Annotated in this window: 61 protein-coding genes (2 of these 61 cut by a window edge); 30 read left to right on the top strand and 31 right to left on the bottom strand. The window is 36.4% G+C overall.

Translation table 11 applies throughout. The features are described from left to right. Both ABMA76_RS04760 and ABMA76_RS04755 read right to left on the bottom strand, forming a co-directional pair. Nucleotides 1–259, bottom strand: partial view of a hypothetical protein gene (locus tag ABMA76_RS04760; RefSeq protein WP_392909498.1) — the 5' end (the start) only. 1022 nt of this gene lie to the left of the window's left edge; 259 of the gene's 1281 nt are visible here — the first part of the coding sequence; the start codon lies at nucleotides 257–259; its stop codon lies off the left edge, out of view. Then, entirely contained in the window at nucleotides 225–944 is a 720-nt protein-coding gene (locus ABMA76_RS04755; RefSeq protein ID WP_103219163.1) for a tol-pal system YbgF family protein, read from the bottom strand. Before ABMA76_RS04755 ends, ABMA76_RS04760 begins: the two co-directional genes overlap by 35 nt. A 243-nt stretch (nucleotides 945–1187) precedes the next feature. On the opposite strand from ABMA76_RS04755, the gene ABMA76_RS04750 reads away from it, so the two are divergent. Beyond that, nucleotides 1188–3368, top strand: coding sequence for a protein-disulfide reductase DsbD family protein (locus tag ABMA76_RS04750; RefSeq protein ID WP_392909496.1), 2181 nt, complete (start codon nucleotides 1188–1190; stop codon nucleotides 3366–3368). Here ABMA76_RS04750 and ABMA76_RS04745 read toward each other — a convergent pair. Together ABMA76_RS04745 and ABMA76_RS04740 are read right to left on the bottom strand one after the other, a co-directional pair. Beyond that, entirely contained in the window at nucleotides 3365–4183 is an 819-nt protein-coding gene (locus tag ABMA76_RS04745; RefSeq protein WP_392909494.1) for a flagellin, read from the bottom strand. The genes ABMA76_RS04750 and ABMA76_RS04745 overlap by 4 nt on opposite strands. 174 nt (nucleotides 4184–4357) lie before the next feature. Next, nucleotides 4358–4636, bottom strand: a complete 279-nt coding sequence (locus ABMA76_RS04740) for an HPF/RaiA family ribosome-associated protein (protein ID WP_392909492.1) — start codon at nucleotides 4634–4636, stop codon at nucleotides 4358–4360. 206 nt (nucleotides 4637–4842) lie between these two features. Here ABMA76_RS04740 and ABMA76_RS04735 point away from each other — a divergent pair, with 206 nt between their 5' ends. Next, nucleotides 4843–5361, top strand: a complete 519-nt coding sequence (locus ABMA76_RS04735; RefSeq protein WP_392909491.1) for a MotA/TolQ/ExbB proton channel family protein — start codon at nucleotides 4843–4845, stop codon at nucleotides 5359–5361. Beyond that, nucleotides 5358–5756, top strand: a complete 399-nt coding sequence (locus tag ABMA76_RS04730; protein WP_392909489.1) for an ExbD/TolR family protein — start codon at nucleotides 5358–5360, stop codon at nucleotides 5754–5756. Before ABMA76_RS04735 ends, ABMA76_RS04730 begins: the two co-directional genes overlap by 4 nt. 12 nt (nucleotides 5757–5768) lie before the next feature. Here the strand turns inward: ABMA76_RS04730 and ABMA76_RS04725 are convergent, their stop codons facing one another. The 3 genes from ABMA76_RS04725 to ABMA76_RS04715 form a co-directional block, all read right to left on the bottom strand. Then, complete coding sequence (locus ABMA76_RS04725; protein ID WP_392909487.1) at nucleotides 5769–6899, bottom strand: glycosyltransferase family 4 protein; 1131 nt, start codon at nucleotides 6897–6899, stop codon at nucleotides 5769–5771. 32 nt (nucleotides 6900–6931) lie between these two features. Continuing rightward, complete coding sequence (locus tag ABMA76_RS04720; RefSeq protein ID WP_392909485.1) at nucleotides 6932–8401, bottom strand: LysM peptidoglycan-binding domain-containing protein; 1470 nt, start codon at nucleotides 8399–8401, stop codon at nucleotides 6932–6934. Nucleotides 8402–8500: 99 nt separating this feature from the next. Next, entirely contained in the window at nucleotides 8501–9499 is a 999-nt protein-coding gene (locus tag ABMA76_RS04715) for an enolase C-terminal domain-like protein (RefSeq protein WP_393061016.1), read from the bottom strand. Between the two features lie 44 nt (nucleotides 9500–9543). Here ABMA76_RS04715 and ABMA76_RS04710 point away from each other — a divergent pair, with 44 nt between their 5' ends. The 3 genes from ABMA76_RS04710 to ABMA76_RS04700 all read left to right on the top strand — a co-directional run bounded on the left by ABMA76_RS04710 (nucleotide 9544) and on the right by ABMA76_RS04700 (nucleotide 13329). After that, nucleotides 9544–10485 carry a hypothetical protein gene (locus tag ABMA76_RS04710; protein ID WP_392909481.1) on the top strand — a complete coding sequence of 314 codons (942 nt, stop codon included), beginning with the start codon at nucleotides 9544–9546 and terminating at the stop codon, nucleotides 10483–10485. A gap of 22 nt (nucleotides 10486–10507) precedes the next feature. Beyond that, on the top strand, nucleotides 10508–12151 hold the full coding sequence (locus tag ABMA76_RS04705; RefSeq protein ID WP_392909479.1) for a hypothetical protein: 1644 nt from the start codon (nucleotides 10508–10510) through the stop codon (nucleotides 12149–12151). An 80-nt stretch (nucleotides 12152–12231) separates the two neighbouring features. Further along, entirely contained in the window at nucleotides 12232–13329 is a 1098-nt protein-coding gene (locus tag ABMA76_RS04700) for a type IV pilus twitching motility protein PilT (RefSeq protein WP_392909477.1), read from the top strand. Between the two features lie 262 nt (nucleotides 13330–13591). On the opposite strand, the gene ABMA76_RS04695 is transcribed toward ABMA76_RS04700, so the two are convergent. The 4 genes from ABMA76_RS04695 to ABMA76_RS04680 all read right to left on the bottom strand — a co-directional run bounded on the left by ABMA76_RS04695 (nucleotide 13592) and on the right by ABMA76_RS04680 (nucleotide 18475). Then, complete coding sequence (locus ABMA76_RS04695) at nucleotides 13592–13837, bottom strand: hypothetical protein (protein ID WP_392909475.1); 246 nt, start codon at nucleotides 13835–13837, stop codon at nucleotides 13592–13594. 12 nt (nucleotides 13838–13849) lie between these two features. Further along, nucleotides 13850–16045, bottom strand: coding sequence for a carboxy terminal-processing peptidase (locus tag ABMA76_RS04690; RefSeq protein WP_392909473.1), 2196 nt, complete (start codon nucleotides 16043–16045; stop codon nucleotides 13850–13852). 115 nt (nucleotides 16046–16160) lie between these two features. After that, complete coding sequence (thiI, locus tag ABMA76_RS04685; RefSeq protein ID WP_392909471.1) at nucleotides 16161–17372, bottom strand: tRNA uracil 4-sulfurtransferase ThiI; 1212 nt, start codon at nucleotides 17370–17372, stop codon at nucleotides 16161–16163. A gap of 11 nt (nucleotides 17373–17383) precedes the next feature. Further along, a complete protein-coding gene (locus ABMA76_RS04680; RefSeq protein WP_392909469.1) occupies nucleotides 17384–18475 on the bottom strand; it encodes a cysteine desulfurase family protein in 1092 nt (363 codons plus the stop codon). Nucleotides 18476–18622: 147 nt separating this feature from the next. Here ABMA76_RS04680 and ABMA76_RS04675 point away from each other — a divergent pair, with 147 nt between their 5' ends. Further along, entirely contained in the window at nucleotides 18623–19108 is a 486-nt protein-coding gene (locus ABMA76_RS04675; protein WP_392909468.1) for a hypothetical protein, read from the top strand. 58 nt (nucleotides 19109–19166) lie between these two features. Continuing rightward, entirely contained in the window at nucleotides 19167–19988 is an 822-nt protein-coding gene (locus ABMA76_RS04670; RefSeq protein WP_392909466.1) for a phosphatase domain-containing protein, read from the top strand. A 20-nt stretch (nucleotides 19989–20008) separates the two neighbouring features. On the opposite strand, the gene ABMA76_RS04665 is transcribed toward ABMA76_RS04670, so the two are convergent. Continuing rightward, entirely contained in the window at nucleotides 20009–21577 is a 1569-nt protein-coding gene (locus tag ABMA76_RS04665) for an AMP-binding protein (RefSeq protein WP_392909464.1), read from the bottom strand. A gap of 48 nt (nucleotides 21578–21625) precedes the next feature. Here ABMA76_RS04665 and ABMA76_RS04660 point away from each other — a divergent pair, with 48 nt between their 5' ends. Continuing rightward, the gene (locus ABMA76_RS04660; RefSeq protein ID WP_392909463.1) at nucleotides 21626–24301 is read left to right on the top strand and encodes a PEP/pyruvate-binding domain-containing protein; all 2676 of its coding nucleotides are present in this window, start codon (nucleotides 21626–21628) and stop codon (nucleotides 24299–24301) included. A gap of 27 nt (nucleotides 24302–24328) precedes the next feature. Here the strand turns inward: ABMA76_RS04660 and ABMA76_RS04655 are convergent, their stop codons facing one another. Next, on the bottom strand, nucleotides 24329–25366 hold the full coding sequence (locus ABMA76_RS04655; RefSeq protein ID WP_392909461.1) for a DUF3419 family protein: 1038 nt from the start codon (nucleotides 25364–25366) through the stop codon (nucleotides 24329–24331). Between the two features lie 63 nt (nucleotides 25367–25429). On the opposite strand from ABMA76_RS04655, the gene ABMA76_RS04650 reads away from it, so the two are divergent. From ABMA76_RS04650 to ABMA76_RS04620, 7 genes are all read left to right on the top strand, one after another. After that, nucleotides 25430–26365, top strand: coding sequence for a hypothetical protein (locus ABMA76_RS04650; RefSeq protein ID WP_392909459.1), 936 nt, complete (start codon nucleotides 25430–25432; stop codon nucleotides 26363–26365). Further along, a complete protein-coding gene (locus ABMA76_RS04645; protein ID WP_392909457.1) occupies nucleotides 26355–27269 on the top strand; it encodes a hypothetical protein in 915 nt (304 codons plus the stop codon). The genes ABMA76_RS04650 and ABMA76_RS04645 overlap by 11 nt, the downstream gene beginning before the upstream one ends. Before the next feature lie 18 nt (nucleotides 27270–27287). Then, nucleotides 27288–28055 (top strand): hypothetical protein, encoded by a 768-nt coding sequence (locus ABMA76_RS04640; protein ID WP_393061014.1) that lies wholly within the window; start codon nucleotides 27288–27290, stop codon nucleotides 28053–28055. Nucleotides 28056–28214: 159 nt separating this feature from the next. Next, on the top strand, nucleotides 28215–30560 hold the full coding sequence (locus ABMA76_RS04635) for a phosphotransferase (protein WP_392909454.1): 2346 nt from the start codon (nucleotides 28215–28217) through the stop codon (nucleotides 30558–30560). Beyond that, nucleotides 30553–32169, top strand: coding sequence for an AMP-binding protein (locus ABMA76_RS04630; RefSeq protein ID WP_392909452.1), 1617 nt, complete (start codon nucleotides 30553–30555; stop codon nucleotides 32167–32169). Before ABMA76_RS04635 ends, ABMA76_RS04630 begins: the two co-directional genes overlap by 8 nt. 13 nt (nucleotides 32170–32182) lie before the next feature. Beyond that, nucleotides 32183–32440: an acyl carrier protein gene (locus ABMA76_RS04625; protein WP_392909451.1), complete on the top strand. Its 258-nt coding sequence runs from the start codon at nucleotides 32183–32185 to the stop codon at nucleotides 32438–32440. Between the two features lie 11 nt (nucleotides 32441–32451). Continuing rightward, the gene (locus tag ABMA76_RS04620) at nucleotides 32452–33465 is read left to right on the top strand and encodes a diiron oxygenase (protein ID WP_392909449.1); all 1014 of its coding nucleotides are present in this window, start codon (nucleotides 32452–32454) and stop codon (nucleotides 33463–33465) included. A 34-nt stretch (nucleotides 33466–33499) separates the two neighbouring features. On the opposite strand, the gene ABMA76_RS04615 is transcribed toward ABMA76_RS04620, so the two are convergent. Together ABMA76_RS04615 and ABMA76_RS04610 are read right to left on the bottom strand one after the other, a co-directional pair. Further along, nucleotides 33500–33865 carry a response regulator gene (locus tag ABMA76_RS04615; protein ID WP_392909447.1) on the bottom strand — a complete coding sequence of 122 codons (366 nt, stop codon included), beginning with the start codon at nucleotides 33863–33865 and terminating at the stop codon, nucleotides 33500–33502. Beyond that, the gene (locus tag ABMA76_RS04610; protein ID WP_392909445.1) at nucleotides 33837–35150 is read right to left on the bottom strand and encodes a CFI-box-CTERM domain-containing protein; all 1314 of its coding nucleotides are present in this window, start codon (nucleotides 35148–35150) and stop codon (nucleotides 33837–33839) included. Before ABMA76_RS04610 ends, ABMA76_RS04615 begins: the two co-directional genes overlap by 29 nt. Nucleotides 35151–35255: 105 nt before the next feature. On the opposite strand from ABMA76_RS04610, the gene ABMA76_RS04605 reads away from it, so the two are divergent. The 3 genes from ABMA76_RS04605 to rpsD all read left to right on the top strand — a co-directional run bounded on the left by ABMA76_RS04605 (nucleotide 35256) and on the right by rpsD (nucleotide 37438). Then, nucleotides 35256–35765 carry a rhodanese-like domain-containing protein gene (locus ABMA76_RS04605; RefSeq protein WP_392909444.1) on the top strand — a complete coding sequence of 170 codons (510 nt, stop codon included), beginning with the start codon at nucleotides 35256–35258 and terminating at the stop codon, nucleotides 35763–35765. Further along, nucleotides 35762–36622 carry an aminotransferase class IV gene (locus tag ABMA76_RS04600; RefSeq protein WP_392909442.1) on the top strand — a complete coding sequence of 287 codons (861 nt, stop codon included), beginning with the start codon at nucleotides 35762–35764 and terminating at the stop codon, nucleotides 36620–36622. The genes ABMA76_RS04605 and ABMA76_RS04600 overlap by 4 nt, the downstream gene beginning before the upstream one ends. 183 nt (nucleotides 36623–36805) lie before the next feature. Further along, nucleotides 36806–37438, top strand: coding sequence for a 30S ribosomal protein S4 (gene rpsD, locus ABMA76_RS04595; RefSeq protein WP_392909440.1), 633 nt, complete (start codon nucleotides 36806–36808; stop codon nucleotides 37436–37438). Between the two features lie 251 nt (nucleotides 37439–37689). Here the strand turns inward: rpsD and ABMA76_RS04590 are convergent, their stop codons facing one another. Continuing rightward, complete coding sequence (locus tag ABMA76_RS04590; RefSeq protein WP_393061012.1) at nucleotides 37690–38244, bottom strand: hypothetical protein; 555 nt, start codon at nucleotides 38242–38244, stop codon at nucleotides 37690–37692. Nucleotides 38245–38247: 3 nt separating this feature from the next. Then, nucleotides 38248–38550 carry a hypothetical protein gene (locus tag ABMA76_RS04585; protein ID WP_392860029.1) on the bottom strand — a complete coding sequence of 101 codons (303 nt, stop codon included), beginning with the start codon at nucleotides 38548–38550 and terminating at the stop codon, nucleotides 38248–38250. A gap of 69 nt (nucleotides 38551–38619) precedes the next feature. On the opposite strand from ABMA76_RS04585, the gene ABMA76_RS04580 reads away from it, so the two are divergent. Both ABMA76_RS04580 and ABMA76_RS04575 read left to right on the top strand, forming a co-directional pair. Continuing rightward, nucleotides 38620–38964, top strand: a complete 345-nt coding sequence (locus tag ABMA76_RS04580; RefSeq protein ID WP_392909437.1) for a hypothetical protein — start codon at nucleotides 38620–38622, stop codon at nucleotides 38962–38964. Next, a complete protein-coding gene (locus ABMA76_RS04575) occupies nucleotides 38964–39377 on the top strand; it encodes an NINE protein (RefSeq protein WP_392909435.1) in 414 nt (137 codons plus the stop codon). Before ABMA76_RS04580 ends, ABMA76_RS04575 begins: the two co-directional genes overlap by 1 nt. Nucleotides 39378–39426: 49 nt before the next feature. On the opposite strand, the gene ABMA76_RS04570 is transcribed toward ABMA76_RS04575, so the two are convergent. Next, nucleotides 39427–39996: a hypothetical protein gene (locus ABMA76_RS04570; protein WP_392909433.1), complete on the bottom strand. Its 570-nt coding sequence runs from the start codon at nucleotides 39994–39996 to the stop codon at nucleotides 39427–39429. Nucleotides 39997–40219: 223 nt separating this feature from the next. On the opposite strand from ABMA76_RS04570, the gene ABMA76_RS04565 reads away from it, so the two are divergent. After that, nucleotides 40220–40441: a hypothetical protein gene (locus tag ABMA76_RS04565; RefSeq protein ID WP_392909431.1), complete on the top strand. Its 222-nt coding sequence runs from the start codon at nucleotides 40220–40222 to the stop codon at nucleotides 40439–40441. Here the strand turns inward: ABMA76_RS04565 and dtd are convergent, their stop codons facing one another. Then, nucleotides 40442–40876, bottom strand: coding sequence for a D-aminoacyl-tRNA deacylase (gene dtd / locus ABMA76_RS04560; RefSeq protein WP_392909429.1), 435 nt, complete (start codon nucleotides 40874–40876; stop codon nucleotides 40442–40444). Next, entirely contained in the window at nucleotides 40876–42807 is a 1932-nt protein-coding gene (locus tag ABMA76_RS04555) for a hypothetical protein (protein ID WP_392909427.1), read from the bottom strand. Before ABMA76_RS04555 ends, dtd begins: the two co-directional genes overlap by 1 nt. 114 nt (nucleotides 42808–42921) lie before the next feature. On the opposite strand from ABMA76_RS04555, the gene ABMA76_RS04550 reads away from it, so the two are divergent. The 5 genes from ABMA76_RS04550 to ABMA76_RS04530 all read left to right on the top strand — a co-directional run bounded on the left by ABMA76_RS04550 (nucleotide 42922) and on the right by ABMA76_RS04530 (nucleotide 46746). Next, nucleotides 42922–43386 (top strand): hypothetical protein, encoded by a 465-nt coding sequence (locus ABMA76_RS04550; RefSeq protein WP_392909425.1) that lies wholly within the window; start codon nucleotides 42922–42924, stop codon nucleotides 43384–43386. A 94-nt stretch (nucleotides 43387–43480) separates the two neighbouring features. Then, nucleotides 43481–44137, top strand: a complete 657-nt coding sequence (locus ABMA76_RS04545) for an inorganic pyrophosphatase (protein WP_393061010.1) — start codon at nucleotides 43481–43483, stop codon at nucleotides 44135–44137. Beyond that, entirely contained in the window at nucleotides 44118–45107 is a 990-nt protein-coding gene (locus tag ABMA76_RS04540) for a YceI family protein (RefSeq protein ID WP_393061008.1), read from the top strand. The genes ABMA76_RS04545 and ABMA76_RS04540 overlap by 20 nt, the downstream gene beginning before the upstream one ends. A 96-nt stretch (nucleotides 45108–45203) precedes the next feature. Beyond that, complete coding sequence (locus ABMA76_RS04535) at nucleotides 45204–45386, top strand: hypothetical protein (protein ID WP_393061006.1); 183 nt, start codon at nucleotides 45204–45206, stop codon at nucleotides 45384–45386. Between the two features lie 70 nt (nucleotides 45387–45456). Further along, nucleotides 45457–46746: an ectonucleotide pyrophosphatase/phosphodiesterase gene (locus ABMA76_RS04530; protein ID WP_393061004.1), complete on the top strand. Its 1290-nt coding sequence runs from the start codon at nucleotides 45457–45459 to the stop codon at nucleotides 46744–46746. A 55-nt stretch (nucleotides 46747–46801) separates the two neighbouring features. On the opposite strand, the gene ABMA76_RS04525 is transcribed toward ABMA76_RS04530, so the two are convergent. From ABMA76_RS04525 to ABMA76_RS04515, 3 genes are all read right to left on the bottom strand, one after another. Continuing rightward, nucleotides 46802–47671 (bottom strand): hypothetical protein, encoded by an 870-nt coding sequence (locus ABMA76_RS04525; RefSeq protein ID WP_392909419.1) that lies wholly within the window; start codon nucleotides 47669–47671, stop codon nucleotides 46802–46804. A 121-nt stretch (nucleotides 47672–47792) separates the two neighbouring features. Continuing rightward, nucleotides 47793–49007 carry a chloride channel protein gene (locus ABMA76_RS04520; RefSeq protein WP_392909417.1) on the bottom strand — a complete coding sequence of 405 codons (1215 nt, stop codon included), beginning with the start codon at nucleotides 49005–49007 and terminating at the stop codon, nucleotides 47793–47795. Between the two features lie 47 nt (nucleotides 49008–49054). Beyond that, nucleotides 49055–49513: a VOC family protein gene (locus tag ABMA76_RS04515; protein WP_392909415.1), complete on the bottom strand. Its 459-nt coding sequence runs from the start codon at nucleotides 49511–49513 to the stop codon at nucleotides 49055–49057. 138 nt (nucleotides 49514–49651) lie between these two features. Between ABMA76_RS04515 and ABMA76_RS04510 the strand changes: the two genes are divergently transcribed. Further along, nucleotides 49652–49996 carry a hypothetical protein gene (locus ABMA76_RS04510; protein ID WP_392909413.1) on the top strand — a complete coding sequence of 115 codons (345 nt, stop codon included), beginning with the start codon at nucleotides 49652–49654 and terminating at the stop codon, nucleotides 49994–49996. 102 nt (nucleotides 49997–50098) lie between these two features. Beyond that, nucleotides 50099–50392: a hypothetical protein gene (locus ABMA76_RS04505; protein ID WP_392909411.1), complete on the top strand. Its 294-nt coding sequence runs from the start codon at nucleotides 50099–50101 to the stop codon at nucleotides 50390–50392. 31 nt (nucleotides 50393–50423) lie between these two features. On the opposite strand, the gene ABMA76_RS04500 is transcribed toward ABMA76_RS04505, so the two are convergent. The 3 genes from ABMA76_RS04500 to ABMA76_RS04490 all read right to left on the bottom strand — a co-directional run bounded on the left by ABMA76_RS04500 (nucleotide 50424) and on the right by ABMA76_RS04490 (nucleotide 53186). After that, nucleotides 50424–50654: a hypothetical protein gene (locus ABMA76_RS04500; RefSeq protein ID WP_392909409.1), complete on the bottom strand. Its 231-nt coding sequence runs from the start codon at nucleotides 50652–50654 to the stop codon at nucleotides 50424–50426. A 158-nt stretch (nucleotides 50655–50812) separates the two neighbouring features. Beyond that, a complete protein-coding gene (locus tag ABMA76_RS04495) occupies nucleotides 50813–52789 on the bottom strand; it encodes an ATP-binding protein (protein ID WP_392909407.1) in 1977 nt (658 codons plus the stop codon). A 79-nt stretch (nucleotides 52790–52868) separates the two neighbouring features. Continuing rightward, nucleotides 52869–53186: a hypothetical protein gene (locus tag ABMA76_RS04490; RefSeq protein ID WP_392909405.1), complete on the bottom strand. Its 318-nt coding sequence runs from the start codon at nucleotides 53184–53186 to the stop codon at nucleotides 52869–52871. A 244-nt stretch (nucleotides 53187–53430) separates the two neighbouring features. Here ABMA76_RS04490 and ABMA76_RS04485 point away from each other — a divergent pair, with 244 nt between their 5' ends. Further along, nucleotides 53431–54177, top strand: a complete 747-nt coding sequence (locus ABMA76_RS04485) for an endonuclease I family protein (protein WP_392909403.1) — start codon at nucleotides 53431–53433, stop codon at nucleotides 54175–54177. 54 nt (nucleotides 54178–54231) lie between these two features. Here ABMA76_RS04485 and ABMA76_RS04480 read toward each other — a convergent pair whose 3' ends face one another. The 5 genes from ABMA76_RS04480 to ABMA76_RS04460 form a co-directional block, all read right to left on the bottom strand. Beyond that, nucleotides 54232–54954, bottom strand: coding sequence for a phosphatase PAP2 family protein (locus ABMA76_RS04480; protein ID WP_392909401.1), 723 nt, complete (start codon nucleotides 54952–54954; stop codon nucleotides 54232–54234). Further along, nucleotides 54954–55577 carry a DUF6151 family protein gene (locus ABMA76_RS04475; RefSeq protein WP_392909399.1) on the bottom strand — a complete coding sequence of 208 codons (624 nt, stop codon included), beginning with the start codon at nucleotides 55575–55577 and terminating at the stop codon, nucleotides 54954–54956. The genes ABMA76_RS04480 and ABMA76_RS04475 overlap by 1 nt, the downstream gene beginning before the upstream one ends. 14 nt (nucleotides 55578–55591) lie before the next feature. Next, nucleotides 55592–55963 carry a hypothetical protein gene (locus tag ABMA76_RS04470; protein ID WP_392909397.1) on the bottom strand — a complete coding sequence of 124 codons (372 nt, stop codon included), beginning with the start codon at nucleotides 55961–55963 and terminating at the stop codon, nucleotides 55592–55594. A gap of 77 nt (nucleotides 55964–56040) precedes the next feature. Next, nucleotides 56041–56448 carry a GFA family protein gene (locus ABMA76_RS04465; RefSeq protein ID WP_392909395.1) on the bottom strand — a complete coding sequence of 136 codons (408 nt, stop codon included), beginning with the start codon at nucleotides 56446–56448 and terminating at the stop codon, nucleotides 56041–56043. A gap of 18 nt (nucleotides 56449–56466) precedes the next feature. Beyond that, nucleotides 56467–56806 carry the 3' portion of a tRNA-binding protein gene (locus ABMA76_RS04460; RefSeq protein ID WP_392909393.1) on the bottom strand. 32 nt of this gene lie beyond the right edge of the window, so 340 of the gene's 372 nt are visible here — the last part of the coding sequence; its start codon lies beyond the right edge, outside the window — the gene reads right to left on this strand; its stop codon occupies nucleotides 56467–56469.

Genomic DNA, 56806 nt, shown 5'->3' with positions numbered 1-56806 from the left:
AAACATGATATTCGTGATCAAAGTAGTCTCTAAAAACAAGTTCAGCACCTACTTCAGTAAAAATATCATCAAAATCATAGATGAAGCTACCTGCATCTAATTTCTTTGTTTGTTGATTACTAGTAACAAAAACATTTCCCTGCACTCTCGCAACGACGGCCCTTGGTGTTTTTGCCGCTTCGGCACCAAGAGCGAGACTTGAGATAAATGCTAAGATTAGAAAACTAGTTCTTTTTATATTTCTGTACGATTTTCTCATAGTGCCCACTTAAGATATTCCATTCAGGAGTGTTTCTATATTTCTTTCTAAATTCTTCCACTACTGCGAAGAATTCGTCTTTACGATTTTGCTTTAAATAACTCATACCTAGCCATAGCTTTGCACCTAGGTAGTACTTTGAAGTAGGATACTTCTTTGTTAAATAAGTGAAGTATTTCTCACTCCAATCATAGTGCTTACCTGACTCATAGCTTGCAACACCGGCCTGAAATAGGAAGTCCGCATCAAGCTCTTTTGAATTAGGAAAATTCTTTGTGTATGCATTGAAGAACTGTGCACTCTTTTCATAATTCTTTGAATCGAATTCTTTTTGTGCAATTGAGACCATCTCTTTAGCGTCCCACTTGTACACGTCATATTTAACAAGATCATTACTGTCGACACGAGCAACACTTGCAATTGTTCTCTTTGTATAACTCTCCTTCTTTGGAGCCTTATCTTTCAATTGTGTTTCGAGATAGTAATTCTTACTTTCAAGAGTTTTGATTTTGTAATTAGCTTGCATAAGCTTATTATTCATCTCTTGATTCTCTTTTGATAAAACTAGAATCTTATCCTCTAACTCGTTAATGGCCTGGGCGCGTTTTTCAAAATGCTCCACATAGCTACACGATGTTAGCGACATCAATGCAAGTCCAAAGAATAAAGAATTAACGGTTTTCACTTTTTTTTCCTCGTTATTAGTACCTCTTCGCTCATCTTTTCGGATAATGGACTAAAATATTTAGCAAAATTTGCAACTACGTATTTTCAAGTATTTACCAATGTGAATGTTAAGATCTCTTCACAATGTTAAGGGAACAGCTTTTATCGTCAAATCTTTGTCAATTCCTAGATTTAGCGTCATGCTTTAGCGTATAATACCGCTAAGGTATGAAATTAATTAAGAAATTTTAAGGAAAAAATAATGTACAAAATCCTACTGGCCCTTGCCATCACCCTCTTTGCCTACGCCGATAAAGAAGATTACTCAAACCTACTAAAGGCCCAGGTAACAACAATTGAAAAGGACAGTAATAAATACCTTACAATCAACTTAAGAAACAAAGATGGTTGGCATACTTACTGGCAAAACCCAGGTGATTCAGGACTAGCAACTGAAGTTGAGTTTAGACAAGGTGGCGATAAGATCGTACTTGATTTAGTAGAATGGCCAACTCCTCATAAATTTATTGAGAAAGGTGATATTCAAACTTTTGGTCATAAAGGTGACTACACTTACTTTTATTATTTAGGAAATTCATTTGATAACGCAAAAAATTTCGAAGTTCATTTAAAGTATTTAATTTGCCACGACATTTGTATCCCACAGGAAAGAATTATTAAGGGTGATTTTAACGACGGGGTCTTTAAGTCAAATGATAATCAGTTTCGAGTAGCAAACTCTGAAATGGAAAAAAGATTTAATAATCTTCCGACACTAAGAGAAACTCCGACATACCTAAACCTACAACTTACAAAGTACGAAGGCGGACTAGCTCTCGTCTATAATATTACAGGAGAGAATCAAAAGCTTAGTCCCGGACAAAATATATTAACTCCATACACGACAAGCCCTATTAGTTTTAAAAGAGAAGCTCTTTATAAGGACACCAAGGGAAACCACTATGGGCTTTATCAACTAGACTGGGATGGAGAATATTTAGAACCAGAATATCCCCTACCAACAGATGGCCGTTTTAATGAACCCCTGGCCTTTAAATTTGTTTTTAATGATCCTGTTAATGGGGAGACATATCGAGTTGATTTCGATATCAATTCTTTTGGAACAAATGAAGAATCTTTCAAAACATTCTACTCACGTCTGACTAAAGTTAATAATGACAAACCGATTCAAGATACAAAAATTATAAGTAATGAAGAAGGCTCTTCTTCACTTCCTTACTTCTTACTAATGGCATTTATCGGAGGATTAATCCTTAATATCATGCCTTGTGTATTACCTGTAATTTCACTTAAGCTATTTGGATTAATCAAACACTCAAATGAAAGTCGTTCAAAAGTTTTAAAGCATAACCTATTCTACTCACTAGGTGTTCTTGCAACATTTGCAGCACTTGCTCTTACCGTTGTAGGGCTTAAGTCATCTGGAGAACAAATTGGTTGGGGCTTCCAGCTTCAATCACCGATGTTTGTTGCCATCATGGTTTTTGTCATTTTCACAATGGCACTTAATCTCTTTGGGTTATTCGAATTTAAAACTCCAGGGGGAACAAAACTTGGAAATGTTGAAGTTAGGAATACTTTCTACGGAGACTTTATTAGTGGTGTCCTAGCAACAATTCTTTCAACTCCGTGCTCAGCTCCATTTCTTGGAACAGCACTGACTTTTGCTTTTTCAGAGTCGAGCACAAATATCGTGATGATCTTCTTAGCAATTGGACTCGGTTTAAGTGCTCCATTTATCCTAACAGGTATCTTTCCGGCACTTATTCGCTTTCTGCCAAAGCCAGGGATGTGGATGGATCACGTTAAGAAGCTTTTAGGGCTAACTCTTATTCTTACAGTTGTTTGGCTACTTGATGTCTACTCAGCACTTGTAGGCTCTCCTGTTGCTATGATGTATATTAATTCGGCCCTTGTTTTTACTTTCTTCCTTTTCTATATGAGAAAACATATGACGAAGAAAGTAATCACAACACTACTTATCATCGTGCCTGTTTTCTACTTAGGTTACTCGGCCATTACAACACCTCTAAATACTAGTGGAAATGGAAACTCTCTTATTGAAGATAAGAAGAGAGAAGGCCTTAATTGGACAAAGTGGACAGAGGACGAAATGAATGAGCGCATTGATCAGAAGAAGCTTACGTTTATCGACTTTACTGCCCGTTGGTGTATCACTTGTAAGGTAAATGAAAAACTTGTCATCAATACTGATTCATTCAAAGATATGGTTGCTGAAAATCAAGTCGACCTTCTACTTGGTGACTGGACACGTAAAGATGAGGCCATTGGAAAATGGCTAGAGTCGCAAGGAATGGTTGGAGTTCCGGCTTATTTTGTGATTAATAAAAATGGTGAATTAATTAAACTTGGTGAAACCATTACACTTGGAAAAGTAAAGAAGGCCCTTGAAGTTAACTAGCCAATAAGCTTTGCAATTGCTCCTGGCGCAGTATTAGCTTGCGCTAGGAATGCTGTTGCAGACTCCATCTTAATCGAATCCAGGGCCTTTGCCGCTGTCGCCTTTGCGATATCAGTATCTTCAATTTTTGATCTTGCCGCTTCTGAATTCTCATAATTATGCTGTAAATTAACAGTTGTACTCTCAACTCTTTTCATCGTTGATCCAACCTTAGCACGAGAGTGTGAGATTTTATCGATTAAGGCATCGGCCGCTCCCATTGCAGACCTTGCTCCCTCTTTTGTAAGAACATTTTGATTGAGTAATTTGCGATTAGATGTCATCACATCATTAATATTATATTTAATACGATCATTCTTTTCAGAATTACGTATTCCAATTTGCATCTCTAAATCACGGCCACCATTTAATAGTTTAGTTCCATTATACTCTGCATTCTCTTGAATACGAATGATCTCTCTAGCAAGCTGCTTAAATTCACGATTCGTGTTGATACGATCACTATCATTATAGGTATCAGTTGCCATTTGAATCGAAAGCTCTTTTAGACGTATAGCTATGTCTTGCATGCTCCCCATCGTTGCATCTGCAACTTCAAGCATTGAAAAGCTATCATTTGAATTTCGTTGGGCCTGGAGGTTGGAACGATTCTGCGCTGTCATCTTAAGAGATATAGCTGCACCGGCCGGATCAATTGCGGCCTGATAAATGCGCTTTGCACCTGCTAGCTTGCGAACTTCACTAGTTTTGTGATCGTTCACTTCACCTAGCATCCTTTGCGCCAGCTGTGATGTGACATTAGTCCCTACTCTCATCCTTGAAGACTATCCTTTACATTTTAAGATCTCTTTCCACCGTGAAAGAGTCTACTACTTAAAATTTATCGGAAAAAAATGCCCAAAGTTTATACGTCTTAGTAAAAAACTTTGGGCACATGTTTAGTTAGAATTGAGAGTTAAAATCACTGAGTATTTCAGTAGACTATTTAACTAGCTAGCAATCTTTTGATCGCGATACCAATTTTTAAAAGCAACTAAGACATCTGAAGCTGCTTGGTATACATTATCTCCTTTGGCTTTTTTGTGGAACTGATGTTTGTGACCGTTCACATTGGCCGAGAATACATATTCTGGACCTTTTTTATCGGCCACGAACTGAATATGCCCCACATTCCTAAAATCGTTTGAAATACCCTTTAACTTTTTGGCAACATAATTCTCAAAAGCAGGTGAGTGATCAACGTTATGAAAGCTTAATTCGTAGTTCATAGGACCTCCAATATTTTCCTGTGTTCCTCTATGAATATATAATATCAGGCCCGCACAATTAATTATCTGAGCTATGTTAGATTTTTGTAAAATTCTCTAAAAGTAATAAATTGTTTGATATGAGCATATCTGATCAAAATATTTTAGTGTTCTCATGGCCCCATTTTTATAATAAAATTAATATGTTTTATAATAAAGGAGACGCAATGCGCTTATATGAATACATCCAACAGGGTGGAATAATTATGTATATTCTACTATTTATCAATGTAGTAGGATGGGCAATCATGTTATCAAAAGCCTATTTTCTTTCTGTGGAAATGAAAATGACGGCACAGACATCAAATGATATTCAAAAGAAAATCAAAGATAATGGTGAGCACATGGATACTTCATCGACTATCGAAATTGCTAAGCAATATCTCGCCGGACACATTATGAATGTTGAAAAAGGCTTAAACACTGTTAAGATTATTGCGACGATCTCACCTCTTCTTGGACTTCTTGGTACGGTTGTTGGTGTTCTTACAGCTTTCCATGTTATGTCAGAAACAGGACTCTCTAATCCTGCATCATTTGCTCAAGGTATTTCAATGGCACTAATTACAACTGTTGGTGGAATGATTGTTGCAATTCCTCACTTTGTTGGTCACAACTACCTACTAGGTTCAGTAGATAAACTCGAGACAAAGCTTGAAAAAGAAATTATGGAAAAAGTTCTATGAGTTCCCGCACTAAAAGAACAAGACAAGAAGCAAATGCGGACATCACTCCGTTAATTGACGTCGTCTTCCTACTTTTAATTTTCTTTATGACTTCGACTGTATTTAAGAAGTCTGAGCTTGCACTTCTTTTAAATCTTCCAAAAACAGAATCTGGAGAACAAGCATCTGCAGACTCTAAAGTATTAACAATTGAATTGTCTAAAGAGGAAGTTGCCATTGCTGGTAAGAAATACACTGTCGATCAACTCGATTCAGAGCTTGCAGCAATAAAAGATAAAAACAAACCGATTGACCTAAGGGTTGATCAGGAAGTTCAGTACTCGAGGCTAGTTCGTATTTTAGATGTTCTAAAAAAGTACAGCTTAACTAACCTCTCACTAATTACTGAAAAGTAGATTTACATAAATTTACATAGAAGAATACAAATCAATTAAATTCTGGGCCGTCTTACGACGATGAAATTTTTCAACGAAGTTACGGCCCTCTTCTACCATCTCAAAAGCAAGATCAGAATTCGTAAGAACATTAACAATCTGTTCACTCATCTCGTGTTTATCTTTAGGATCGATATAAATCGTATTTGGTCCACCGGCCTCAGGAAATACTGACCCTTTAGAAGTGATGACAGGAGTCTTTGAAAAAAGTGCCTCAATAATTGGGATACCAAAACCTTCAAAGAAAGAAGGAAAAACGAATAAGTCACTTCTTTGGTAAAAAGCAGGTAGATCATCATTTGTTACGTTAGATAAGATAACAATTCGATCTTCAAGCCCTTTGGAATGGATATAACTTTCAACCTCTTTCTTGTAGCTTCCACCATTACCAATAATAACAAGCTTGTGATTAATTGATTTCTTGATATCAGCGTAAGCCTTAACAAGCGTTAAAACATTCTTATTGGGCTCTATAGCACCAACATAGAGAATGAACTTATCATTAACTCCGTAGCGCTCAACTGTTGCAACTTGTTTCTCTACAGCTATAGGAGAATAAAAACGTGGATTACATGTTTGATACACCACTTTAATCTTATTTGGGTCACAACCAAGATAATTTATTAAATCGCTCTTCGTTTGCTCACAAATTGCTAGGACAACATCTGCAACTTCTGTAGCATATTTAATTTTTCGAAGATAAACCTGACGATCAAGCCATTTGAAGTTCTCAGGAAAACGCATAAAGAGAAGATCATGAATTGTTACAACGGTTTTAATTCCCGTCTTCTCAATTCCATGAGGGAGTTCATGAGATAGTCCATGAAAGATATCAATTTCTAATTTCTTTGCTTCATCAGCAACCTGAAATGATCGCCATGCAGCTGGAAACTTCTTTGACCAGAAATCACTAGGCTTAACTATATTTAAATTATCGTATTGATCTAACCAGTGGATGGCCCTAGGGTCATCAAATTCTGGAGTAAAAAGATAATATGAGTTCTGTGTGTGGTAGCGACTTAAACTTGCGATGAGGTCTCTAGAATAGTTTCCAAGACCTCTGAAGTTATGAAATGCTCTCTTTGCGTCAAATCCAATTTTCATTTGACTAGTATAAGGGAAAGGCCTCTATTTGCCTATCCCTCACTTGGAACTTTTATGACTTGTCCTGCATATAAGGCAGATCCTGAGATATCATTTACTTTTTTTATCGTACCAATTGAAGTTTTAAACCTTCTTGCAATGGCCGTTAAATTATCACCGCGACGAACACGGTATCTCTTATAAGCAACACTTGATGGTACTCTAGTTGTCGAAATCTTTAATCTTTGACCAATGAAAATACGACTTGATCGTAAATTATTTAAAGACTTAATTTTTGAAACGCTTACACCATACTTACGTGCAATATCAGAAAGATTATCCCCTCTTCTAACCTTATGAGTTACGATATCACCCTTAGTATTATACTTTAGTCTCTGTCCCACAAGAATCTTTGATCCTCTAATACCATTAATTCTCTTTAGGTCAGTTACTCTTACACCAAGACGATTTGCAATAATAGATAGGTTATCACCACGTCTTACTCTATAGACACCGTTAGATTTCTTACCATTTGATGAGTTTGCAACTTTAATATACTTACGAGTTTCGTATTCTGCTAAAGACGCATAGTCTGTGAAGTCTTTAGATGGTAGAAAAATACTTTGAGCGTGTCTTCTATTTACCTTTACCCACTTTCTTTTTAAGTCAGGGTTTAGAACTTTTAACGTCTTTACATCGACACCATGAGCGCGTGCTAACTTATATAAGTCAAAAGATCCTCTGACATTTAGCTGCTTAACTTTCTCAAATGGACTATCTTTTGATTCAGTGATTTTCATCCCATACTTTGCTGCATTGTTATAGATCTCACGAACAGCAGCGACTTTTGGAACATAGTAAATTGTTTCTGTAGGAATCAGCTTACGAGACACAAGCTTCATATAATCACGAGTCTTACCTTTTCTGATAGCTCTAATAATTCCATACTCACCTTTGTTATACGCTACAAGAGCAAGTTCCCAAGAACCAAAGATATTATAAAGATCTTTAAAGTACTGAGCGGCTGCCTCTGTTGACTTGATGATATGAGTTCTTTCATCAACATAACTATCAACTCTTAGCTTATATCTCTTACCTGTCGCCTTGATAAACTGCCATGGGCCTACTGCTGCGGCCTTAGACTTAATAAAAGTGTTATAACCCGATTCAATTAGGCCCACGAAGAATAAATCCTCAGGTATACCATGAGAACGCATAATCTTCTCAATTACATTACGGTAGCGAGCACCATTATTAACATAACGTAGAAAGAGATCCCTTTCTTTTTCAGTGAAATACTTTACCCAAAAGTCGAAGTGCTTTTGATGATAGTGAAGCTCAAGCTTATCCATATTATTAATGGTATAGGCCTTTACGCTTCCGACATCTTTTGATTTATACTTTACGACTTCCTTTACGATTACTTTTGGATTTTGTCCGGGTGCTTCACCAACATAAGTAGGCTTAACATTCGCACATGATACAAGAATAAATAAAGGTAATAAGATATTGATTTTTTTCATTGGGCTCCCAAAAAGCTTCCATACAGGTTTACTGTAATTCTACCAATTTACATATCTTACTATTTTAAATGAACACCACAATTTTTCGAGGGGGGGAATTTAATTCATATTAGACAAAATCACTTTTCCTTTTTCCCAAATAACGTGAGGTTCTGAATCATCTTTTAACTTTGTAAAACCATCAAAATCAAAATAATCAAAACCGTATGCGATATTAAAAAGTGACGCGATCCCTACTGTTGATTCAACCATACAACCAAGCATTGTTTTTAATCCAAGTTTCTTGGCCTGCTGCAGTTGCGCAAAGGTCTTCATAAGCCCATTTGCCTTAGATGTTTTCAGTACGACACCATGACAAAGGTCTTTAAACGGATCGAGGAATCTATGATCTTCTATGCCTTCATCGAGAAAGACGTCAATTGGTGATTTTTCTTTTAATTCTTTATATAAATCGAATTCATTACGATAGAGTGGCTGTTCAATAAAGAGAACATTCTCATCCTTAATCAGGGCCAAATGCTCAAGTAATAAATTGAGATTATTTACATAGGACTCATTAGCATCAAGAACAAATACACGATTTGATTCGTTAATCAATTCGACTTGAACGGGAAAGGTTTCGTGAGTAATCTTAAGCTTTATAACACCATTAGTATCGGCTTCAGCAAGAAGCTTTCTTCCCTCTTCCAAAGAGTCAAAGACAGGAAATGAGTCAAGAGATTCAACACTCTTAACTGTATTCGTTCCAAGAATTTTCCAAGGACTTAGTTCTGTTGCCCTAACGAGATAATCAAGGAATGCTGTTTCAACACCTAGTCTTAGACGAGGAACATGAAAATCATATTGATCAAGATACTGAGTTAATTCATTATATTGAACAATCCCTGCCGATTCATAATCTGATGCAAATCGCTCAAGTTCTAACTTTAAATCTTCAACGCTAATATCTTCTTTTGAGCCGTAGCTTATCTCTCCATAACCTTTGTAATCACCATTCTTGAGTGTTACATAGATAATCTCCTTGGCCAAAACTTCAGCACCGGAAATTCTCCAAGGTTTATTCAAGTTAACTAGTCGTGTATCTATTGCCCATTCCATATTATGCCTTAAAGCGTTAAAATAATTATTAAAAAGACTAAATTATGTTACCAAAAATAATTTCAAATATCACACTAGCATTTATTGCCATTGTCTTGGCCTACATGCTTGCGCCTCTTTTCAAAGAATTCTTTGATGGAATTTTTAACCCTCACAAGAAAACTAATAAGTCACACTCCAAAGAAGAGTTTGATGAAATGGTTAGAAGAAAAATTGAGAGAATGTCTGTCTCTGGAAGCTCATCACCAGCAGATTCCCAATTGTCTAAGTCAACTAAAGGTGGTCAACGAACTTTATTATCTTACTTTGAAGAGAAGCAAATGTTTGCTACGGATGAAGATTTAAAATTCTTTCAAGGTCTTCTTTCCTCACTTCAATGGGGTGACTTTAAAGAAGGAGAAGAGGTTTTAAATCGATTACGTAAAGATTATAAATTCGATAAAGAAGAGTTAAATGCGCTAATTAATCCTTTTATAAAGCAATTCTTCTCTAAGGATGAGTTATTGAAGCTTAGTAAGATCAATCACTTGAAACTAACTAAAGAAGCTTTTATCTCTTATGCAACAACGATGTTTTTATTTCAAAACCTAGATCGTATTGAACATAAGCGCTATGAAAAGAATATTCTAACCTTCCTTATTACCTATTCCACAAAGTCCACAAATCACGTGGAAACAATTGAGAGTTTTATAAATAATGAGAAAATCTCATTACCAAAAAGAAATGAAGCTTTATTTGAAAGTATTACTAAGAAGATCAATACTTCATATGATGAAATCTTCGCAATTTTACCTATTGATGAAAGTAAGTTAAGTGGCGAATTCAGTTCACTTAATGAAGAAAGTGACCGAAAAAAGAAATATAAGAAATTAGTGCAAACATACCACCCTGATAAGTGGAGTACAAAATTTAAATCAAAGATCATTAATGATCGATTAAATGAAAATTTTAATAAGTTACAAAATATCTATAATAAAACCAAATAATTTAGTTAGAGAGAATTAGAAGATGCAAAAAAGAAAAGAACAAATCATAAATAATATCGAATGCGAGTTAATAAGAACTGTCAGTGAGACAAATGGTATCTCTTTAAATGACACTCTTGAACTGCTCGTTCACTCTCCTAGTATTCGCGATAATCAACTTCTAGAAAAGCCAATTCTTGAATTTATGAAATTACTATCTTCTTTTCAAATTGACGAAGTTGATATTGAAACTCTCCTAAATCACCCTGTCTCAGATGCAGTTTTTAACTTCTTTCAAAAGTTTCCAATTCCGTACTATGAAGAACATATCCACCTAACAGGCTCCCTTAATGCAGAATTTATTTATCCAAGGCTCAAGAAGCTACTAAGTGGAAAGAACAAGAAAGTTTATGAAAAGAGAATTGCCGAAGTATACGGTGAAGATGCACTTCCGATCACTTGTGTTGAAGATGTGGATAACCTTATTCGCCTAAAAGAAGGTGAACAATTTGCAACTTACCTTCGCATTCTTTTTTTAGCAAAACTTATTCTTACTTCAAAGAAGGCCCATCAAGATGCAGCCTACCATATGGCAAAAGAATTATACGAAAATTATAATGTCGGAAGTATTAGGCTAAAGTTTACTCTTTCTCGTGCTTCAAAAATGGATGCTGAACAAATCCCAGGAATTGGAGAAGTCACGGAAGAAGATGTTGTCCTAGGGCTCTATGAAGGCTTTAAAAAGTTTGAAAAGGAAGTACCAAGCTTTAAGTTCATCCTCTCCCCTTCATTTAGAAAGGAATTAAACTTCTTTGATGATACAAACTTTGAAACTAAGAAAGAACACTTTGAACACCAAGTTGATGCCCTTCTTGAAATCCTAGAGAAGTATCCATACTTAAAAGAGAATCTCGTTGAGATTGATACTGTTGGAGATGAGAAGGCCCTTTACCGTAAGGCACACTTCAAAGAACTTAAAAGTGGCCTACGTAAACTTCAGTACAGAGGTCTTAAGATCCGCTCTCACCACGGAGAAACTTGGCTTACACTAAAAAAAGGAATCCAATCAGTCGATAATGCGATGAATATTTGGCATATCGACACCCTAGAACACGGCTTAAGCCTTGGGATCAATCCTAATTATTACTATCATCGTCTATTTCAAAGAATAATAGAAGTGAATGCTAAACACCAAGCTATTGATAAGAAGTCAACAGAAGGCCATGAGCTGGAAGAGATGGATTGGGAATCATATGCTATTGGAGTAAAAAAGAAGCTCTTTAAAGGAGAGCCTTTAACAGAAGAAGAAGTTACTTTATTCTTAAAGACAAAGTTTCACAACGCACGTGAAGTCGAGCACTACCAACACGATATTCTAAATCGTATTATTCAAAAGAGTGTTTCACTAGTAGCACTTCCTTCTTCAAACCTTAAGTTAACTGGAGTCTTTCCAGACTTCAAAGACCATCCATTTTCATGGTGGGAGAAAAAGGGAGTCAAGCTTGGAGTTGGAACAGATAATTACATCACTCTTTCTACAAATTTTATTCGCGAAATGCTAATTCTCCTCTACTCAGATCCTAAGAATCTTAAGATTACAAAACTTCTGATGCTAACAACGAAGGAGTCAAGAAGGCCATATATCAGTAACCTTCTGTGGGAAATGCGAAAGAGATACGCTAAGTAAGGTATTAAAAATACATAATACTAAACTTTTTCGCACGGTCTTCCGACAAGTGTTTAACTATACGATGAAGGAAGATATAAATGGCGTTTGAGTATACTCATTTCAAGTCACTAATCAATGTCGCAATTGATAATAATGCCAGTGACATACACATAAGGGCGGGGGAAACCCCTTGCTTTAGAATTAGCGGCGATATGGTCGCTGTTAAATCAAATAAACTACTCACGCAGGAAAGTATCTACGATATTCTACGTCTACTTATCGGTGATAAAGAACAACAAGAACTTGAGGCAATTAAAGACCTCGATGGCTCATTTGATTTTGAAGATAAGTGCCGACTGAGATTTAATTATTTTAAATTTAATAATAAGAACGGTCTTGTATTTCGAGTCATTAAAAAAGATATTCCAAGCTATAGACAGCTAGGTTTAAGTGATTCTCTTAAGCAAGTTATTCGTGCAAAACGTGGACTTATTCTAGTGACAGGGGCAACTGGATCTGGAAAATCAACGACCCTTGCCAGCATGATTAATTATATCAATGAGCGCCGTGCAAAACATATCATTACGATTGAAGACCCAATTGAATTTATCCACGAACAAAAGAAATCTCGTATTACTCAAAGAGAGCTTGGAGTTGATACAGATAATTTTGAAGACGCTCTCAAATTTGCTCTAAGACAAGACCCAGATATAATTTTACTGGGAGAACTTAGAGACCAAAAATCAATTGAAATTGCTCTAAAGGCAGCGGAAACAGGGCACTTAGTCCTAGCAACAATTCATACAACTGATGCCATTTCGACTATTAGTCGTATTATTTCAATGTTTCCAGGAGATGAGCAAGCGGATGCGAGAAAGCGTCTTGCGGACTCGCTCTATGCTACAATTTCACAGCGCATGATTCGTTCAAAGAAATCATCCAATGGAGTTCGTGTTGCACAAGAGATCATGGTAACAGGTCCAGGTGTAAAAGAATGTATCCGTGGTGATGAGCCACTAGATCGTATTATTCCTATTATTGAAAACGGTGGAACAAACTCAGCAGATATTCCTTGCCAAAGCTTTGATCAAGCAATTCTAAATCTTCTTGAAGGTGATTATATTACAGAAGAAGATGCTGCTAAAGAGGTTCGCAGTGCAAGTGACTTTATGAGAAAACTAATGCTTACAAAGTAGAAATTTCAAATGGTGCCTCAAGAATAGAAAAGGCCCTGGTGGGGGCCAGGGCCAATCCGCCTAACGTGAATTAGACTAACTTGATGTGAGGATAGTAAGAAAAGACTTACATGGTATTTATTATTCGCCATTTTTCTCTTTTTATTAAGGGGAACAATTTTCAGAAAATAAAAAGTAAAAGGCCAAGTGCTTATGACTTGGCCCTACTTAATTTTTAATATATAAAAAAGTTGAAACTTTTACTCTTTTTTACCTTAAAAAATTATTTTTGATGTGACAGTATTTCTGTTACGACTTTATCGACAAGCTTTTTAGCATCGTCGCATTGAGTTTTCCAATGAGCGTGATCCAAGTTAGGATCCTTATTCATAAGTAACTCACCTAGCGCTTTAGTACTATCATTAAATTGTCTAAGTAACTCAACTGATAATTGCTCATCATCCATTTCTTCAAGAACTGTCATTACACGATCAATATCTGAATTATCAATTAATTTATTTAAGTCCATTTTTAATCCTTATTATTTCTTAGCTTGCTGAGCAATCATATCACGCATAATATAGATTGCCTCTTCTAAACCTGCATCTTTACGTAGTGAAGATACCCACTCTTCTTTGCGTTGTTTAAAGTCTTCTTTCCACTGCTTATCTTCACCTTTTTTAACAGTTTCATGTGACTTTAATGATTCTTCGAAGTGAGTAACAATTAAATTCTTATTTTCTTGATCTAGTTTAAGATCTTCAAGCTTCTTCTTATTAGCTTCTTCCTCTTTCATCCAAGAATCAATATTGAGCTTAAGTTCAGTTTCTTTACGTCTTTTCTTCAGGTATGCAACACTCTCTTCAATCTTCTTCATACGCTCATCTTTAGCAACACGTTTTTTAGAAGCTTTGATAAGCTTTTTCATATTGTATTGTTTCCCCGGCCATTTCTGGTATTCCTTAGGCTTAATTTGATCCCACTTAAGAGAGTAAGTTAGGTCTTGCTCACGGTTTTCAGCATAAGACATTGGATCAGGGATTACGATATCAGGAGTTACACCTTTGTACTGAGTTGAACCACCATTTACTCGGTAGAACTTTTGGATTGTAAGCTTTAGCGCCCCAAACTCTTGTCCCATCATTTTATTTAAACCTTGATCTAGGCTATAAACAACTTGAACAGTTCCCTTACCGTGAGTAACTGCTCCACCAACAATAACAGCTCTCTTATAGTCTTGCATTGCCGCAGCTAAAATTTCTGAAGCAGATGCTGAATAACGGTTTACCATAACAATTAGTGGACCACTATATTCAATACCTGGATCAGTATCAGCTAAAGTCTCTACTTGATTCAAATAATTTCTAGTTTGAACAATTGGCCCTTCCTTAATGAAAAGTCCAGACATAAGTTGTGCATCAGTTAAAGCACCACCACCATTATTTCTAAGATCGAGGATAACACCATTAACTTTTTGCTTTTTTAGTCTTTTAAGCTCTGCTCTAACATCATCAGTACAGTTAATTGTTCCATTAAATTCACGGTAAAACTTTGGAACGTTGATATAACCAAACTTCCCTTTTACACCCTTAAGTTCAAGAACAGATGACTTTGCAAATGAAGCACCAATCTTAACAACATCTCTTGTAATTCCAATTGTCTTTCTTGAACCATCGGCCTTCTTAACATGAAGCTTTACAACAGTTCCTTTTTTACCACGAATATATCTAACGGCATCATCAACTCTCATCCCAACAAGATCAACAGGCTCTTTCTCAGAACTCCCTTCACTTACAGCAAGAATTAAGTCATCAACTTCAAGTTCTTTTTGTCTCCATGCAGCTCCACCAGGAACGATTTCAACAACTTTGATATAGCCCTCGTCTTCAGATAAAACGGCACCAATACCTTCTAGTTGACCAGACATATCGATATCGAAATCTTCTTTTCTTTTTGGAGCAAGGTAAGCTGTGTGCGGATCAAATACAGCACCAACTGAATTATAGAAAAGTTCCATATAGTCTTCTCTAGTATCTTTAAGAAGTCTTTCGAAATATAAACGATACTTCTTATCAATCGCTTCATGTGCCTTAGCAACGATTTCCTTTTCTGTTAGGATTTTTTCAGAGCTAAGTTTCTTCTTATCTTTTTTCCCATTCTTTTTCTTATTATTCTTTTTAGGGTTCTTCAGATCATCTTGATCTTCCTTCATCGAGATATAACGGGCCATTACAGATTGCTTATAAGTTAGACGCCAGTTCTTTTCAAACTCACTCTTATTCTTAGCAAAGTGTCTCTTTTCTGGATCAAGCTCAACAACTTCATTTCCGTAGAAATTAAACTTCTCTTTAAACATTTTCTTTCTCAGAGCATCCGCTTCTTGAATTCTTTGAGTTTTAATCTTCATTGCATCAAGGACAAGTTTATAATTCCCCGATCGCATTTCATCATCCATTAAAGATTCGTACTTTTTAAGCTCCTTAACGTCATTCTCATATAAGAACTGCTTTGAATAATCGACTTTTTGAACAAATTCTTTGAATGCATTCTTGGAAAGATCATCATTAACTTTTAGTTTCTTATAGTGAAGTTTTTCGAGTACTTCGATTAATAAGTTTCCTAAAACTTGATCTTTATTGATGCTAAAAATTCCATTTTCAGCTCTTAAGACAAATGGCGTTGATAAAAGAATGAGACCTAAAAATAGTCCCAACGACTTTCGAAATTTCTTGTGCATTGAAGCTCCAATTCTAATAATATTAGGTAGTTCCTAAATTATATTTTAAAGCCTCTTTAACATTAATCAAAGATTAATTATTCAGGAAGAAATTACTTGCAATGCACAAAAAACACTACTCCTGCTCACTATTTCTTTTTTCTTTCTTCTCAAAGTTGCCCTGAATATCATACTGATATACTTCAGCATTATTCACGCATTCCTTAATCAATTGCGAAAGATCATGCTCTTCACAAAACTCCATAAAATACTTTGTGTCGGCCTTAATTACCGGATGCTTTGGTGCAAACATCGAACAGGCATCATCGTGTGGGATAATAGAAGTTTCAAAAGTATCAATTTTTTTGGCCTCAGTGATGATATCTAATTTATTCATTCCAATAAGAGGTCTCATCACAAGCATCGGACAAGAACGATCAAGTACACTCATATTCTGAAGTGTCTGGCTAGATACTTGCGCTAGAGCATCACCCATAATTAATGCACTGGCCTTGGCCCTTCTTGCAAGATATGCAGAAGTGTCCATCATATACTTTCTAAAAAATAACGTGCGGTAATCTTCTTTACAGTTCTTAGCAATATAATTTTGAATATCACCATATGGAAGAACATATAATTTAAAGCTATCTTGAAACTTAGAAAGAATTTTTCCAAGCTCTAAAATTTTCTCTTTAACTTCTTCGCCAACATATGGGTAAGCATAGAAGAATGCAAAGGACTGCCTCACTCCTCTTCTTGCCATCAGATAACTAGCAACTGGTGAGTCAATACCACCTGAAAGAAGTGTTACTGCATGGCCACTCGTTCCAACAGGAAGTCCACCAATACATGGAATCTTTTCCCATGATAAATAGATCTCTTCATTCATAACCTTAACATCAACCATAAGGTCAGGGTTTCTAACATCAACTTTAAGATCTGTATTCTTTAGAATTGCCGTTGCAATATAACGATTAATTTCATCACTGTTTTTTGGAAATTGTTTAAGAGCTCTCTTAGTTTGAACTTTAAAAGTCTTAACGTTAGTTAACTGGCTTAACTCTTTAACAGCGAGCTCACAAACGTAATCAAGATCTAATGGACATGATCTCATAGGAGTGACTGAACTTAGCCCCGCAACTGAAGTTAGTCTGTGAATTAACTCTTCACTAAACTCTTCTTCACTCTCGGCCACTAGGCGTTGTTGATTATTTTTTAATTTCCAAGATGTATGATGATACTTACTAAAGATTCGACTTAGATTTGTTTGCAGTTTCTTATAGTAAGATTTTCTATTCTTACCTTTAAGCCATAATTCATCAACAGTTAAAATTAAACTCTTATACATCTTTCTTATTCCTATTTAATTAAAAAACCAATTTCTTCGATTACTTCACTAAAGCCCTTTAACATACCTTGAACTTCTTCTTGTGTTGTAGACTTTCCGATTGAGATTCTCAAAATATTCTTATGAAATTTCTCATCAATCCCAAGGCCCGCAAAAAGTGGGTTTAATCCCTTAATCTTTGATGAGCAAGCAGTTGATGATGAGATCATGATTCCCTTTGTTTCAAGGTGCCTCATAATAATATCACTAGCAATCCCTTCAAAGAGAACACATAGAATAAATGGCGAAGTATTTTGATCCTCAAACGGATAACTAATATTCTTATGCAGACCACTTAGCTCAGCTTTAATTTTTTCTTTTAGTATCTTTGCTTTCTCAAATGAATCATCTAAGTCAGAGAAAGCTAGTTCACAAGCTTTTGCCAGTGCGAGTACAAGTGACGTTGAAGGAGTTGAGGCCCTAAGACCTTTTTCATGAGCACCACCTCTAAGATAGCGCTTAAGAAAATGCACCTTACTTTCTTTGAAAATAAGACCACCAATACCTCTTGGCCCTCCCATTTTATGAGCACCGAAAGTGACAAAGTCAATTTCAGAATCTTTAAGAGTAAAAGGAACCTTTCCAAAACCCTGAGTTGCGTCTACATGAACGAGACACTTTCTATTCTTGGCCTTTACAGCTTGTGCGATTTTTTCAATTTCAAAATATTGTCCAGACTGAGAGTTTACAAGACTGATACAAACAAGTTGTGTTTCACTTGTTACTGCATTGACTATTTCTTCAATACTTTTGAAGCCTTCTCCATTATCAATGACCTTGGTAACAGAAGGATGGTCTCCACTGAGGAAGATAATCCCCTCCTCAATTGAGCGAATAATTTGATTATTTGCTTCTGTTGCAGAGGAAGTGAAAATCAGGCCATAATTCTTGGCCTGGATGAGTTTTAAAATATTAGCTCTGGCATCCTCAATCTTCTTAGCACATTCCTTTCCTGCCAAATGCTTCGCAGCAGGATTGGAATAATCCAATTCGAAGCTTTTCGATAAAACTTCAATAACTTCAGGATAGAGCTTAGTAGAGGCCGCGTGATCAAAATAGTACATAAATTGCCTTATACCATGTTTTAAACAGTAAGTACCTTAAATAACGATATTTTTAGACACTGTCCATATGATACACACTCCAAGTTATTGAAAGCTCGTATTATAGTGCCCTATTTCTTGGCACTTTTCTTGCTCTTTAAAATACATATGAAACTGAGATACTTTATCCTTATATTATTCGGAGTCTACTGGCTTTCAAATTCGGTCCACGCTGCTGGACTAAAGGCCGACGACTACCTCTTTCGCTCTCAAGTAAAGATAGAGGAATTCAATAATTTCTCAAAAAAAGGACTTGGCCATCTTGCGGCCAGAAGCTTAAATGAATCAAAAGACTACCTAGCGAGATTAGGAGAAATTAGTCACGAACTCTCCCAAGAACAGCTTAATCTTATGAAAGAGCTCCAAAACGAGGTCACTCAAAAGCTGAAAATTGAAGCCGAAACAATTAGTACCTGTGATTATCGTAATATTGAGCACTATAAAGAGGTCGAAAAACTCAAAGAGCTCAAAGTTAAGGGTAGTATCCTAACTTTCAGATCACACAAGAATCTCTATCTTCTAAAGGCGCAAGAAGTCCAAAAATGCCAACAATTCAGCACTTGGATGGATAATTTTAACGAAATCTCTGTATAATGTTCATACTAACGCGATACACAGTGAAATCTATGAATTCATTCCATATGATTTCTTTATGAAAACAAGAAACATCAAATCAGTAATCCTAGTACTTACGTTTAACCTTTTAGCATCAGCAACTCTAGCCTTTACTCAGGATAGTGGAAAAACGATTCTAATCTCTGATATCGACGACACTATTAAGGTCGGCCATATCAGATCAAAAATTGATGCTGTTTCAAATGCCTACCGCACAAATAATATCTTCCTTGGTATGGCCGATCTTTACCGCATTATAAAGAATCGCCTCAATGCAGATGTATTCTATCTGACAAACGCTCCAGAAGAAGTGATGGCATGGTCACACACAGAATTACTTAAGAATGGAAACTTTCCAGAAGGGAGTCTTGAGATTAGACCGATTAAAGTTTCAAGTAAGATCTTTAAGGCCCAAAGACTTGAAGAGCTAATCTCAGAGCACAGGCCAGATACAGTTATCCTTGTTGGTGACAATGGTGAGCACGATAATTCTTTCTACAATGGTATTAAACAAACTTACCCAGGAATTAAGTTTCACACTTTTATTCGAGCAGCATACAACTTTGATGAATCTAATAAGCTTTATAAAGGACAAGCAAGTTTTGTTACACCATTTGAAATTGCAGATACCCTCTATCAAAGAAAAGTATTAGAAAGATCAGACTCAAAAGATCTTCAAGACCTACATTTAAAAAATTATATGGAAGAGTATTTATTAAGAGATAAAGGGCAGCTTTATACTCCACACTGGCAAAGATGCTACGGACATAAAGTGAATAGCTGGTCAAACCTATTCTCTACTCTACCAAAAGAGCTAACAAAGAAAATTTCGATTCTTTGTCGAAATTACGAAAACTAGAATACATAATCCAGCACATATTATTTGTGCTGGATACCTTCTCTTATGGCATTGCGATCAACGCGAGAAAAGTGCCTCGAATCAACTGGAACTCTTCCAAACTCAATAATTGCATTTGCTAAATTCCAATCGTTTAAAATTTCACTAATATGATCCTTAATTTTTACTTCGCCTTCGATAAGGCATTTAATCTTATTTCCAACTTGCACAAGAGCAGCTCGTTCAACGCCATCGATTCGTGCTAATTCATTTTCATAATGAAATGTAGGAACAAGCTTTCCATCAATCCTTAAGCAATCCTTTAATCTTCCTAAGAGATAAATCTGGCCACCACTCATATAACCAACATCGCCAGTTAAATGCCATAACCTTCCCTGCTCATCCCACTTCTTTGTGGCCTTATTGGCCGGATGATTATCGATATACTCCTTAATCACATGGGGACCACTTAAACAAATTTCACCCCAGATAAGCCCTTCTTGAAAGTCAAAACTATTAGCAACCTCATTAATTTTAACTTCTAAGACTTCAATGACATGACCTAGCTTAAGTCCTGTTTTTTTATTTGAGATATATTCATCAATTGGCACAAAACTAATTGGTTCGACTTCCGTTGATCCGTAGATAATATGTATTTCGATACCGTCACTTACCTTTTCAAATTCTTCTTTTACAAAGTTTGCATGCTTCGTTGAAATTTCAGCACCACCAATAATGATACTTCTCAGACTTGGAATCTTAATTTCATTTGCAGCAAGGTAGTTTGCAAGACGTTTAATGATCATAGGATTAGCACTGAAACGCGTGACCTTATACTTATTCATTTGTTCAATTACTTTTGAAACATCAAACTCAGACAATTTTCGATAGTCGATATCTGGAAAAATTGTCGTTATTCCAAGTCCCAAATTTTGAAGAACAAGAGTTGGGAAAAATGGCATATCAACTTCATCTTCTCGATGTAACCAAAAGTATTCTGAAACGATCTTCTGCGCTAAAAAGATGTCAAGACTTCTATTTGCAGCCTTTGGCCTGCCAGTTGAGCCAGTTGTAAAAGAGATAAGCGTTTGAGCATCTTGCTCAATCGGTGTTTGCGAAAAATTAAGATTATCTTCAGCTTTAATATTTGTTAAAGATTTGGCAAAGAAACAGTCTTGATCGTACGTAAAACGCTTCATTTTCCAAAGAGCAGGAATTAAAGGAGTCCACTTTAAAAGCTCTTTAACAGAGATGATTCCCTGAGCATTTGCATCCCCTATGGCCTGCTTAAGCTTCTCCTTAGGCATAGTCGAGTCTATCGAGACGACAACCGCTCCCATGTAAAATAAGGCAACCATAATCTGATATAGCTCAAGACGAAGTGGAATAAGAACAATGACTCGATCTCCCTTCTTAATTCCAGCATCAGATAAAGTCTTTATCCACGCCCCAACTTGAGACATAAATTCACCATAAGTCTGGTCTTTATCTTGGTATATTAAGCATCGCTTTTCTAAATTATTTCTAAAATGAGAATCGAGGTAATGGCAGCCGTTTATTGGCCCACCGATATAACCCAGTTCTTGCCTTATATCTTCAATATTTTTCATATGATAATATTAAATGAAAATAATATAATTTGTAATATTAGGTAGTAAATGTATCTATTAAGTAAATTTGATTCTCTTCTTACAACAAAAACACAAGTTGGTGGCAAGGCCTATAATCTTGCAAAGCTTGAAAAATGTCGTGTTAATACACCTGATTGGTTTTGTATTACTAGTGATTACTTTCAAACATTAGTTGACCAAAATGAAGTATTAAAACAACTTATCATTCAATACACGCAACTTGAATTTATTGACGACTTAAAAGAACTTATTGCAAAGATTCATACAGAGATTAATAAGTGTGAAATATCAATTATTGATGAAGTAATGGAAAGAATTAATCCTGAAATTCATTATGCTATTAGAAGTTCTGCTGCAGATGAAGATGGTAGTCACTTCTCTTTTGCAGGACAGCTCGAATCATTTCTCTATGTCCAAGGAAAAGAAAGAATAGAGGCTGCCATAAGAAATTGCTTTAAGAGTAACTTTTCTCTAACGGCCCTTACATATCGATTTAAGAATCAAATTCATCAATCAACACCTAAAATGGCCGTCATCATACAAGAAATGATTGATCCAGAAAAATCAGGTGTTCTCTTTACGGCCAACCCAATTAATGGGTACAGAGACGAAATGCTCATTTCAGCAAATTATGGCCAAGGTGAAGGTGTCGTTAGTGGCGAGTGTAACACTGACGAGTACACAATCGATGACCGCGGTATTATTAAAGATGAAATTAGAGAAAAAGATTTTAAAATAATTGCTGATTATGAAAATAAGACAACCAAGAAAGTTGAAGTCGTAGGAAGTGATATTAACTCAAGTGTCTTAACTCACGCTGAGATTATCGAGTTAAATAAGATCGCACTTGATATTCTTGCACTAAAGAAGAAACCACAAGATATTGAGTTTTGCTTTAAAAATGGAAAAATCTATATTGTCCAAACAAGGGATATCACTTCTCTTCCTATGGATAAGCGAGAAGAGTTTGCCAATGTCTTTGATAATTCAAATATTCAGGAGTCATTCAATGGCGTCACAACTCCCCTAACTTTCTCCTATGCCTCTAAGATGTATTACAAGGTCTATCACCAACTACTAGGATTAACAGGACTAAGTGAAGAAGAATTAAAGAAGCACGAAAAAAGACATAAGAATATGATTGCACTTATCGAAGGGCGTGTTTTCTACAATATTCAGTCTTGGTACAAAGGGCTTCTGTTACTTCCATCTTTTAAACAATCAAAAGGTGATATGGAAAAGATGATGGGGATAACAGATCCTGTCGAATTCATTGAAGATAAGAATCTTCCATTTTGTGAGAGGCTTAAGATGCTTCCTGGTTTAATTAAAACCTTTGGAAGTCTGCTGTGGTATTTTTCTAAAATTGATAAAGTTGTTGCAGACTTTATGTCTGGCTTTTATGAAGTATATGAAGATATTGATTTTTCTAAACTTAACAGACTTAATCTCACACAACTCTATGACCTAACTGAAGAGCTTGATCAAAAAATCACAAGTAAGTGGCATGCCCCGCTTATAAATGATTTCTATGTCATGATGATGAATGGAAAGATGTATCGCTGGATGGAGAAGCTTGCGGTTGAAAATTCCGATATCACGCTTGGAAACTTATTGTCTGGAGAACACGATATAGCCAGTACCCAGCCAACAAAAGAACTTCTAAAGATTAGTGATGAAATTAAGAAGTGTGATCAAGACTTTCAGGATCAATTCTTAAAATTAGAAAACTCAAAAGTCATGGACTTCTTCTATATCAACAATAAGGCCATCTTTGATCTATGTCAGAAGTATATTCAAGACTATGGTGACCGCACTATTGGGGAACTTAAATTAGAGAGTTTATCTCTGCGTGAAAACCCCGACTTTCTTATTAATATTCTAAAGAACTACGTTATTAAAGAAAGTCTAAGTTATGATAACTTTATTGCAAATGAGCTTGAACTTAGAGAATCTGAAGAAGCTAAAATAGCTCCAATCATTAAAAAGAAGCTTTCTTCTTTTGCTAGAAAACGTTTTTATAAAGACCTTGAAAAACTCAGAAAGGCAATTCGCTACCGAGAAAATACAAGGCTACTACGAACTAAGTCTTTTGGAATTTCACGCCAAATTTACCGTGAGATGGGAAATCAGCTAGCAAGCTTTAACTTAATCAATTTACCTGAAGATATCTTCTTTCTAACCCTTAGTGAGATCGAAGAGTTGAAAGATGGGCGTATTGTGCAGACAAGTCTAAAAGAGCTCATTAGCTTAAGAAAGTCTGAGTATGAATCATATGAAGATGAAGAGCCTGGTCATCATTTTAAGACTTTTGGCTTTGTTCATGCGGGAAATAAGTTTATCTATGAAGGTAATACAAATCTCGATCACGATGGTGCACTTAAGGGTATTGGATGCTATCCTGGACATATCACAGGAGAAGTCGCCCTACTCTTTAAACCAGATGATGGAATCGATGTTAATGATAAAATTCTTTGTACGGTAAGAACTGACCCAGGCTGGGCCCCTTTATTCCCATCAATTAAGGGACTTCTCGTAGAAAAAGGATCGACACTATCACACTCTGCGGTTATCGCACGAGAGCTTAAAATACCAACAATTGTCGGTGTTCCAGGAATTACAAAAATTGTTGAAAATGGGCAAGAGATTGAGATGGACTGTGAAAAAGGTCTAATTAACTTACTTCAAGATAATCAAGAATAACAAAAGGCCTCATAATGAGGCCTTTTTCTATGAGATTCTTTTATAAAATTTAATATCATAAACCCCAACTTTCTCCTTCTTAATAAGATCAGAGAAGTCAGCTGTTATATCTTCAAAGCCGTCTAAGTTTGGTGAATGAACACGTAAGTAATAGCGAACACAAATCACACCACCAATAGAAATTGAAGCTTTGGCCTTTTGTATGAAGTCTCGACCTAGCTCATTATTAAAGTAACTAGGAACATCAGAATAAGAAAAGTAATCAAATTGATGCTTTCCACTGGCAAGCTCTGCAACAACATCACCAATATGATAATTGACTTGAGTTGTTTCAATACACCTTTTTAGCTCAGAAAACTTTCGACATCGCAGTGGCGTATTTGTCAAAGTAACTTCTCCAAAAAAGCATAGACTTAAGAAGAAATTATCTTTGATAAGGTTATTCTTAAATAGACGAGCAAAGCGACTTCGATAGAACTTCACATAACTCTCGGGGATATTCTTTCTGATAAAGTCCCCTCGATATAAGAGAGAATTCATTAGAGCTTTATTCCCAACAATCGACAGAACAACAGTCCACTTCACTTTAAAGCTTACTGTATCCATAATATTGAGCTGCTCTTGAACAGTTTTACAGTTTTTAAGGGCATCAATAATTCGATGACCAAGGATCTTACGACAAAGCTTTGAGAAAGTAATAAACGTCTTCTCCCATGAGCCAGCAAGGGCCGCAATTTCATTGGCATCAAAGTATTCACTAAGTCCAACATTTGCACCAATAGTCTTTAAGATTCCAGAATCATCATGATACGCTCTTAAAAACTCAACTTCATCAAGGGCAAGGATCGCCTTCTCATATGCCCTGGCCCACTCAATTTGGAGTCCAGAAACATCAAAGAGGTCTAGTCTTGAATCAACATTTGTCACGAGATATAAGCCTCTCGGTCCGGCACCACAAATAGAACCAATATTTTTTGAAGAAAGTTTTCTACAAACTTTTGACTCCATTTCAATATCTTCATTTGCAAGTGAGTAATTTAATTTGTCAGTAAAATATTTTGCCATGTCACAATTATAGTTGTTTTCATTATATAATGGTACAAAGAAATTAAATTCAGATGAGGATGTATGAGCAAAGATATAAGTCATATTAAAATGGAAGATTCATTTATTAAGAGATATTTAGCATGGTCAAGCGAGCGCTTTCCAATGGCCAATGTCATCTCTGGCCTAATTACTTTCTTTGTCATGAGTCGTTTGGCCCTCTTCTTACAAGATAAAGCACTAGACTTCACACCACTAGATATCCTAGGGGCCATTGCCGTTGTAGGCCACTACTTTGTTCTAAGAGTATTTGATGAACATAAAGACTTTAAAGTTGACTGTATTAATCACCCAGAGCGTGCTCTTCAAAGAGGCCTAATTAAACTTTGGCACCTCGATATTATTGCGGCCATTTTTACTATTATTGGACTAACTTATTCATTCTTAATCTCAAATAACTATCTTACTCTTATTTGTTATGGAGCCGTTTACCTATGGTCAGTTCTAATGGCCAAGGAGTTCTTTATTGGCCCTTGGCTAGAAAAACGCTTAACTCTCTACTCAATTAGCCACATGTTAGTTTCTCCTCTTATTATTATTTGGATCATGTCGGCAAAATGGCAAGTTCCAACATTTGAATTCTACGTTTATCTAATTCTTGCCATGTCATTTGCTTCGGGCTTCTCATATGAATTCACAAGAAAGACGAGAGGGCCAGAAGAAGAAACTGAAACACTTGATTCATATACAAAAATTTATGGAGCTGGAGGTAGTGTTCTAATCATCACATTAATGAATATGGTAACTCTAGGATGCTTCCTTTACCTTATTCCGCTAATGCCAAACCTGCGTTCAATTTTAGCAGCAATGGGAATTGCAGGCTTTGCAGCTGCACAATCAACTCTTTTTAAATATCTTAAAAAACCGAGTCTAGAAGGACGTAAGAAGAACGAAAAGTCATTTGGACTCTTTGCTCTCCTACTTTATATCGCTCTAATTGTAGGTGTTTATGCAAATTAACTTAGACCTACTTACACAGGATCAAAAACAAGAGTTTCTTCTTTTTAAAGATAACGAAGCAATCTCAAGTATTGAACAATTTGTCGATGGTGAAGCTTGCGCAATCTTCTTTCTTATCGATAAAGAAGCCTACTTTGGTTTTTGTTCTGGAAGTTTATCAGATAGCTTTATAAAAGCGGCAAAAGCATATCGTGCTACACATGGTATCGACAAAATAGTCGGTCCCCTGAATTTTTCAACTTATAATAGCTATCGCCTTAAACAAAACGAAGACCTTCCCCATCACTTAATGGAGCCACCATATGACAAAAGTCTATATGACTTATTAAGTGCTAACGGTGAAGTCTTTGAGAGTTATGTAACTTATGAGATTAATGACTTTGATAAGCTCTTGAAGTGGTCTAAACAATTTGATGAAATCGATGACTCACCAATGACTCAGAATTATGAGCTCAAAGTGATTGATGGCCAATTTTGGCTAGATAATCTTGAACGATTCTATCAAAGTGCTGATCAAGTCTTTGGAGAAAATATCGCCTACTCCCCAATTTCATTTGAAACATTCAAGCTAAAGTATGGACCTCAGGCAGCTGCTCTTATTTGCCCTCACACATCGCGTGCTCTAATTTCAAAAGAGGATAACTCGATTGTTGGTATCATCCTAAACTTTGTGGACCCCACATCAACAGACAAAAAGAAGTTGTTGATTAAAACTATGGGAGTTCACCCAGATCATCGTCATATGGGCCTAAGCTTCATTTACCTTCTAAAGGAGATCATCCCTCAGGTTCGATCTCAATATGAGCAGGCATATCTATGCTTAATGCGAGACGGAAACCTTCCTTCACTATTTGCGAAAGATATTTCTCAGAAGACTCGCTACTATCACTTATTCATGCTCTAACATATGATAAGAATATTAATGCAAAACCAACTCTTCATTAAATCAATATTCTTTTTATTAATATGGATTATTTTAGTTGTATTTGATGCTCTATTTTACGTATTCAAAATATCTATTATAACCAACATTAGTCATTTGAGTATTGGCTATATTACGGCCTATATTATCTATTTATATCGATATAAAAAAACAAAGAATTTAGTAAATATAAACAATGACCTTAATCCTCAAGATGAATTTAATGAAATAATAGGAAATTGTGGCTTTGTTCGGTTCTTTAATCATATACAAGATAGCTACCTTCTCATTTTTATTTTGACTCTATTTTTTTTCGGGCCATTCAATTCAGAGAACCAAGGAGAACCAGGGCTAATAAAGCTGTCGCAATCGGCTGTTCTCTTTATATTCATGTCTTTCTCTAGTATGTTTTTTGGTGAATTTAAAACTTCAATGAAAGATCTAAATATAAGACCTAATATCTTAAAAAGTAAAATTAATACATTTATAATTTCATTTTTTAGCATTTTAGTAATTTTCGTAGTTCCAATATTCTATCTCTCAAAATCAAATCATTCATCACCAAATACCATTCAAGACGTTATCCTAGAATCATTTAATAATTATTCAATACAGATTGCATTTTCACCTATATTAATTGATGCATTCCTATTCGATAGGGATATAACTATAATAAAAAAAGAATGGGTCTATAGAGTCTCTATAGCTATCGCAGTTATTTCAGCCTTTTTTATTGCATATGAAATAATAAATAATTACAACAATTAAATTTTACACATCAAATAAGATAAGACTTTTAACACATCATTCAATATCAGCCTAAGTTACTGATATTAAATGGCTTAATAAGCCGTCTACACAGTAGACGGCCATAGTACATTTTTCAATCAAGCGCTCTCGTTCATCTTTATAAGCTATATTTGAACAATGAAGATCAATGAAACACACACAAATTTAGCTTCTGACCAGGAAGCAAAAGTCGTAAAGCAGAAGCTTTCGGCCCCATCTCGTTTTGACTACTCTGAGGCAGCAAGACTAAATCGTATTGCAATTTTAGAGGCCCAGTGCGGAGAAAGCCTCGACTCAATTCAAACGACTGACTTAGATGGCCTAAGTCTCAAGGGAAATATCGAGTCTTATACTGGAAGCATTTCGATTCCAATGGGAATTTGTGGGCCATTAAAAATAAATGAAAAAGGCGAAAAAGAAGATCTTTATATCCCTATTGCAACATCTGAAGGTGCACTAGTCTCTTCTATCACTCGCGGCGCACTTGCTGTGTCCTTATGTGGTGGATTTAAGGCCAAGGTACTAAGAAAGCGCATGTACCGCGCTCCTGTTTTTACATTTGATGATATTGACCATGCTGATGAATTTATCTCATGGTTAGAAGATAATTTCGATACAATTAAAAGTATTACTAAGAAGTACTCAAATTTTGCTGATCTTAAAAAGATTAAGCCAGTTCTTATAGGCCGTAACGTTCACGCTAAATTTATCTATGAGTGCGCTGATGCCTCTGGCCAAAATATGACGACGGTTTGTACTTGGCAATCATGCCTTTGGATCAAAGAAGAACTTCTTACTTCAAAAATTAATCTCGTAGAATTTTTCCTTGAAGGAAATGGATCAAGTGATAAGAAAGTTTCAGTTGGATCTGCCATGCAGACACGCGGAACTTATGTAACTGCAGAATGTGTGATCTCTGAAAAAGTTTTAAAGCGTATCTTAAAGACTACGAGTACTGATCTTATCAATTTATACCTAAGATCTCTTCCTATCACTCGTTTAGAAGGAATGACTGGCTATAACGTCAACGTTGCCAATGCTGTTGCTGCCATTTTTGCTTCAACTGGACAGGATCTCGCCTGTATTCATGAATCTTCAACTGCCGTTTTAAATTTTGAAAAACATGAAAAAGGTTTATACGTAAGCTTAACACTACCTTCACTTGTTATTGGAACTGTTGGTGGTGGAACAGGTCTAGGTCACTATAAGGACTGCCTGAAGTCGATTGGTTGTTCAGGTGCCGGAAAGGTCGAAAGATTTGCTAAAATTATAGCAGGCGCTGCCCTATCATTAGAGCTTTCGACGATGTCGGCCATCTGTGGTGGACAATTTGCTTATGCTCACGACAAGCTAGGAAGAAATAATCCGAAAGATCAACTTAAGACAAAAGATATCACAAAAGAATTTATCAATGAAAATTTCACTGATCAGTCGACTCTTGTTCAAGAAAGTGAATCGATTGAACATGATCATAAGATCAATATTGAAAATGGGATTATCACAGAAGCGACTTCGCGAGTAGTTAACAAGTCACTTGGTTTTACTTCATTAGAAATAAACAAAGAAGAAAAAATCATCCTTAAATCAAAGCCTCTTGATACTGATGTGATTGCAGGCTTTGCAGCTATCGCAGGTTTTGCCGATAGTGATATCAGAAGAAAATTTATCAAAACAATTCATAATAATGAATTTACGAAATGTCATGTAAGAGAAATTGAAGCATACCGTATGGTTTCAAAAGATTTCTCTCGCTATATGCCAGAGCTTCACGGTACGTATGTGAATGCTCAGAAAGAAGCTTACCTTCTTCTTCTTGAGAACTTAAATTTCTCAAAAATTGAGTTAATGAATACGCAAGGAAGTTTAGAGCTATGGATTAGCTCAACTCGTGAATTAATCTATGATGCCATCTCTAAAGTTCACAAGAGTTTTGCAAATTCACAAGAAGTAGCAGAGTCATCCCTTAATCTTGGGAAGATTAATATTGATAAGGATTTAACGAAATCGATTATCACTTATATTCGCGCACAAAATTACATTAGTGCAAAGACCGAAGCGAAATTGGAAGAAGTTCTAAACAGCGTTGAACAATGGGCAAAGATCATTAACAAGGGCCCTAAAACACTAACTCACAATGACTTTAACCCAAGAAATATTTGTTTCAAGAATGGACGTCCATGCTTTTATGACTGGGAATTATCACGTTTTAATTCTCCATACAGAGACTTAGTTGAGTTCATGAGTTTCACAACGCCAAGTGGAGAGATCGAAAGTGATATCGAATATTACTTCGCTAAGGATGGACTAGAACTAACGAAAGAAGAGAAATTAGAAAATATGCTTTCATGTGCAAATGAGTATCTACTTAATCGTGTCCTATTCTACTATGTAGGTCATAGTGTAAATGAGTATGAATTCATGCCACATATCTTTAATAAAACACTTGAGATCATTGCTTACTTAGAAGGTCAATTGAATGCGTAACCTAATTGACAAGCTACTTTCAAATAAAGATCTAGAGAAGAAGGTTCTCTTCTTTTACAAGAACTTTAAGCTTGTTAGCTCTCTTTCTATCGATGAGCTTATGGAGAAGGCCCGTGCAATTGCTTCAAAAATTAAAGCAAATGAAATCACTGGTAGTAATATAATCCTTTCTTTTGAAAATGAAGAAAGCTTTGTAACATACTTCTTTGGTATTATTCTTTCAGGAAATGTACCAGTACCAATGGCATCAAACGCCTTAATGCTAAAAGAAGATTATCAAGAATTACTATTCCAATTCGCCTCAGCAGCACAAACAAAGTATATCGCAGCAAAGAACTCTCCAGAGGGCTTTACAAATATAGTAAAATTTAACGACGTTGCAATGGCAACACAATTTGCAAATCCAGAAAGTAATGAAACTTGTTTTATTCAATTTTCTTCTGGTTCAACTTCGGCCCCTAAGGGTGTTGTTATCAGTCATAGTAACCTACTTGCAAATAATGACCAGATTAATCAAGGCATCAAGCTAAGTGATTCTGACTCCATTTGTACTTGGCTTCCACTTCATCATGATATGGGACTAATAGGAAGTCTTCTAACTGCCCTGTTAAAGAATTTAGAATGTCATATTATTCGCACTCAAGATTACGTGATAGCACCTCACAAATGGCTTCACTTAGTATCTGAAACGAAGTGCAGTGCTCTTTGTATTCCAAATTCGGCCTACTATGTTTGTGCGACAAAAATTCCAGAAAAAAAATTAGAAGGACTCGATCTTTCACATATTCGCTTCGCTCAATGTGGCGCGGAACCTATCAAGGCAAATGTATTAAAAGCCTTTAGTAAACGTTTTGAAAAATACGGCTTCAGTGCAAATGCTATTATGCCTGTTTATGGACTAGCGGAGGCAACTCTTGCTGTAACATTTCATGACGTTGGAACTAAGTTTGAAACTCTAACGCTTAAGAACGAAGAGTTTATTTCATGTGGAAAGGTCCTTTCTCCTACTCAGCTAGAGATTAGAAATCAAGGCCAAGGAGTTGGAGAAATCTACATAAAAGGCCCATCTATTTCAACTCATTACTTTGGAAGAGAGTCACATCTTGAAGATGGTTGGCTTAATACAGGAGACCTAGGGTTCCTCGATAAAGAAGGTAAGCTCTACGTAACAGGAAGAAGCAAAGACCTGTTGATTTGTAACGGAGTGAATATCTTTGCCAATGACCTTGAATTTATGGCCGCCAAAGTTCCAGCGGTAAAGCTTGGGCGCATGGTTGCTTTCTCTATCCAAACGGATAAGAGCGAGCGACCTCACCTGATCATTGAGCTCAATGAGAAGTCAAAAGAGGCCAGAAATAGAGTAAAAAGAGACGTCGCTAACGCACTTAAGTCAAAGATAGCCCTCTCAGAAAACAATATCTCGATCGTGCCAGAATTGACTCTTAAGAAAACGACAAGTGGGAAGGTAAAACGCCAAAATGCCCAAAAAAGATACATGACCGGAGAAATTACAAGAATCGAGAAAAATTATCGATTTAATCTTATAGTATCTCGATACATAAAAAATAAATTTAAGTTCAATTTCTTAATCAAAGAGAAATTGGGATAACTTGGATACCACTATGAATGAGAAAATTTTAAAATATTTAAATGAAGCAATAGCTGAAGTCAGTGATGAAAAAGAAATTACACTGACTCTTGAGACAAGCTTTATCACGTTAGGCCTTGACTCATATGATGCCATGTCATTTATCGGACGCCTAAAAGAAGATTTCGAAGAACTACCTGTCACAATCTTCTTACAATGCCAAACGACTCAAGATTTAATTAATTACTTAGAAAAAAATCATAACGAAGAACTAAAGCAAGTACTTTCATAATTGGAGCTAAGATGGAATCGAGACTTATTAGCAAATTAGAAAAACTTAATAAACAATCTGTCGAGCGCGCCTTCACTGTTGATGCACTTGATTGGTCTAAACCAATTGATAAGAAGCTTAAGTGGACACCAGATGAAATGGTGACCATCTCTTACCTACCAAGTTATGACTTACTTACAGAGGCCCAAAAACTTAGATTCAACCAATTAATTGGACTTTCAATTTGTGAGCAATTTATTTGGTTTGAAAACGTTCTTCTAAATCCGGCCCTTAAAAGCTGTAAAAGAATTTATAAGCTAAACCCTCAAATGACTGAGGCCATTGATCACTTTATGGAAGAAGAAGATAAGCACGGCGAAATCTTTCTAAGAATGCTTATGAAGGCCGAGCCTGAAAATTATTCGAAAGAGAACCCTCTACGTATATTTAAGCTTAGTCCTGTGCAGAACTTCATCATGAAAGTTGTCACAAAATTTCCAAATATCTTCTTATGGTGGATTTGGATTGCCCTATTCTTTGAAGAGAGAACATTAGATATCTCTAAGAAATATAACAAGGCCCTTAAGGCCGGTGACGTCGATTGGAACTTTTGGCAATGCCACTACTATCATATGCTTGATGAAGTGAGACACCAACAAATTGATGAGTGTTTTCTTGCGGCCTTTTACGATAAGGCCAACCCAATCCTTAGAAAAATCAATGCCAGCGTCTTTGTGAAGTTTATTTCATCATACTTTGGACCTAAGAGACTTGCTGCAAGAATCCTAGAACTAATGCAAGAAGAGTTCAGTGATCTTTCACAGGAAACAGTTAATCAATTAAAAAGCGAATTTGAATCACTTCGTACGAATGTTGAATTCCAACGAAGTGCCTTTTCGAGACAGGGGCTTGGCCGTACGTATGAGCTACTGGCCAAATATAATGAAATGGATGGTTTTTGGGATCTGCTACTTGAAGAAAGTAAGGAAGATCATCTGGGGAAAAACCGATACGTACGAGGTACGCATTCGACAATCCTAAACTAGCCAAATTAAAAAGGGACTCAATACGGTCCCTTTTTTATTGTAGATCTTTTTTTAAACTTGTCAGTAGCTCATCTAGATCAAAGGGCTTGTAAAAGAAACGAGTGACCCCTTCCTTCATTGCCTCCTTCAGAGAAATATCTGCTTGTCCTGAAACAAAGTAAAATACTTTCTCCTTCTGGCTGTCATTACTATTTGTGCAATCAAGAACAACCTTCCCATTTCCATCTGGCATCTTATAGTCAGAAATAATGGCATCAAAAGTTTGGCCACTATTGATTAGCTTAACAGCACTATTTCCAGAATTTGCGCACTCCGTCTCATAGCCTTCAAACTGAAGCTCCTCGGCCAGTAACTCTAGAATATCTGGTTCGTCATCGACGATTAAAACTTTGTAAGGCATAGATAAATTCTCTTCTAAACGTTAAAAACGTAATTATAGTCATGAATCCTAATATAAATAGGATATTTTGTAAAATAAAATACATTGAGAAGCTATATCTCTTAATCATTGAGGCCAAGGACTCGTTATTTAAGATTGTTTCCACAAAAAATGGCGCAGTGCTGTAGTAAAGTTTTACAAACGCAGCACCAAGAGCTGTCTTCATCAGATACTCATCTCTAATAACGCGAAAGTATTCTAAGACGTAGTGATTTCTTTGAAAGCCAGCAGTTACAAGATAACACTGGTTTTCCGAAAGCAGCTTCTCAATTGGCTGAGGCTGATAATCTGCCGTTTGTACATCCAGATCCGCACTACTTGTACTACCTGGCCCAATAAAGCCAAAGTGATCAAGATACGCGATAGCAGAGCTATAAGTTGCGTTATTAGTGAGATTTGTCACCTTAACATTACCTTCATTTGATTGATCTTCAATAATTCGAATATCATCAACGGTCCTAGTGACAAGTCCCCCTCCATTTTTAACATAGAGGGCGATGCGAGAAATATAAGTACCATTCCCACCATGATCACCAAAATAATCAAGAACTGCAGTCTCATCTCCTGCATAAGTCCCTGTGATATTTAAGCTTGCACGTGTTCTGATATCAGTGACAGCGGCACTAATAACGAGTTTAAAGTAAATCGCTCTACCTACAGTATCAGGAATCTCCACTTCTTCGTTAGAGCTATAGTCTGTGTCTTTAGGCATATAGAAAAGAACCAGCTCGATGCTGTCTTTAATTGAAGCAATTGAATCTGTGATTCCGGCGCAGTTTAATTCACTTGTTGAGCAGATATCAAGAAAGCTTACAAATGGTGCCTCAACTTGTGAGCTTGGGATTTCAGTAACAATACGATAAACCGGATTTGAGTTATCGTTGTCTTTTAACGCGACATAAAGCTCTTCATTTGTATAAGCTAGAGAGTCAACGTCTCGTAGAAAGAGCCCTCCTACATCAGACGTTTCATCGGCCAAGTTAGGAGATGTACCACTTGAGTCAGCAAGATAATAAGCAAAATCTTGTACACCTGTACCAAGACTAAGAGGTACATAGAGAGTGATAGCTGCTTCTGCTGTTGAGCCATCTCCACCTAAATTATAAAAAAGCTCATTTAAGTTTTCACCTGTTGAATTTCTGAGGTAAAAAACAGGCTCTTCAGTGTCATCTAATCCGAGACTCGCACCGTAAGCACTTGTGATTGTAAGGTAAAGAAAAATGAAGATTTTAAATAATTTCTGCATAGTAAAATTATGGGTTAAGTTTTATTCATGGTCAAATAATTAAAGATTTGGCATGATAAGTTGAAATAGTTAAGTAGTTTAAATGACAAAGGTTTGGATCAAATTATGAAATATATTGTACTCTCAATACTTCTACTAAGTTCATGTATTGGAACGGATGGAATTAAGGATCAGAGAAAAGTTATTGGCAGTATGGCCCAGGCCCTTTCCAAGAAGTACCCAAGTGTTGAGAATGTGGACTGCGACTACCTAAAGAGACGCCTTCGACTTAAGGATAACCGCCTTGTTGTCGTCGATGCACGAAATACTTATCAATTTGAGGTCTCTCATATTGAGAGAGCTATTCCTTTGTCAAAGCTTCACGAAGTCTACCCACAGCTTCAAGGTAAGGAAGTCGTTGTCTACTCTACGATTGGAACGCGTTCAACTAAAGCTATTCTCGGGCTTTCTAAAACTAATCCAAATACAAAATTTACGAATCTATTTGGCGGAATACTTGATTGGCTACAATGTGGTCAGAAGATTTATCTAATGGGTAAAGAGACAAAAGAGATTCGTTTTGAAAATGATGCTTGGAATATTATCCCAGAAGGATACAAAGCAATTTTACCATGAAAGTAATAAGTATTAATGGCCAGATTTTAGATCACGAAGCTGATGCAAAAATCTCAGTACTTGATCGTGGCTTTCTCTATGGTGATTCTGTTTACGAAGTAACGGAGGTTAGAGATGGAAAGATTGGTTTTTTAAAAGAACATCTTGAACGTCTACAAAACTCTGCTTTAAAGATGCACATGCACCTACAGTTAAGTTTCAAAGAGTATGAAAGACGCATTATAGAAGTTGCAACAAAGCTTCATGAAGCTGGCCACGACAGGTGCTATATTCGTTTAGTCGTCACACGTGGAGAAGGTGAAATTACACTCGACCCACAAGCGGCCAGCAATCAAAATGTTATCATTATCGGCAAAGAGCTTCCGGAAAATCCAAGAACTTGGTATGATGACGGCGTTGAAGTCATTATTGCTTCAACTCTTAGAAATCCAGTAAAGTCCATGGATCCAAATATTAAGTCAGGAAATTATCTAAATAATATCCTCGCCTATAATGAGGCCAAGGAAGCAGGATACTTTGATGCCATCATGCTCAATCAAGACGGCAACGTTACGGAGTGCACGACAAGTAATATCTGGATTGTAAAAGACGGCATTTTTAAAACTCCACCTATCGCAGCAGGACTTCTTAAAGGCATCACGAGGGAAAATGTTATTCGCATTCTTGGAGAGCAAGGCATGCCATTTGAAGAAGTAAACTTCACAGGAAGCGAGTTAAAAGAAGCGGACGAATGCTTTCTAACATCATCAACAAAATATCTTGTACCAATCGTAAAAGTTGACGATACAACAATCGGAAACGGGAAGCCTGGAAGCAAAACCCTTCAAGTACTTGATATCTTTAAGTCAGAACGATGAAACTTCTATAATATCTAATATTTACATCCTTTCCCATTGACAACAGTGGCCATTGTTCGCTATAAAGCTTCAGTTACATCCGAAATTATTAAGTAAGATTGACGGGCCTAAGGCACTAGCCTTTGAGATGTGATGTAACTTTTCCTTGTCCCTAAGATCTTTTTTATTCAAAAGGAGCCAACAATGGCAAAGAGTACTACAGCGAGATCACGCTTTAAAATCCAAAGAGCACTAGGTATTGAACTTCCAGGTCTTGGAAAAGCTGGTGCATTAGCACGTCGTCCATACGGACCAGGTGTACACGGTAACAAAAGAAAGAAAATTTCTGACTATGCCGTACGTCTTAAAGAAAAACAAAAACTAGTATTCCACTACGGTCTAAGAGAAAAGCAACTTGTTACTTACGTTAAGCAAGCTAAGAAGAACACTGCTGGTAAACCATGGATGGAAGTACTTCTATCTAACCTTGAGTCAAGACTGAACAACGTAGTTTTCAGACTTGGATTTGCACCATCAATGATGGCAGCTTCTCAAATGGTTTCTCACGGACAAATCCTAGTTAACGGAAAGAAAGTTGACCGTTCATCTTTCATCGTTAGCCAAGGTGATGTTATCTCTCTAACTGAGAAAGGTTATAACAACCAACTTTACAAGCAAACTCAAGAAACTCCACGTTTCGCAGCAGTTCCAGCTTGTTACAATGTTGAAGGTACAGATAAGAAGAAAGCAACTATGGTTGCAGCTCCTCTTGAATCAGATGTACCATTTGAATTCAACTCTCAGCTAGTTATTGAGTACTACTGGAAAGTTAAGTAAGCACTCGCGGCATTGGTTGCCCAAAGGCAACCTATTGGACGCGATGCTAGCTCCCCTCGAAGAGGGCAAATTATCTATTCAACAAGCCGGGTTCAAGCCCGGCTTTGTTGTATCTGGAGCTATGGGAAAGCCCAAGCGACAGAATAAAAAAAGCTCCTTATTAAGGAGCTTTTTTATTCTTAGCCTTTTATTCTTAGCCTTTTATTCTTAGCCTTTTATTCTTAACCTTTTATTCTTAGCCTTTCCTATTTCTACTTTGATCTTATTTGCGTCGAACTTAGTTCTTGAAAATCATGAGGCCTTAGATAAATCACCTCAAGCTTTGGATTAAATTCTTTAATCTTTGCTTCCACTTCTCTATACTCATCCATTTTCTCATCACGAGGGACAACATAGATTTTTGTCAGAAGCTGGCAAACCTTTTCAACCTCAAACCATTTAAGAAATGAGCCGAAGGTATCATCACCCATTAACCAATTCAACTCAGGGTATCTCACCTCTTGTAGCCACTCATATGTAGGTCTTCTTAGCTTCTGTGCCCAAAAGCCTGTATAAATAGGAAAACGGGCCCCTGTTGCCTCTTTAATCTTTAAGTACTCACCGTATGGGTCTTCCTGTTCATTAGACTTCCAGGGACTGTAGTCTAGGACGATAATAATATTGTTTTCATATTCACTGCACTGATTAAGGCACTCGAGATGGCCATCATGAAATGGATGAAAGCTTCCACCAAATAAAGTGACTGATGACTTTGTCTCAGAAGAATAGAGCTCTACTCTACTAGCGATCTCTTCTAATTTACTCATTCGCTAGAAATCTTTGCTTTGTAGAGTCTTTCGTCCATCTTGTTTAGCGCGTTCTGCTGCAGAGTCACACTTTACACGGACGATATCAGAAAGAATCTCCATCACATTGGCCGATGTATTAAGGTTATGCTTATCCTTAATATATTTCTTAAGTTTTGAGGCCACAATTAAGATATCTTTATCTGTAAGATTAAGAGTTTTTTTATCACTTGATACTAGAATGCGACGAGGCTCTTTCCTCTCTTTCGAGTTATTTTCTTCGCTCACGTTTTCTCCATTTGAGTTCTTTAAATAATCAACTTTCACATATATCTCCAAGTCTAGTATAATAATAGTGTAACTTAAATTTAAATCTAATAAACCAACGAGCAAAATATGAAGTTCTCTTGCGAATTTAACGATATTGAGTATTTTTTCACTACAGAAATTGGTCCAGACACCAATGATAAATACCATTTATTTCTGTCTGACCCAAAACTTACCAAGTACCAAAATGATGAAATGAAATTTCATACATTGACGATAAATGCTAAGTACCAAGGTGCCGAGCTTAATTACTTCATCACAGGAGTACCACTATCTCTCGATGAAAACGAGCAGATGGAAGAGTTAGAAGATTTTTTCGAGGCCAAGGAGATCTTTGAAAAAGTAGAAGATGCATTTGAGCTTTTACTAAGTGACAGAGAGGCACCTCCATGGGGACTAAAGGAGTATAAGTAATGAATCAACAAGGTATTCTCCCAAATAACTCTCATAGTAAAGTTATGGGCTACCTACTGTGGCTATTTGGCTTTATGGGTGCACACCGCTTCTATTATGGAAAACCAATTTCAGGTACAATTTGGATGCTCACACTAGGCCTGCTAGGGATTGGCTGGCTAATTGATCTTTTTCTTATACCTGCAATGGATGAAGAATGCGATAATCGCTACTATGAAGGTGTTCTTGATTATAATATTGCTTGGATTCTTCTAACTTTCTTAGGAGTCTTTGGCTTTCACAAATTCTATCAAGGAAAGATTGTGATGGGGATTCTCTACCTTCTAACAGGTGGCTTCTTCCTCTTTGGTGTTCTTTATGACTTCTGGACACTCAATGAACAAATTGATGATATCAACAAAGGTATTGCATAAAAAAGGCCCTCACTTAGAGGGCCTTTTCATTCATTTAAATTTGGATTAATTAGAAACCACAGCGTCCTTGATAAAGGTATACGCGATCGTAATCTCTAGAAGTTGCGTCAAAAGTCGAGTAAGTTTGACCTGCATCTGCAACATCAATTTTGAAAACCTTAGAGATGATATCATCACGGTATTCTACAAAACGACGTCCTGGATAGCGACGATAAACTGTCGTACACTGACCTCTTCTTCTGCTACAGATAACTTCTGGAATTGTGATTTCACAGAACTCATCACGGTGACGAATTGGTCCACGTTCAATATCTGTTGAAATCGTTCCATGTAGATCATAGTTAAGAGTAGTATCGGCCTTATCAAGCGTGAACTCTCCATTTCTTGGTAGCTTAAATTTTTCATCAAATTTAACTGTTAACTTCTCACCAGCAACATTAATCTTAAGCTTTCGTTTTCCAATAAACTTTAGCTTTGCATTGTAGTCACCTTTAACAAGTGAAATACTATCGTCTTTTGACTTAAGCTCCACTGCTGAATCAACAGAAAGTGTTCCTTTAAATTCAGTTTTACAACCAACTAATAGCCCTAGTAATAAGGCAAATGTAAAAAATCTCATATCCCCTCCATATGACGAAAAATAAAACAAATTGTATTTAAAACACAAAAATTAGATTGTCCATACTTGCATAAGTGTCATGAAATTTATACTTATTTCGAAACTAAACAAAAAACTGATAAAGAACATGTTTTCTATTTCACATTTGTAGTAAGTTAAAACTGGACAATTTTCTAAAATTGTTTAATATTGACGCAATATCGACTACTTAAACGGAGACCCCATGGAAAACACTAAAGTTTACAAGACGTCTATTGTTCCTAAAGGTGAAATGCTAGAGCCAGTTAGAGATACAGCATATGTTGCATCTTCTATAACACTTGAAGTTCTTCACGTAATGACTTTCTTTGTGATCTTTGCCTTCATCTTTGCTGGAATTTGGAAAGCAGCTGTTAGAATGGAAAAAAGAGAAAAAGAAGGATCTAAGTCTAAAGTTACAGCTTAATTAAAATTCAATATGAAAAGTTACTGGCCCGTCGTTATGAATTTCGACGGCCATGCTTTCTCCAAAGACTCCCTTTTCTACAGGGACAGTGCTTTGTAGTATCTCAACGAATTCACTAAACATCTTATTCGCAACTTCTGGTTTTGCACTTCCATCAAAGCTTGGGCGATTCCCCTTTTTACCATTCCATGAAAGTGTAAATTGTGAAACAGCGAGGATCCTTCCTTCGATATCAACAACAGAACGATTCATACGTCCTTGCTCGTCTGCAAAGATTCTTAAGGCCAAGATCTTCTCTGCTGCTTTCTTGAGTGTTTGCTGACTGTCTTCATGTTCAATACAAACTAGCAAATGAAGTCCTCTCTCAATCTGAGCAACGACTTCATTATTAACTTTTACATTGGAACTTGAGACTCGTTGGACAACTATTTTCATTAACTTTGCTTATACTCTTCAATTTGTTTCAATTCATATTGTTTTTTTAAATTCTTAATCTTCTCTTCATAGCTTGAAACAAGTTGATCTCTAAGTCTTTGAGAGTCGCTCATTTGTCTCTCTAGCTTCTTTTGAGCGAGATTAAGCTTTCTTCTCATATCTGTGTTGTGATCCGCTGTCATCTTCTGTTTTTCAAGGTTATGATTATGAGTCATGCGTGATGATTTTACTTCATTCTCTCTCTTTACCATTTTCAATCGAGTATTAAAGTCGTCGCGAAGCGCTTGAAATTTCTTTTCATACTGATCCTTGATATGGACGATATTTTCTTTCATTTCAGTTCTTTGCATTCGAGACTGCTCTTGAAAGAACTCACTTTCAGATTGCTGCTTTCTCTTAGAAGAAGTTCTTAGCATATAGAGCTTTTCTTCTGCATCAGCGATAGATTTCTTCAACTGCTCTTCTTGTAATTGAAACTTACCTTCATAAGAAGCTTGAATGTCAGAAATCTTCTTATCCATCTCTTGACGATGCGACTTAAGAGTCTCCGCATACATCTCATGGTTGCGAGTATTAATCTCTTCTTTTTCTGCTCTAAAAGAGTCTTGGAGAGACTTCACTGTTTCAAGATTTTTTTCTTCTGTACGAATCAAATTATCTCTAAAGTGGTCTCTTTGATTATCCATTAGCTCACGAAATTGATTTTCTTTCTGAACAACATTATCTTCAGCAACTTTCTTTTCATGAGTGATATTTCTATTGTATTGAGACTTTTTTATTTCGTGCTGGCGTTGAGAACGAGCTTGAATAGCATCAGCATTTGCTCTTGTTTCATTCTTAAACTCGGCCATGCGGGCCTGTTGTTCACGAGACTGATCCTTAACTCTTTTTGTCACAGCATTATCTTTTTCAACAAGCTTATCTTCAAAGTCTTTAATGATCTCAGAGTTAAGCTGCTTTAGGCGATCGATCTTTTGTTGAAATTTATCTTCAACACCTCTTTGCTCCATTTGATTCATCGACTGAGAGCTTTTAAAGCGCGCGATATCAAGGTCGTGATCACCTTTGATATCTTCTCTCTTACTGATCTGATCTCTCAATAAATCAGAAACCTCTTTCTCATGACTAAGCCTTTGATCTTGTAACGACTTTTGAGTCTTCATATGAAGCTCACGGGCCAATTGATCGACCCCTGCCTGCTTCTCATTTACTTGACGTAGATAAGACTGATTTGCTTCTTCAAGGGCATTCTTTTTTGAAGCGACTAGAAAGTCCTCACGCCTCTTACCTTCATCAACAACCTTTCTAAGGCTCTTATCCGCAGCATTTTTGAGGTCACGATTCTCAAGTGAAAATTGTGACTTAAGCTCATTTAACTGCTCACGATTTCTTCTCACTTGTGCTTTTTCGCGGGCGGCGAAGTCGGCATTTAATTTCTGATTTGATTCTGTCGTGTGCTCACTTAGCTGCTTGATTGTATCCTGAAAGCGGTCTTGATTTAGATCGATGCGCTCCTGTGATCTCTTATTTTGTGATTCGAGGTTAGTCTGATAAGTCGTATCTCTTTGTTCAATTGTATCAGCATAGGCCTGCTTTAGGTTGGCAAGCTTCTCATCGAATTTCGATTTTTGTTCAGTTGAAGTTTTATGGAAGTCTTCTCTAATCTGATCATTCTTTTCACGAAAGAATTCTTTTGACTTGGTCATTGCAAGCTTGGCCTTCTTTGCGGCCTCATCAAGCTTTTCCTGATTATCTGCAATAAGCGCCTGTTGCTTCTTGGCGTGCTCATGTTTGATATTATCAACCTTATGAGCATTCTTATCTTGAATATTTTGTAAATTAGACTGGTAGCCTTCACGAATGTGATTGAGCTGCTTACGCTGCTCTTGATTCATTTGAGTAATTTTCTTTGAGTAATCTTCGACTTTCATAAATTTACACTACCGCCCGTCCCTAAAATTATACCTTCTTTATAGTCTCTCGTTCACTAGGCAAAGAGTATCATGCCTAAACACCTGATTTTGCTGCTGTGCTAAGATAATTCAATGAATAGCTTAAGCGATGAAAAGAAATACGAAAGTTTCCTAAATATGTGGAGAACACTAGTTTCTCTGACACACCTCGACAATATTGTTTCCGAACAGGAAACGGCCCTTATTCAAGACTTCATTCTCAATGCAAAACTTGAAGAACAGGACAGAGCACTGCTTAATGAAGATCTTGTTCAAAGACATCGCCCTGATGAGTTCATTCATAAAGTAAACTACCCTGCTCACCTAAGCCAACTCCATCATTTGGCCAACGTTCTCTTTCGATCAGATGAACTTGATCCAAAAGAAGAAGCCTTCTTAAAGAAAATCCTTGATGATATCGAGGCAAAAATCGGTATTCTCAACGCAACAACGCATAGCGCTCATGCCATTAGCGAACTCAACAAAAACGATGTAAAAAAACGAGCAAATGGCCCTCGAAGTGCATTTGCAGAGATCATTCGCTTCTTTTCAAAATAGCCACAAAACAGCTTTTTATTCGGCCTGATAAAACTTCCTAGACGATCCACTTTGTGCTAAGTTATTGCCAAAATATTCACAAAAAGGATTAATAATGACTAACTCAGAACTTAATGATTTCTTAGAGAAATATGGAAAAATGTTTAGGCCAAATCCATGGCATGGTATCAAGACTTGGGACGATCAAGATAAGAAAGTTCTTAATGCTTATATCGAAATTACTCCAAATGACCGTGTGAAATATGAAGTTCATAAAGAAAGCGGTTACCTAATGGTTGATCGCCCACAGAAGTTCTCAAATATTATTCCACAACTATATGGACTAATCCCACGTACATACTCAGATGAAAAATCTGCAAACTTTGCTCAAGAAGAAACAGGACGCACAGGAATTGTTGGTGATCTTGACCCAATCGATATTTGTGTACTTGCTGAAAAGAATATTGTTCAAGGTGACATCCTAGTAAACTGTATTCCAGTTGGTGGTTTCAGAATGCTTGATGGTGGTGAAATTGATGACAAAATTATTGCTGTTCTAAAAGACGATGCAATGTTTGGACATATCACTGATATCGATCAAGTTCCAACTCCAGTACTTGCAGAACTTAAGCACTACTTCTTAACTTACAAGGAAATCCCTGTAAAAGAAGGTGAAGCTAAAGTTGAAATTACAGAAACATACAATGCAGAAACTGCAATGAAAGTTATTAACCTCGGTGTAGAAGACTATAATGAAAAATTTGTTAAATAATTATAAAGGGTGCCTTGTTGGGCACCTTTTTTTTGCTCTAATAATTTCCCTTAATACTTTTGGCTCATCTTATATTGTAAATAAAGAGCACTCTAAGCTTAAATTTAGCATTAAGTATATGGCATTAACTGATGTTGAAGGCCAATTTGATGACTATACGATCTACTTTAAAAAAGATGAAAATAAGATCACTGACCTTCAAGGTGAGATTATCGTTAAAAGTATCAACACTTTTGATAAGAAGAGAGACCAGCATTTAAAGAAGAACGAATTCTTTAATGCAGAAAGCTTTCCAATTATTAAATTTAAAAATGCTGAGGCCATTGTTTTAAAAGATAATAAGGCAGATGCAAAGCTTGCTCTTACGGTAAAAGATAAAACGAAGACTGTGCCTGTAAGCCTTAAATACTTAGGTAAGCGTACAGATCCTTGGACAAATAAAGATGGGATCTACTTCGAAGGTAGCTTTAAAATCAATCGCTTTGACTTCGGTATTAACTGGAGTAAGAACTTTGATGGTGGCGTGGTTGTTGGTGAAGAAGTAATCATTAAGTTTACAATTGAAGCCTATCAATCAAATGATAAGCCGGCCTTCTCTCGCTTTTACCTTCCGACAAACCCAGTAAAAAGAAACGTCTCTCTGGATGCTAAGACATCCGGAGGGGCACTCATTCTTCCAAATGGTAAGATCACTAAGAACACAACGGCCAATGTTGCACCAGATAGTGACTATACTGAAATTTCAAATATCGTCCTAACACTTGTCTCGACAGGTATTCTCTTTGTTATCACGATCGTTTTTGGAATCTGGGGACAGGCCAAACTCGTAAATTATTTAGAAGAGAAAGGAATGTCAGAAAATGTTACACTCCTACTATCAACTGTAATCGTAACATCATTTATTGTGACATGTATCTACATCACTAGTGAATATACGGGTGTAGGAACTCACCCACTTTTCAACCGTTAACGAACCTTAAGATAACCTTAAGAAACGGGGCTTTAGAGCTTTTCTTAAGAAAATCTTTACTTGTTCACCTTTAGTTAATTGTCTTAAAATTTCTCCATGAAGAAGGAGATAAATATTATGACAATTGAAGCAGTTGAATACAGAGTTGAAGAAGGAATTATTTTTACGAAAGATTTAGATGGTCTTTTTCGTCAAGAATACGATATTCCTCTTGAGCATATTAGAACATTAAAATTCAGATTTTCAGATATCGATTTTGATGATTATAACTGTTATTAATTCCTAATATACAAGAACACGGTTAATCCCTTACAATTTAAGTAAATATTGATTTACAAGGGATTAACCAATGAAAAAGTTACTCGTACCATTAGCATTAATATCGCTATTCTCGTACACGGCCTGTACAAAGAACAGTTCATCATATAAGAATAGTTATCACATTGAGCGATCAAATCAGAACACAGCTTCTGTTGAAGAACTACAAAATATCAATCCAGTTCTTCTGATCTCACTAGATGGCTACCGCTACGATTACACAAAGCAGTATCAACCAAAATTCTTATCAAAATTTTCAAATGAAGGAACTCAACTTAAGAGTCTTATTCCTTCATACCCTACAAAAACTTTTCCAAATCACTTATCAATTGCGACAGGTCGCTATCCAATGAATCATGGAATTGTGGCAAATCACTTCTACGCACCAGACCTTGAGCAGAGTTACTCACTTAAGGATCGCAAGGCCGTTAGAAATAAGAACTTCTACCTCTCTCCTACGATTTGGGTCGCAGCAGAGGAGCAAGGCCTAAAGACAGCAACACTCTTTTGGCCTGGCTCAGAAGCTGATATCTCAGGTATCAGGCCTTCATATTGGTATGATTATATTCACTCGATGCCACACCAGGATCGTGTTGACCAAGTTTTAGACTGGCTAAAGCTGCCTCCAAAAGAAAGGCCATACTTTATGACTCTCTACTTTCCTGATGTAGACTCAGCAGGCCATCATCATGGGACAGAGTCAAAAGAAGTTAAAGAGGCCATTGCAAAGGTAGATGCAACATTAGAGAAGTTTATCACTCAAGCAACTAAGCTTGCACCAAATTTAAATATTATCATTGTCTCTGATCATGGAATGAAGAATGTCGATGAGAAGAAGAAAGAAATTATCTTAAAAGATGATGATCTCATGCAGTTAAAAGAGGATTACCGAGTTTATGGCGCTGGCCCAATTACTCAATTCTATCTAAAGGCCAAGGGTCGAGATGTTGAAAAAGATATTGTGGCACTAAATGCTAAGGCCCAAAACTTTAAATGTTATAACAAAGATAATACTCCAAAAAACCTTAACTTTAGACATAATATTCGTGTTGGATCAATTGCGTGTATCGCCAAGTCAGGCTGGTGGATTGCCGCCTCAGACTTTAGTTATCCAAAGGCAACTCATGGTTGGGACCAGTTCAGCGATATGGATATGCATGGAATTTTCTATGCTCAGGGACCTGACTTTAAGAAGAATTATATAGCTGATTCAAAAGAGAATATTCACATCTTCCCTCTCATTCTAAGAATTTTAGGGCTCGATAACCATTATCAAATCGATGGAAAGATCGAAGCAATTCAAGACGTCATCAATCAATAGAAATAAAAAAGGCAGGTTTAAAACCTGCCTTTCTTTTATCGATAATTTGATTTAATTACATTCTTTTTGGCTTATACCAACATAGTGGTCTAATACCAGTTTCATAGTCATCAATTCTGTTACAAGTACCTGCTAGAGCATCTGTTTTAGATACGTCATCATTTAGGTCTTTGTCACATAGTGCACCTTGGAAGTAAGTATCTAGACGACACTGGCCAGCTGGGTGCTTATCATCAGTTTTTCTAACAACTGACATATCTGGAGTTGTAAAAGATACTGAACGACCTGAGTTAAGAAGAGTCGCTAGACCTTTTGCAGCTTGCGCCATTCTCTTACATAGAGCATTTTCATTTGAATCAGACCATACAGCGTTACACTTTGACTCAACTTCTGGATCGATATCCATTTTTGAAACAATGCGTGCGTTGTCATCATCTTGGAAGATTCTTCTGAAACACTTAAGTGATGCCCAGTAATCAGACTGACCTTCGTTTGATGCCCATGATGGAATCCAAAATCTTTTGATCTTTGGAGCGCCTGCTAGGTGGTGACCTAGTTCGTGACATACAACAAGTGCAAACCCATCTGGTGTTACTAGCTCGTGACGAGCAAGACCACCAAACATGTGAACATTCCAAACACCTCCACCTTGGTTAGCGTAAGCATTTACTGTTCCATCTTCCCATTTACGGTGAAACTTAAGAGTAGCACCCTCAGTTTCAACAACTGGTGCATAAACTTCGTTTGCACGATCAATAATGATATTGAATAACTCTTCAGTCATTCCATTACCTGTTAGTGCATCAACACCACGGTATAGATCATTTTCTGGCATGATTCCTGTTTTTCCGTGAATATCACATGAATAAGATTGAATTGAAAAGATTGCAGCAAAAAGAGCAATCATTAGCGTTGATTTTCTCATCTCTTTCCTCCCTGAAAGTACATAAATAAATATAAACAAGTTATTATAGAAATTAAAAAAACACTCTGTGAAGAAAAAAAAATTAACTTGCCAGATTTAGTTAGAAAAGCACTTTAGTCAACTATTTAAATTTCTTAACAATCTGTGCTGAATAAATTGTCTCTTTACCCGAAACGATTTGTCCGATAATCATCGCAATAGAAAGATAAGGCAGTAACTCAAATCCAAAGATTTCTGCCCCCATGGCAATACATGCAAGGGGTGTATTAGAAGCACTACCAAAGACAACACAAAAACCAAGGGCCGCAAGAAAGTTAGGGTTGATTGAAACAATCGACGACATCCAAGAGCCCATTGTTGTTCCGATATAAACAAGTGGAGTGAACTCTCCCCCTTTGATTCCTGAAACGAGAGAAATTGCTGTAAGAATAAATTTTAAAATAAAATCTTTAATGGATACTATTTCTACAAGGGCCTGTTGAATAACTTCAATACCCAGCCCAGTGTAACGCTGCTTATAGAAGTCATTAAGTGCATAGTAAAAAAATAATAAAATAAGACAGCCAAGAAATGTTATAAGCAGTGGCCTACCAAATGATTTAATTTTATCTTTTGACTTCTCTATAGAAAGGACAAAGAGTCTTGCAACTAGGCCAAAGCCGGCACCTGCAATAAGTGCATAAAGAACGAGCCTCCATGAAAACTCTAATTGAGTAATTTGAATATATGTCGAGTGAGGGGCATAGAGTAAGTGAGTCGTGTAAAAACCAATATAAGAAGCAATTAGGCATTCAAGAAAAGTCGATATCTTTATCCTAGCGTTTAAGTAAATTGCTTCAATCCCAAAGATAGCGCCAGCAAAAGGAGCACCAATAGCAGAACCAAATCCGGCCCCACATCCTGCCATTAAAAGAACCGCTCTCTTTCTTTTTGAATGATTAAATAGTTTTGCTAAATAGTTTCCAATTGCTCCCCCCATCTGCACAGCACTTCCCTCTCGCCCAACACTTGCACCAAATAAGTGAGAGATTAACGTCGAAAAGAGAATCAGGGGTATCATGATTAGCGGAATATCTCTTTTAGGATGATGGACTTCATCAATAATAAGATTATTTCCCTTCTCACTGATCGGAGACCATTTCTTATAACAAAAATTAACTGTAACCATCGCAATTGGTAGAAAATAAATAAGATAACTATATTTGAATCGAAGAGTTGTAACTAATTTTAGTAGGTGTAAAAAGACAGAAGAAGCTATCCCCGTAAGGACACCTAAAACGATAAAGGAAAAATAATACTTTAGATTGCGACTATCATTACTAATTTCTGCTGCCATATTTCTATTTTAAGTTAGAAATATAGCAGCGTCTATCATTATGAATTTTACCAAGAACCTGTATTTTCCATATCCTTCCAAGGAGCGGCAGGAGAAAGAGGCTCACCTTTTTGAAGTAGTTCAATAGAGATATCATCGGGTGATTTTAAAAAGGCCATATAGCCATCTCTTGGTGGACGATTAATAGTCACACCTTGATCCATAAGCTTCTGGCAAGTCTCATAGATGTCATCTACACGAAATGCTAAATGGCCCCAATTACGACTGCTTACTGGCAACTTTTCAGTGTTGCCATTTTCATCAGGCCAATTATAAGTTAGTTCAATCATTGGAGCTTGTTCTACTACTGCCTTCTCTTCATCTTCGGGTGCACTTAAGTACACAAGAGAGAATTTCCCAGCTTCACTTTCAATACGGTGAACTTCTCTGAGTCCTAGTTTATTACAATAGAAGTCCATACTTTCATCTAGGTTACTTACACGAACCATTGTGTGGAGAAACTTCATTTCAACCTCCATAATTAGTTGTCATATTTTTCTATACTTTAACAAGTCTCACTCATATAAAGTACTAAAATTTCGTTAGTTTTTGGTCAAATCTAATTCCCATTTATAATTTCTGCATAATTTTAAAGAGGGCCCAATATGAAGTATTTAAGGCTATTTATCGTTACTTTATCACTTAAACTATCTACCTTTGTTTTCGCAGAACAGATTGATCGAAATACGACTGTTTCAATGATTGACCAAATGGTTGCAAGAGGAATAATAGGAAAGCACGAAGCAGAGCAGGCCAAGTCAAAACTTGCGGCCATGCCAGATCAAGAATGGGGTCAATTAAGTGAATTAGGCAGAAAGCTGGCCTCTCAACAAATTGCAAATGGTAATGTAGATCTAAGTGTTGATAGTGCTGCTCAAAATATTGATTTCAATTCAAAACAATTTAAAAATATCCAATCGCAAGTTAAGAGTATTATGCAAGCTCCCTAAGTTTATCAAGATTGCATTAATTTTTTCATATACGATCAATGCTAATTGACCGATTAAAATAAAATTCATATAAGCTCCTTAAAATCACTTTGAGGAGTCCTTATGAAATCACTAATTAAACTAGCATTAGTTTCTGTTATTGCACTATCAAGCACATATGCTTCATGTCGTCTTGAAGTAGAGCTTCAATCAATGGATATTCTAGCTCAAGAGTTAGCAGTATCTTATGATGAAGTTTATAACGAATATCAAACAAATATTTCGTTTGTAGGGGTAAATGCAGAAGGCCAAGATCTTTACTCTGCCTATTTCAATACTTATTCAGGTGCATTCAAACTGGATACAGTGATTGATGAAAGATGTGATGTAGTAAGTTTCGAACTTTCACTAATGTAATAAAAAAAGGCTACTCTAAGTAGCCTTTTTTTTAACGTTCTCTTGTTTCTGACTGAAGTACCTCTCGGTAATCCTGGATGTCATCAAAACTTCTCTTGTAATTCTTTCTCTGATGACTTTTTTTTCCATTTGCATAATTGCTTAATTCATTCACTTTACTCTTTGGCGCATTGTAATTTTCAGAACTATTAATTCTTCTCTCATTAGCTGCAAAAGAAAGTGGCGAAGTTAAGAAAATAGCAAGAATAAATAAACGCTTCATCCTACACTCCTAATTTTCTTAAACTGTGTAAACGATTCATTCGTTTTACTATTCTATTGTAATCCACTTCTATATGGGGCGAAAGGGCCCGGCAATTACTTATTCAAAACTTAACATACTTAACAAAAACATAACACTTTGCTAATGAGACCTTAATTTTATGCAACTTTCTTTTCAACGACTCCTCGCATGGCCTTAGAAATTTCTTGTACGATATCTTCTTCTGTAAAAGGCTTATATAAAAATCCATCAACCATAGTTGAGGCTTCCCTATCTTCGCCTTCGAGATTTAAATTTACACAACCTGTAGTAATAAGAATTCGTGGCTGATCAATTAATTTATTACTTCTAATACTCTTTATTAACTTAGAGCCATTCATAACTGGCATCTTCATATCAGTAATAATGAGATCATAACTTTCAGGACTTGCAACGTACATATCATATGCAACCTTGCCATTTTCAGCTAAGGAAACCGTGATACCAATATCTTGCAATATCTCTTCGAGAAGATCTCTAATACCTTCTTCATCATCAACAACTATTGCACGAAATTTCATCTTAAAATCACTCAAGCTAATCACATTATTCTCCTGTGAAGATGATACCTCTTGTCCATAATGTATTGGCAGGGAGACTTTAAATACAGTCCCTATCCCAACAACACTCTTCAACGTCATCCTTCCGTTAAATTCATCCTTTATAAAACCATGGGCAATAGAGAGTCCCATCCCCGTCCCCTTACCTATATCCTTAGTCGTATAGAATAAATCAAAAACTCGACCTCGATCTTCTTCGCTAATGCCGTGCCCATTGTCTTCAATCTTAAATGTTATTTGTTCATTGTTTTCTTTAACAATAACATTTACTTTTCCATTATCCTTACCTTCTACCGCATCTCTAGCATTAGAAATAAGATTGATTAGAACCTGCTGAAACTTTCCTCTTTCACCTTTGATCAATGCCTTTTCATTCACATTCATATAGAGATTCAAATGAATATTATCCTTATCATAGAAATCCTTAAGCATTGATACTGTATCTTCAAAAACGCTGACCACACTAAAATCAGTAGGCTCTTCATCTTGGACCTGTCTTGAAAACTTTCTAAGCCCTGAAACAATCTTTTCTATTCGTTGTGCTGCAGTTTCGGACTTTTCAATCTTCTCTAGAAGCTCCTCAGTATTTCTCTCCCCCATTCTTTTCTTAAGAGACTTTAAATGACCGAGAATGATTGTTAATGGATTATTAATTTCATGACCAATACCGGCCGCTAATATTCCAATTGAGGCCAATCTTTCATTTTGACTAACAAGCTTCTTTTGCCTTCCTAATTCTTCATACTGCTTTTTAATCGCCTCTTCTTGTCTTTTTACTTTCTTAGAAATGAAATACTCTCTTCTTCTTCCTGTTTCGATGATATAAACCGTTAAGACTATGATGAATAAGAAAAGCGCGAGGTTAACAATATAATCAAAAGAAATAGTAAGGGTCGATAAGACTTTTGGGCCAGATACAGTCAGGTAGTAATTAGTGTTTCCATCTGTAGCAAATGGTTCCTCATGGCGATAGAAATTATAACTCTTATCACCACCTCCATAACCAACATCAAGATTAACTCGATAATTTGAATTAGCTTCATTTTTTACACTTTCAGGTAATAAAGAGGAGAACGAAAAGATCATATAGGCCCTCCCCTTTGTTCCATCAACAGAGCTTACAAATTCTTGCAAGATAATATCTGATGTTGCAGTATCAAAGATGACCTTATTATTTTTGCCAAACTTACCACAAGTCTTTCCTTTCGATTGTAGCGTTTCATAGAGGGTTCCATTTTCTCCGCTATAACAAATGGCCGAAATATTAAGCTTATTCAAAGTTGTTTTTGTAAAATTATTAAATTCCCACTCATTAACGTTTAAAGATGAAGCAAAGAAGTGTGAGATTGCAAGCAAGGCCTCGCCGCGAACCACACGATTTGCTTGAATTGTTGAAATAATCTCCTGAGCGCTACTATTAAATTCTTCTTCGTACTTGTCTTTTAGAAATTGCTCTCTTTGATAATAGAGAAGAGAGAGGAATGAAATTCCTAAGACGAGTATTGTTAATGAGATTTTTGACAGGCCAAGTTTCACAGCAAACAATTCGTCGTTGTTTGCTGCAAACTTAACTTAAGATTCTTACGTGCTTAATAGCACTATTATTAACTAATTTTTACTTGTAACAAGTAATGTCTGTAACTGCGCTAACTTGAGGGTAAGAACCATCAATAACTTCATCTCTTCCTTGAATTGGAAACTTAAAAACACTGTTTAGAGTTAATTGAATTTCTGTTCGACCAATACGTGCATTGTCTAATTCTCCACACTTTTCAATAGCGGCTTCAAAGATCTTTTCTTTTAATTCAGCTTCCATATTTGAAAAAGAACCAACGTATAGATTTATCGAACTTTGTGGAATGATGACTGCTTCTGCATATACCGCTTTAGAAAAACTCAATACAACAGCAAGACCTAAAATTAACTTTTTCATAATACTCTCCTTAAGCAAATCCAAATCATTTTGGATAAGGAGACTTTAGTTAACTCAATTTAATAAAAAAAATGAATAGATTCGATCACTGGAATAAGAGTTTTTTATAATGCTACGCAAACCCTCTAATATTTCGATGAAACACCTTATGCATTAGATCCGACTAATTTTAATCATTAGACAATTTAATACTCTTAAACTATAACATTTTTACACACACAAAAATGAACACTTGGAGAATTGAATGTTTAAACTTCTAATTGTATCCGCTCTTTGCCTTTGCGCATACTCATCGGCCAACCTCGAGAAAGCTAAGGCCATCCTAGCAAGCTCAAATACTTCTATTGGCGTTCGCTATGACCTTGAAAGACTAACAACTAAGGGACACACAAGAAACTCTTATAAAACTGCAAGAAAGCACCTATTCGGAACTCTTCACCTTGAAAGAGACAACGGTAATGGAGCTTATATTCGCGATGTATACTGTGACGAGGTTTACACAAACTCAACTCCTCGCATTGGAAAAATTGGAAAAGGAAGAATCCCTAATCATGAAGTCGTAAACTGCGAACACACTTGGCCACAATCAAAATTTGATCGTGGTGGCCTATCAAAATACCAAGTTGGTGACCTGCACCACCTATACCCTTCTCAAAACAGAGCAAATAGCACTCGTGGGAATTATAATTTTGGAAAAGTAGACGCTAAAAACTCAAGTCTAGACTACTGTCCAGCTTCTAAGTTTGATGGAAATACATACGAGCCACCAACTTACCACAAAGGAAATGTTGCAAGAGCGATGTTCTACTTTGCCGTTCGCTATGATCGTAAAATCAATTCACAAATGGAAGAAACTCTTCGTAAGTGGCATGAGCTAGATCCAGTTGACGAAGAAGAACGTCTTAGAAACGATAGAATTGAAGACATCCAGGGAAATAGAAACCCATTTATCGATGCCCCTGATCTAGTTTCAAGAATTACAGATTTCTAAAATATTTTTAATATAAAAAAGTTAGAGGGCACTGATCAGGTGCCCTTTTTTATTTCAAAAACTCTGGGAAAAGCTAAGAGTTAGGCCATCTAACTTAGCTGTTGGAAGAATACTTAGCCAGTAAGGCTTATTATACTCAACATGGTTAAAGTATATCCCCCAACCGTAACTTAGCCCAATTGTCATTCCAGCAGTGACATCATGTAAGTAGTGCCAACTATCATTTAATCGACTAAATGAAATAAAAATTGCGGCCAAATGAGCAGCAGAACCCCAGCCCCAACCATGTTGGGCCGTCACAACTGATGCAAAGGCAAAAGAAGCAGAGGCATGGCCAGAAGGAAATGAGTCCTTTTCATCGGGGTAACCAGGTCTCGATTCATCAACTGCAGTTTTTAAAGCAACAGTAGTACCAACAGTATAGGCCGTTGCTTGTAACATATGCGAGGCACGCTCTTTTCCTAGTTTCCCTCCCCAGAAGTATTGTCCAATAATATAAGCTCCATTTAAAACACCATAACCAATATCACCACCAAACTTTCCAAGTTCTTTTAGATGGTTTTTCTGGGCCGCACGTTTTTGAATCTCATCAACTCCCTTATATTCTTTTAAGAGGCGAAGGCCCAAGGTAATTCCAGTGCCCGTCCAGAAGATATACTTAGCGTCAGTACATATAGGAGCCGTAAGATCGGATAAAAAACTTCCACATTCATTTGCAAAGGATCTTTGAAAACTACACAGAATTAAAATTAAAATTATGACTTGTCTGAACTTCATTATTTACCAAGATGTGAAATTTTACTTCTGGTATAAGCTCTTTCATCTTTTGAAAGGACTTGTGGCTCAACTTTGGGCAAGCCTGAGTCCATATCAAAGAATGAGTTAGGCCTTGTTAATCTTAAGATAGACCCAATAGAAATGAGTTTTAAAAGAATGAAGCCTGCCATTTTAGAAAACTTCTGAAATCCTTTTTTGGGCCAGTTTTTGTGCTCAACTGACGAGTACTTCATCATATTATAAGATTGGATCTCACCTAGTTTGGTCTTATCTCCATCACTAACAAAAGCACAAACAACTCCATGAAATGCAACTTTAGCATCAAGAGTATTTACCATTGGAAAATTGCAACAACCAGCATACCAACGATAGAGTCCCTTAGGACTTAACCTTAGGCATGATACATGCTCATGACCTTTCGTTATCTTTACGTAGCTTGGTGCTGTTTGAAAAAGCTCTGTGCCTTCATACTGATCGAGTAAATCTCGACGCCCAAGATACTGTGCATAAGTCTGGCAGTCATCACAGCAGCAAACAACATGATTACTTAAACTCTTATTAATTGTTAACTCACCTTCAACTGAGCCACATTCACACTTTAGAGAAACGATCTCTTTACTCACCTTTCTTATCCTTTTTAGTAAATACTCTTACAGGAAGCAGAGCAATCTTCAAAATTTTGAATATCAGTACGATGACTTAATCGAAGGCCATTTATATTGGCCAAAAGATCGCGCCACTCGGCATGGCCGCCACCAAATAAATCATAAATCTCTTTTGCGACACCAATAATAGCAGAAGAGCTAATTCCACACTCAATACCGACGATACAAGACACTGTACAATGCCTATACTTATCAACCTCTAAGTTTTGAGACTCTAAAACCCGCTTATAATAAGTTGCCGATTCAACAGCACAAAGAAGTCCATCCATACTCTTGTTAGAGTTATTTGAAGCATACGAAAAACTCGTAAAGAAAATTGCCAACAGTACCAACGTACTACGCATACACTATCCCTTTGTTATTACAACTCTATTATAGGAGTTCAAAAAGCACTCTGGCAAAATTAGAAATAGTTATTTTATTAACTTGGTAGACCTTCAAATTTAGTAATATTTTCAAGCTTATGATCCCAATTTGCACAACTCTTAACAAAGAGATGTGCATTAGGCTTTATATCAACAGGAGTATCTAAAGAACCAGCAGGGACTACGACCATCTGACCTTCATTATAAACCCCTGCAACGGCAGAGCCACAAGTCTTACAAAAACACTTTGTATGACGAGTTCCAGGAAGACGATAAGATTGAACTTCACTCTCTCCACTAATCCATTTAAATGAAACATTACTAGCAAAGAGGTTGGCTGCATGAGCACTACCTGTATCTTTTTGACAATACTTACAATGACAAAGAAAGAAGTTATCAAAACTTCCATCTATTTCAAATTTAACATTACCACATAGACAAGAACCCTTATGAATTTCACTCACAGTTAGTCCCCTTTTTAATTAATGAAGGCGTGCTCCATTTGGTACATCTCTATCAAGATTAAACAAAACAATATCGTTATTTGAATCAGAAAACCCCATCACGAGAACTTCCGACATAAACTTTCCTATTTGCCTTGGAGGAAAATTAACCACGGCCAAGACCTTCTTACCGATTAGATCTTCTTTCTTATAATGAACAGTGATTTGCGCACTAGATTTTTTTACACCGATACCTTCACCAAAATTGATCTTCAATTTATAGCTTGGTTTTCTCGCCTCAGGAAAGTCTTGAACTTCAACGACTTCACCGATTCTCATATCGATTTCAAGAAACTTGCTAAAATCAATATTTTCCTGT

Origin of the sequence: Halobacteriovorax sp. ZH5_bin.2 (assembly GCF_043196375.1) — a bacterium.
Classification (GTDB): domain Bacteria; phylum Bdellovibrionota; class Bacteriovoracia; order Bacteriovoracales; family Bacteriovoracaceae; genus Halobacteriovorax_A.
This window is presented reverse-complemented; position numbering and strand designations above follow the sequence as displayed.

What these genes read in the sequence shown, in the direction of transcription:
- ABMA76_RS04750 (WP_392909496.1), top strand. Translation starts at nt 1,188, where the DNA reads ATGTACAAAATCCTACTGGCCCTTGCCATCACCCTCTTTGCCTACGCC.
- ABMA76_RS04745 (WP_392909494.1), bottom strand. Translation starts at nt 4,183, where the DNA reads ATGAGAGTAGGGACTAATGTCACATCACAGCTGGCGCAAAGGATGCTA.
- ABMA76_RS04740 (WP_392909492.1), bottom strand. Translation starts at nt 4,636, where the DNA reads ATGAACTACGAATTAAGCTTTCATAACGTTGATCACTCACCTGCTTTT.
- ABMA76_RS04735 (WP_392909491.1), top strand. Translation starts at nt 4,843, where the DNA reads ATGCGCTTATATGAATACATCCAACAGGGTGGAATAATTATGTATATT.
- ABMA76_RS04730 (WP_392909489.1), top strand. Translation starts at nt 5,358, where the DNA reads ATGAGTTCCCGCACTAAAAGAACAAGACAAGAAGCAAATGCGGACATC.
- ABMA76_RS04725 (WP_392909487.1), bottom strand. Translation starts at nt 6,899, where the DNA reads ATGAAAATTGGATTTGACGCAAAGAGAGCATTTCATAACTTCAGAGGT.
- ABMA76_RS04720 (WP_392909485.1), bottom strand. Translation starts at nt 8,401, where the DNA reads ATGAAAAAAATCAATATCTTATTACCTTTATTTATTCTTGTATCATGT.
- ABMA76_RS04715 (WP_393061016.1), bottom strand. Translation starts at nt 9,499, where the DNA reads ATGGAATGGGCAATAGATACACGACTAGTTAACTTGAATAAACCTTGG.
- ABMA76_RS04710 (WP_392909481.1), top strand. Translation starts at nt 9,544, where the DNA reads ATGTTACCAAAAATAATTTCAAATATCACACTAGCATTTATTGCCATT.
- ABMA76_RS04705 (WP_392909479.1), top strand. Translation starts at nt 10,508, where the DNA reads ATGCAAAAAAGAAAAGAACAAATCATAAATAATATCGAATGCGAGTTA.
- ABMA76_RS04700 (WP_392909477.1), top strand. Translation starts at nt 12,232, where the DNA reads ATGGCGTTTGAGTATACTCATTTCAAGTCACTAATCAATGTCGCAATT.
- ABMA76_RS04695 (WP_392909475.1), bottom strand. Translation starts at nt 13,837, where the DNA reads ATGGACTTAAATAAATTAATTGATAATTCAGATATTGATCGTGTAATG.
- ABMA76_RS04690 (WP_392909473.1), bottom strand. Translation starts at nt 16,045, where the DNA reads ATGCACAAGAAATTTCGAAAGTCGTTGGGACTATTTTTAGGTCTCATT.
- thiI (WP_392909471.1), bottom strand. Translation starts at nt 17,372, where the DNA reads ATGTATAAGAGTTTAATTTTAACTGTTGATGAATTATGGCTTAAAGGT.
- ABMA76_RS04680 (WP_392909469.1), bottom strand. Translation starts at nt 18,475, where the DNA reads ATGTACTATTTTGATCACGCGGCCTCTACTAAGCTCTATCCTGAAGTT.
- ABMA76_RS04675 (WP_392909468.1), top strand. Translation starts at nt 18,623, where the DNA reads ATGAAACTGAGATACTTTATCCTTATATTATTCGGAGTCTACTGGCTT.
- ABMA76_RS04670 (WP_392909466.1), top strand. Translation starts at nt 19,167, where the DNA reads ATGAAAACAAGAAACATCAAATCAGTAATCCTAGTACTTACGTTTAAC.
- ABMA76_RS04665 (WP_392909464.1), bottom strand. Translation starts at nt 21,577, where the DNA reads ATGAAAAATATTGAAGATATAAGGCAAGAACTGGGTTATATCGGTGGG.
- ABMA76_RS04660 (WP_392909463.1), top strand. Translation starts at nt 21,626, where the DNA reads ATGTATCTATTAAGTAAATTTGATTCTCTTCTTACAACAAAAACACAA.
- ABMA76_RS04655 (WP_392909461.1), bottom strand. Translation starts at nt 25,366, where the DNA reads ATGGCAAAATATTTTACTGACAAATTAAATTACTCACTTGCAAATGAA.
- ABMA76_RS04650 (WP_392909459.1), top strand. Translation starts at nt 25,430, where the DNA reads ATGAGCAAAGATATAAGTCATATTAAAATGGAAGATTCATTTATTAAG.
- ABMA76_RS04645 (WP_392909457.1), top strand. Translation starts at nt 26,355, where the DNA reads ATGCAAATTAACTTAGACCTACTTACACAGGATCAAAAACAAGAGTTT.
- ABMA76_RS04640 (WP_393061014.1), top strand. Translation starts at nt 27,288, where the DNA reads ATGCAAAACCAACTCTTCATTAAATCAATATTCTTTTTATTAATATGG.
- ABMA76_RS04635 (WP_392909454.1), top strand. Translation starts at nt 28,215, where the DNA reads ATGAAGATCAATGAAACACACACAAATTTAGCTTCTGACCAGGAAGCA.
- ABMA76_RS04630 (WP_392909452.1), top strand. Translation starts at nt 30,553, where the DNA reads ATGCGTAACCTAATTGACAAGCTACTTTCAAATAAAGATCTAGAGAAG.
- ABMA76_RS04625 (WP_392909451.1), top strand. Translation starts at nt 32,183, where the DNA reads ATGAATGAGAAAATTTTAAAATATTTAAATGAAGCAATAGCTGAAGTC.
- ABMA76_RS04620 (WP_392909449.1), top strand. Translation starts at nt 32,452, where the DNA reads ATGGAATCGAGACTTATTAGCAAATTAGAAAAACTTAATAAACAATCT.
- ABMA76_RS04615 (WP_392909447.1), bottom strand. Translation starts at nt 33,865, where the DNA reads ATGCCTTACAAAGTTTTAATCGTCGATGACGAACCAGATATTCTAGAG.
- ABMA76_RS04610 (WP_392909445.1), bottom strand. Translation starts at nt 35,150, where the DNA reads ATGCAGAAATTATTTAAAATCTTCATTTTTCTTTACCTTACAATCACA.
- ABMA76_RS04605 (WP_392909444.1), top strand. Translation starts at nt 35,256, where the DNA reads ATGAAATATATTGTACTCTCAATACTTCTACTAAGTTCATGTATTGGA.
- ABMA76_RS04600 (WP_392909442.1), top strand. Translation starts at nt 35,762, where the DNA reads ATGAAAGTAATAAGTATTAATGGCCAGATTTTAGATCACGAAGCTGAT.
- rpsD (WP_392909440.1), top strand. Translation starts at nt 36,806, where the DNA reads ATGGCAAAGAGTACTACAGCGAGATCACGCTTTAAAATCCAAAGAGCA.
- ABMA76_RS04590 (WP_393061012.1), bottom strand. Translation starts at nt 38,244, where the DNA reads ATGAGTAAATTAGAAGAGATCGCTAGTAGAGTAGAGCTCTATTCTTCT.
- ABMA76_RS04580 (WP_392909437.1), top strand. Translation starts at nt 38,620, where the DNA reads ATGAAGTTCTCTTGCGAATTTAACGATATTGAGTATTTTTTCACTACA.
- ABMA76_RS04575 (WP_392909435.1), top strand. Translation starts at nt 38,964, where the DNA reads ATGAATCAACAAGGTATTCTCCCAAATAACTCTCATAGTAAAGTTATG.
- ABMA76_RS04570 (WP_392909433.1), bottom strand. Translation starts at nt 39,996, where the DNA reads ATGAGATTTTTTACATTTGCCTTATTACTAGGGCTATTAGTTGGTTGT.
- ABMA76_RS04565 (WP_392909431.1), top strand. Translation starts at nt 40,220, where the DNA reads ATGGAAAACACTAAAGTTTACAAGACGTCTATTGTTCCTAAAGGTGAA.
- dtd (WP_392909429.1), bottom strand. Translation starts at nt 40,876, where the DNA reads ATGAAAATAGTTGTCCAACGAGTCTCAAGTTCCAATGTAAAAGTTAAT.
- ABMA76_RS04555 (WP_392909427.1), bottom strand. Translation starts at nt 42,807, where the DNA reads ATGAAAGTCGAAGATTACTCAAAGAAAATTACTCAAATGAATCAAGAG.
- ABMA76_RS04550 (WP_392909425.1), top strand. Translation starts at nt 42,922, where the DNA reads ATGAATAGCTTAAGCGATGAAAAGAAATACGAAAGTTTCCTAAATATG.
- ABMA76_RS04545 (WP_393061010.1), top strand. Translation starts at nt 43,481, where the DNA reads ATGACTAACTCAGAACTTAATGATTTCTTAGAGAAATATGGAAAAATG.
- ABMA76_RS04540 (WP_393061008.1), top strand. Translation starts at nt 44,118, where the DNA reads ATGAAAAATTTGTTAAATAATTATAAAGGGTGCCTTGTTGGGCACCTT.
- ABMA76_RS04535 (WP_393061006.1), top strand. Translation starts at nt 45,204, where the DNA reads ATGAAGAAGGAGATAAATATTATGACAATTGAAGCAGTTGAATACAGA.
- ABMA76_RS04530 (WP_393061004.1), top strand. Translation starts at nt 45,457, where the DNA reads ATGAAAAAGTTACTCGTACCATTAGCATTAATATCGCTATTCTCGTAC.
- ABMA76_RS04525 (WP_392909419.1), bottom strand. Translation starts at nt 47,671, where the DNA reads ATGAGAAAATCAACGCTAATGATTGCTCTTTTTGCTGCAATCTTTTCA.
- ABMA76_RS04520 (WP_392909417.1), bottom strand. Translation starts at nt 49,007, where the DNA reads ATGGCAGCAGAAATTAGTAATGATAGTCGCAATCTAAAGTATTATTTT.
- ABMA76_RS04515 (WP_392909415.1), bottom strand. Translation starts at nt 49,513, where the DNA reads ATGAAGTTTCTCCACACAATGGTTCGTGTAAGTAACCTAGATGAAAGT.
- ABMA76_RS04510 (WP_392909413.1), top strand. Translation starts at nt 49,652, where the DNA reads ATGAAGTATTTAAGGCTATTTATCGTTACTTTATCACTTAAACTATCT.
- ABMA76_RS04505 (WP_392909411.1), top strand. Translation starts at nt 50,099, where the DNA reads ATGAAATCACTAATTAAACTAGCATTAGTTTCTGTTATTGCACTATCA.
- ABMA76_RS04500 (WP_392909409.1), bottom strand. Translation starts at nt 50,654, where the DNA reads ATGAAGCGTTTATTTATTCTTGCTATTTTCTTAACTTCGCCACTTTCT.
- ABMA76_RS04490 (WP_392909405.1), bottom strand. Translation starts at nt 53,186, where the DNA reads ATGAAAAAGTTAATTTTAGGTCTTGCTGTTGTATTGAGTTTTTCTAAA.
- ABMA76_RS04485 (WP_392909403.1), top strand. Translation starts at nt 53,431, where the DNA reads ATGTTTAAACTTCTAATTGTATCCGCTCTTTGCCTTTGCGCATACTCA.
- ABMA76_RS04480 (WP_392909401.1), bottom strand. Translation starts at nt 54,954, where the DNA reads ATGAAGTTCAGACAAGTCATAATTTTAATTTTAATTCTGTGTAGTTTT.
- ABMA76_RS04470 (WP_392909397.1), bottom strand. Translation starts at nt 55,963, where the DNA reads ATGCGTAGTACGTTGGTACTGTTGGCAATTTTCTTTACGAGTTTTTCG.